Consider the following 55445-nt stretch of genomic DNA (forward strand, 5'->3'; position numbering starts at 1 on the left):
CGTCGGAATCGGACACCGTGACCACGCGCGCGCCCAGGGTCATGGCCTTTTCGATGGCGTACTGGGCCACATTGCCCGAACCCGACACCGACACGCGCAGGCCGTCGAACGACAGGCCTTCGCGCTTGAGCATTTCTTCGGCGAAGTACACCGTGCCGTAGCCCGTGGCCTCGGGGCGGATCAGGCTGCCGCCGAAGGTCAGGCCCTTGCCGGTGAACACGCTGGCCGCCGAGTTCGACAGCTTTTTCATCATGCCGGCCATGAAGCCGACTTCACGGGCGCCCACGCCCATGTCGCCGGCGGGCACGTCCGTGTCCGGGCCCAGGTGGCGGTGCAGTTCGAGCATCAGCGCCTGGCAGAAGCGCATGACCTCGGCGTCGGACTTGCCCTTGGGGTCGAAGTCGGAGCCGCCTTTGCCGCCGCCCATGGGCAGCGTGGTCAGGGCGTTCTTCAGGGTCTGTTCGAAGGCCAGGAACTTCAGCACCGACAGGTTCACCGACGGATGGAAGCGCATGCCGCCCTTGAACGGCCCGATGGCCGAGCTGTGCTGCACGCGGAAGGCGCGGTTGACGCGCGAATTGCCCTGGTCGTCAGTCCAGCACACGCGGAACTGGATAACGCGCTCGGGTTCGACCAGGCGTTCAAGCAGGGCGTATTCGGCGTAATGGGGGTGTTGTTGCAAGAAAGGCCACAAGCTGGACATGACTTCATGTACCGCTTGCATGAATTCGGGTTGCTGCGGGTCGCGCGCAGCGACCTGGCGCAGAAAGTCGTCAAGACTCTGCAGTTTCACACGGGTCTCCTGGGGAACGCCGCAAACCGGTGCAAAACTGCCCGGATATGGTGCGAGTAGGGTCCAAGTCAGTGCGTGATTGCACTGGCTCGGTGCGGAATTGTACGGGTAAACGCGAGGCCCGCGCAAAACGCCATTGCCCGGAAACCCGCATGAACACTGGCGTTGCGGCAGGTCATTATTGGGGACAAATAAATGGGCAAGGGCTCCGCCGGTGGTCCCCGCCAGCGTGCCCGGGCAACCTGGTGCCCGGTTTTCCTGGGGAAAATTTTGTGTCCCCGTTTTTCAGGGCATGGCCGTCAGTAGTGGGTGAGGTGCCCGCCCCGGGGCGGGCGGGTGGGGGCGGACTGCCGGCGGGGTTGCGGCGCCGTCGCGGGGCTAATAATTCGGCCCCGTTTTCTGGGGCAGGTCGCCGGCGTATTTTTGTGCGTTACAACGCGGTGTCGTAGTCGATGGTCAGCGGCGCGTGGTCGCTGAAGCGCTCGTCTTTGTAGATCGAAGCGCTGCGCGCCCGGGCGGCCAGACCCGGCGTGGCGATCTGGTAGTCGATGCGCCACCCTACGTTCTTGGCCCAGGCCTGGCCGCGGTTGCTCCACCAGGTGTATTGCTCGGGCCGCTCGTCCAGCCTGCGGAACACGTCGACAAAGCCGCGCTTGTCGAACACCTCGGTCAGCCAGGCCCGCTCTTCGGGCAGGAACCCGGAGTTCTTCTGGTTGCTCTTCCAGTTTTTCAGGTCGATTTCCTTGTGCGCGATGTTCCAGTCGCCGCAGATCACGAATTCGCGGCCGGTTTTCTTGTGCTCGCGCATCAGTTCGTCCAGCCAGGGGCCGAACACGTCCAGGAAGCGGTATTTCGCCTGTTGGCGCTCGTCGCCGCTGGAGCCCGAGGGCAGGTAGGCGCTGATGACCGACAGGTTCTTCCAATCGGCACGGATGATGCGACCTTCGGCGTCGAATTCTTCACAGTTCAGCCCTGCCTGCACGCGCTCTGCGGTATTACGCAGGTACATGCCCACACCACTGTAGCCCTTCTTGATGGCATGGCAGAAATGGCCGGTATAGCCGGGCGGGTGCCGCAGGTCGTCGGTCAAGTCTGCGTCGGAAATCTTGATTTCCTGCAGGCACAGCACGTCGGCGCTGTGCGTCTGCATCCACGGTTGCAGGCCCTTGCGGAAGGCCGAGCGGATGCCGTTGAGGTTGATCGAGGTAATGCGCAGCACGGCGAGACTCCTGAAAAAGCGGCCGGCTTGCGCCGGTCCAAGCGCCGAATTTAACCGACAGGGGCGCCCGCCGCGCAAGCCCGGGCACGCCGGGGCCGGCGGCGAAGGCAGCTAAAATGCCGGTCTCTTCTCGTTTTCCGGAAACCCCACCGCATGGCCGCCGCTTCCGCCACTTCTACCGACTTCGTCCGTTTTGCCCTCGATGAGGGCGTGCTGCGCTTTGGCAGCTTCAAGGTTAAGTCGGGCCGCACCAGCCCATACTTTTTCAACGCCGGCCTGTTCAACAGCGGCGCCTCGGTGGGCCGGCTGGCGCAGTTCTATGCGCAGGCGCTGGTCGATTCGGGCATTGCGTTCGACATGCTGTTCGGGCCGGCCTACAAGGGCATTCCGCTGGCCACGGCCACCGCGGTGGCGCTGGCCGGCCATCCGGCCATGCAGGGGCGCGACGTGCCGTTCGCGTTCAACCGCAAGGAAGCCAAGGACCACGGCGAGGGCGGCACCCTGGTCGGCGCCCCGTTGCAGGGCCGCGTCGTCATCATTGACGACGTGATCACCGCCGGCACGTCGGTGCGCGAGTCGGTCGAGATCATCCGCGCCGCCGGCGCCGAGCCGGCCGCCGTGCTAATTGCCCTGGACCGCCAGGAGCGCGCCGGTCCCGACGACGCCCTGTCGCCTCATTCGGCCGTGCAGGACGTGGCCAAGACCTACGGCATGCCGGTCGTCAGCATCGCCTCGCTGGCGGACATCCTGGCCTTGCTGCAGGGCGACGCGCAGTTCGCGGGAAACCGCGAGGCGGTACTTGCGTATCGGGGCAAATACGGGGTCGTTTGAGACGGCTTGCGGTAGGGGTCTTTGGGGCGCCGGCGGGCGCGCGGGCGGGTATGTCGGGTGTCTGACTCGGTAGGTGTCAGACACCGCTGTGAGCCGAGGCCGTTTCCGTCGTACGGTGTCAGGCACCCTGGCGGGAGCCTGACACCTGGGGCACAACAAAGGCTCACCCCACCAAGCCCAAGCAAGGCACCCGCCTCGACGCCAACAGAACTACCCTGCGGCAGGCGTAAACCCCCAAAGGGCCAACTCAGCCTTCCAGCTTCTGCTTCAGGAGTTCGTTGACCTGCTGCGGATTCGCCTTCCCCTTGGCGGCCTTCATGATCTGGCCCACCAGCGAGTTGAAGGCTTTCTGCTTGCCGGCCCGGTATTCGGCCACGATGGCCGGGTTAGCCGCCAGCACCTCGTCGATCATGGCGCCGATGGCGCCGGTGTCGCTGATCTGCTTCAGGCCGCGCGCCTCGATGATGGCGTCGGGCTGGCCGCCGTGCTCGCCGGCCCACATGGCCGAAAACACGTCGCGCGCGATCTTGTTGGAGATGGTGCCGTCGATGATGCGGCCGATCAGGGCGGCCAGGGCGGGGGCCTGCACCGGGGCGTCGGCGATGTCTTTTTCTTCGCGATTCAGCGTGGCGGTGACTTCGCCCATGATCCAGTTGGCGGCCTGCTTGGCCTGGCCAGCCGGCAGGGCGCGCGCCACGTCTTCGAAGTACGACGCCAGGCCGCGACTGGCCGACAGCTGGGCCGCGTCGTAGGCCGACAGGCCGTAGTCGCGCTGGAAGCGCTCACGCAGGGCGGCCGGCAGTTCGGGCATGTTGGCCCGGACCTCTTCGACCCATTCGGGCGAGATCACCAGCGGCGGCAGATCGGGGTCGGGAAAATAGCGGTAATCGTGCGCGTCTTCCTTGCTGCGCATGCTGCGCGTTTCATCGCGGTCGGCGTCGTACAGGCGGGTTTCCTGCACCACCGTGCCGCCGTCTTCGATCAGCTCGATCTGGCGGCGCGCCTCGAACAGAATGGCCCGTTCCAGGAAACGGAACGAGTTGACGTTCTTGATCTCGGTGCGCGTGCCGAATTCTTTCTGCCCCACCGGGCGCACCGACACGTTGGCGTCGCAGCGGAACGAGCCTTCCTGCATGTTGCCGTCGCAGATGCCCAGCCACACCACCAGGCTGTGCAAGGCGCGCGCATAGGCCACGGCTTCGGCGGCCGAGCGCATTTCGGGCTCGGTAACGATTTCCAGCAGCGGCGTGCCGGCCCGGTTGAGGTCGATGCCGCTGGCCGGCGCGCCGCTGGCCAGGGCGAAGTCGTCGTGCAGCGACTTGCCGGCGTCTTCTTCCAGGTGGGCGCGCGTCAGGTTGACGGTTTTTTCTTGCTCGCCCACGAAGAACGACAGCGATCCGCCCAGCACCACCGGCAGCTCGTACTGGCTGATCTGGTAGCCCTTGGGCAGGTCGGGGTAGAAGTAGTTCTTGCGCGCGAACACCGAGCGCGGCGCTACCTTGCCGCCCACCGCCAGGCCGAAGCGAATGGCGCGTTCGGCCGCGCCGCGGTTCATGACGGGCAGGCTGCCGGGCAGCGCCAGGTCGATCACGTTGGCCTGCGTGTTGGGCGCGGCGCCGAAGCGGGTGCTGCTGCCCGAAAAGATCTTGGCGTCGGTGGAAAGCTGGGTGTGCGTTTCCAGCCCGATGACGATTTCCCAGTTCATTGCTCGGTGCCTTGCTGGCCGGGCACGCGGCGGTGCCAGTCGGTGACTTGTTGATAACGGTCGGCGATAGCCAGCAGGCGGCCTTCGTCGAAGTAGTTGCCGATGATCTGCAGGCCGACGGGGCGCCCGCCGTTGCCGAACCCGGCCGGGATGGACATGGCCGGCAGGCCGGCCAGGCTGACGCCCAGCGTGTAGACGTCGGCCAGCCAGTCGGCGGTGGGGTCGTCGCGGTTGTCGCCGATGTTCTTGGCCACCGTGGGCGCCACCGGCCCCATGATGACGTCGCACTGGCCGGCATAGGCGCGCTGGAAGTCCTGGGCGATCAGGCGGCGCACGCGCTGGGCCTGCAGATAGTAGGCATCGTAGTAGCCATGGGACAGCACGTAGGTGCCGATCAGGATGCGGCGCTTGACTTCGTCGCCGAACCCTTCGGCCCGCGAGCGCGCGATCATCTGGTTCAAATCGGCGTATTCGGCCGCGCGATGGCCGTAGCGCACGCCGTCGTAGCGCGCCAGGTTGCTCGACGCCTCGGCCGGCGCGATCACGTAATAGGCCGGAATGGCCAGTTCGGTGCGCGGCAGCGAAACTGCCACGCGCTGCGCGCCCAGGGCCTCGAACTGCGCCAGCGCGGCTTCGACCGCGGCGGCCACGTCCGGGGCCAGCCCGGCGCCGAAATATTCTTGCGGCACGCCGATGCGCAGGCCCTTCAGGGGCTGGCTGCCGGCCGCGTCGCAGGCGGCCTGGGCGGCATCGTAGGCGGCGCGGATGCGACCCGGGGCGTTGGGCGCGCCGTCGCAGGTTTCCAGGCTGGTGGCGTCTTGCGGATCGAAGCCGCTCATGGGATCGAGCAGTTCGAGCAGGTCGCGGCTGCTGGGAGCCAGCGGGCCGGCCTGGTCGAGGCTGGAGCCGAAGGCCACGATGCCGTAGCGCGACACGGTGCCGTAGGTGGGCTTGATGCCGCTGACGCCGCACAGGGCCGCGGGCTGGCGCACCGAGCCGCCGGTGTCGGTGCCGGTGGCGGCCGCCACCAGGCGGGCCGCCACCGCGGCGGCCGAGCCGCCCGATGAGCCGCCGGGCACGGCGTTGGGATCCCAGGGGTTGCGCACCGGGCCATAGGCCGAGTTTTCGTTGGCCGAGCCCATGGCGAACTCGTCGCAGTTGAGCTTGCCCAGTGACACGGCGCCGGCGGCCTGCAGGCGCTGCACCACGGTAGCGTCGAACGGGCTGGCGTAGCCTTCCAGCATCTTGCTGCCCGCGGTGGTGCGCCAGCCTCGCGTTACAAACGCGTCTTTATGGGCGATGGGCACGCCCGCCAGCGGGCCGGCGGTGCCGGCCGCCAGGGCGGCATCGGCCGCGTCGGCCTGCGCCAGGGTCAGATCGGGGTCGATGTGCAGGAAGGTGTTCAGGTCGCCAGCCGCCTGGGCGGCGTCCAGGGCGCTCCGCGCCAGTTCGCGGGCGCTGACCTGGCGCCCGGCCAGGGCGGCGCGCAGTTCGGCGATGCCGCCGAATCGGGTATGCAGGGGAGAAGTCGTCATGGCTTACTCGATGACCTTGGGAACCAGGAACAGACCGTCGCGGGCGTCCGGGGCGTTGGCCAGCAGCTCGGCGCGGCGGTCTTCCGAGGGCGTCTCGGTGACGGCATCGGGGCGCAGGCGCAGGGCGATGTCCTGGTGGGCCGACAGGGGATGCGCCAGGGGCTCGACGCCCTCGGTGTCGGCCGCCTGCAGCCGTTCGATCAGGTGGAGGATGCCGTTGAGTTCGTCCTGGGCGCGGCTGCGCTGGTCGGGGGTCAATTCAATTCTGGCCAGCCGGGCAATGCGGGCCACGTCTTGTTCGTTGAGCGCCATGAGGGGAAGCTGAGAAAAATCGAAGGGGGCGGGCCGCCGGCCGCAGGGTTGGGTTTTACATCTTCCGGCCCTGTGACAAACCATGAATAGCCCGCATTTATGCGCTATTTCCGGTGAAATTATAAGTTATCATTCACGGTTTAATCGCTGCACTCCACCGGCGGGCCCCGCTTGCGGCCCGTCGCCAGCAGTTCGACCCTAATTCCTGAATTCGCTGAGCTCCCATGTTCGGATTCCTGCGCAGTTACTTTTCCAGCGATATGGCGATTGACCTCGGTACCGCCAACACGCTGATCTATGTCCGGGGCAAGGGCATCGTGCTCGACGAGCCATCGGTGGTCGCCATCCGCCACGAAGGCGGCCCCAACGGCAAGAAAATCATCCAGGCCGTCGGCCACGAGGCCAAGCAGATGCTGGGCCGGGTGCCCGGCAACATCGAGGCCATCCGCCCCATGAAAGACGGCGTCATCGCCGATTTCACGGTCACCGAGCAGATGCTCAAGCAGTTCATCCGCATGGTCCATCCGCGCAACATGCTGGCGCCCAGCCCGCGCATCATCGTGTGCGTGCCCTGCGGCTCCACCCAGGTCGAGCGCCGGGCCATCCGCGAGTCCGCTCTCGGCGCAGGCGCCTCGCACGTCTACCTGATCGAAGAACCCATGGCCGCGGCCATCGGGGCTGGCCTGGCGGTGTCCGACGCCAGCGGCTCGATGGTGGTGGACATCGGCGGCGGCACCACCGAGGTCGCCGTCATCTCGCTGGGCGGCATGGTGTACAAGGGCTCGGTCAGGGTCGGCGGCGACAAGTTCGACGAAGCCATCGTCAACTACATCCGCCGCAACTACGGCATGCTCATCGGCGAACCCACCGCCGAACTCATCAAGAAAGAAATCGGCTCGGCGTTCCCCGGCTCGGAAGTCCGCGAAATCGAAGTCAAGGGCCGCAACCTGGCCGAAGGCGTGCCGCGCAGCTTCACGGTGTCGTCCAACGAAATCCTGGAATCGCTCACCGATCCTCTCAACCAGATCGTCTCGGCGGTCAAGATCGCCCTGGAACAGACTCCGCCCGAGCTGGGCGCCGACATCACCGACAAGGGCATCGCCCTGACCGGCGGCGGCGCGCTGCTGCGCGATCTCGATCGCCTGCTCCAGGAAGAAACCGGCCTGCCGGTCGTGGTGGCCGAAGACCCCCTGACCTGCGTGGTGCGCGGCTGCGGCGAAGCGCTCGAACATCTTGAGAAACTGGGCGCCATCTTCATCAACGACTAAGCCCGTCCCGCCGGCCGGCGCCGCTTCGCCGGCGCTGCCCGGCGCAGCGGTTGCGGGCTGACGCCCGGGTTCGGTATTCATGCAACGACAAGGGACTCCACCGCTGTTCAGGCGCGGCCCGCCGGCAGAAGTCCGGTTGCTCGTCATGGTCGCCTTGTCGCTGGCCCTGTTGGTCCTCGATTCGCAATTCCACGTGCTCGAACCCCTGCGGCGCGCCGTTGCCGTGGGCATGTACCCGTTCCAGCGCGCCGTGATGGCGCCGCGCGACCTGGTGCAGCAGTTCAACGAGTGGATCAACGCCGCCAATCGCATCCGCACCGAAAACGAAGCCCTGCAGCGCCAGCGCATCGAGTTGTCGCAGGTCGCCACCCATGCCGCGCAACTGGCGGCCGAGAACGCCCAGCTGCGCCGCCTGCTGGGGGTGACCGACACCGTCGAGCAGGCGGCCGTGGTGGTCGAGGTGCTGTACGAGCCCGCCAATACCTTCCAGCAGCGCCTGGTGTTCAACAAGGGCAGCCAGGCCGGCCTGGCGCCGGGCATGCCGGTCATCGACGAAGGCGGCGTGGTGGGCCAGATCGTGCGGGTCACCCCCATGGCGTCCGAAGCCGCGCTGGTCACCGACGAGCGCGTGTCGGTGCCGGTGCAGGTGCTGCGCAACGGGCTGCGCCTGATCGCCTTCGGCTCGAACACGCCGGGCCGCATCGAGGTGCGCTACCTGGCGGCCAACGCCGACATCAAAGAAGGCGATACCATCGTCACCAGTGGCGTCGGCGGCCTGTTTCCCGCCGGCCTGCCGGTGGCCAAGGTGCTGACGGTCGAACGCGACACCGCCTCTGGGTTCGCGCGCGCCATCTGCGAGCCGCTGGCCCACCCCGAGCGCTACCGCCATTTCCTGGTGCTGCAGGTCGACGTGGCGCGCGCCCAGTCCGATCTTCAAGAGGCCGATACCGGTGGATCGCAATAACCCCACGGCCCAGCCGGCCCGTCGCCTGGGTACACCCAGCAACGTGCGCCCCGAGCGCCTGGCCCGCCCGGCGCACGGCGCGTTCGTCTGGGGCACGCTGTTGCTGGCGTGGCTGCTGTCGCTGCTGCCCTGGCGGGTCTGGGAAGGCGCGCCCGACATCCTGGCGCTGGTGCTGGCCTTCTGGTGCGTGCACGAGCCGCGCCGGGTCGGCCTGGTGGCGGCGTTCTGCTTCGGCGTACTGATGGACGTGCACGACGCCAGCGTGCTGGGCGGGCACGCGCTGTCGTACACCCTGACCGCGTATGGCGCGGTGGCCCTGCATCGCCGCCTGCAGCGCTTCGATCTCTGGAGCCAGGCCATGCACATGTTGCCGGTGTTTTTCCTGGCGCGGCTGGTGCAGCAAATGGTCCTGGCGTGGCTGGCGGGCAAATGGCCCGGCTGGGACTGGACCCTCGGCGTGCTGCTTACCGTGGCCATCTGGCCGCTGGCCGGCTGGGTGCTGCACCTGCCGCAGCGCGGCACCGACGATGTCGAGTCCTCCTCCGTCTGAGGCCGGGTTCTTTACGCGCCCGCCATGTTCGAATTCAAGAAAACCGGCCAGCAGCAGAAGCAGCGCTTCCGGCTGCGCGCCTGGGTAGGCGGTTTGGTCGCGCTGGCCTGCTTCGGCGTGCTGGTGGGCCGCTTCTGGTACCTGCAGGTCGACCGCTATGAGGGCCTGTCCGAGCGCGCCGACCGCAACCGCATTGCGGTGGTGCCCATCGCGCCGCGCCGCGGCGAGATTCTCGACCGCAACGGCGAGGTGCTGGCGCGCAACTACCGCACCTATACGCTCGAGGTAGTGCCCGCCCAGGCGGGCAAGATCGACACGCTGCTCGAGCGCCTGACGCCCATCGTTTATGTCAGCCCGGGCGACTTGCGCCGCTTCAAACGCCGCGTGGCCGAGTCCAGCCGCTATGCCAGCCTGGTGTTGCGCAACAACCTGAACGAGACCGAGGCGTCCTGGTTTGCCGCCCATGCCTACGAGTTTCCCGGCGTCGAGCTGCGCGCCCGCTGGGTGCGCGAGTATCCGCAGGGCGCCACGGCCGGGCATGTGGTGGGCTACATCGGCCGTATCGCCGACAACGACATCGAGGCCCTGGAAAACGCGGGCCAGCTGGGCAACTACCGCGGCACCGACGTCATCGGCAAGAAAGGCATCGAGAAAAGCTGGGAAGAGCAATTGCACGGCCAGACCGGCGTGGAAGAGGTCGAGGTCACCGCCAGCGGCCGCCCGGTGCGCACGCTGCGCCGCCGCGACCCGGTGCCGGGCTCCGACATCATGCTGTCCATCGACCTGGAGCTGCAGCGCATCGCCGAAGAAGCCTTCGGCGACCAGCGCGGCGCACTGGTCGCGCTGGACCCCAATACGGGCGAAGTGCTGGCCTTCGTGTCGCAGCCATCGTTCGATCCCAATCTGTTCATCGATGGCATCGACGTCGAGAACTGGCGCCTGCTGAACGAGTCGCCCGATCATCCGCTGATCAACCGGCCGCTGTATGGCACTTACCCGATCGGCTCCACCTACAAGCCCTTCGTGGCCCTGGCGGCGCTTGAACTGGGCGTGCGCAGCGCCACCGAACGCATCGCCGATCCGGGCTATTACGAGTTCGGCGGCCAGCGGTTCCGCAATGCCGGCGGCGCCGCCTACGGCATGACCGACATGCACCGCGCCATCGTGGTGTCGTCGGATACCTATTTCTATTCGCTTGGCCCGGAAATCGGCGTGAACGCGCTGCACGATTTTTCCAAGCAGTTCGGCTTCGGCCAGATCACCGGCATCGACCTGGACGGCGAGCGCGCCGGCGTGCTGCCGTCCACAGAATGGAAACGCAAGGCCTACAAGGGGCGCGAGCGGCAGCGCTGGTATGCCGGCGAAACCATTTCGGTGGCGGTGGGGCAGGGCTATAACTCGTTCACCCTGCTGCAGCTGGCCCAGGCCACTTCCACGCTGGCCGACAATGGCGCTTACCGGCGGCCCCATCTGGTGCACGCGGTGCGCGACACCCGCAGCGGCAAGGTCGCCGTGACGCCGTCCAAGCCGGAATACCGCATTCCGCTCAAGCAGCAGAACGTTGACATCATCAAGTCGGCCATGGCCGACGTGGTGCGCCAGGGCACGGCGCGGCGCGCCTTCGCCGGTGCGCCCTACCAGGCCGCTGGCAAGACCGGCACCGCGCAGGTGTTCAGCCTGCGCGGGTCGCAGTACCGGGCCAGCGAACTCGACGAACGCCTGCGCGACCATGCACTGTTCATGGGGTTCGCGCCGTACGACCGGCCGCGCATTGCCGTGGCGCTGCTGGTCGAGAACGCGGGCTGGGGCGCCAGCGTGGCCGCGCCCATCGCGCGCAAAGTGTTTGATTTCTGGCTGGCCAAGACCGCGCCTGTCGGGCCCATTCCGCCGGCGGCGGACTCCTCCGAAGACGCCCCCGCGACATCCGGGCCGGCGCCGGCCGCCACCGCGGCGCCCGTGCCCGTCACGGCTGCCCCGCCAGCACCCGAGCCGGCGCCCAGGCCGCGGCCGGCGCCGCGGGCCACTCCCGCGCCCAAGCCGCCGGCCATGCCGTCACGGCGTGCGCCTTCCACGGCGCCGGCCCTGTCCGACCTGACCGACCTGTTCCAGTCGCCCGCCACCGGAGATAAGCCATGAAACGCCTGGGCATTCTTCTGGCACGCGTGTTCCTGGCCTTCGACTGGCCGCTGCTGGTCATCCTGATGCTGTTCGCCGCGCTGGGCCTGACCGTCATGCATTCCGCGGTGGGCAGCACCGACTGGCGTTTTGCCGAGCAGTCGCGCAATTTCCTTATTGCATTCTGCGCTATGTGGGTCGTGGCGCTGGTGCCACCCAAGATGCTGATGCGCCTGGCCCTGCCGTTCTACGTGCTGGGCGTGCTGTTGCTGCTGGGGGTGGAATTCTTCGGCGAAACCAGCAAGGGCGCGACCCGCTGGCTGGACCTGGGCATTACCCGCATCCAGCCTTCCGAGATGCTGAAGATCGCGGTGCCGCTGATGCTGGCCTGGTACTTCCAGCGTCATGAAGGCGAAGTGCGCATCCGCGACTTCCTGGTGGCGGCAGCCATGCTGGCCGCCCCGTTCGGCCTGATCGTGCTGCAGCCCGACCTGGGCACGGCGCTGCTGGTGTTCGGCGCAGGGTTTTGCGTCATCTACTTCGCCGGCCTGTCGTTCAAGTTGCTGGCGCCGCTGGCTGTGATCGGGGTCTTGGGCATAGGCACCCTGATCTACTACGAAGACACCCTGTGCCAGCCGGAAGTCGACTGGGTGGTGCTGCACGATTACCAGAAGCAGCGCGTATGTACGCTGCTCAATCCCAGTTCCGATCCGCTGGGCAAGGGCTTCCACACCATCCAGTCGATGATCGCGGTGGGGTCCGGCGGGTTGTACGGCAAGGGCTACATGAAGGGCACGCAGACGCACCTGGATTTCATTCCCGAGCGCACCACCGACTTCATTTTCGCCGTGTATGCCGAAGAGTTCGGCCTGTACGGGGGCGTGGCCATGCTGGTGCTGTACGCGCTGCTAATAGCACGCGGCCTGACCATCGCCGTGCGGGCATCGTCGCAGTTCGGCCGCCTGCTGGCCGGCGCGCTGACGATGATGGTGTTCATCTATGTGTTCGTCAATGTCGGCATGGTGACGGGCATCCTGCCAGTGGTGGGCGTGCCGCTACCCTTCATGAGCTACGGGGGGACGGCGCTTTTCACCATGGGGATTGCGTGCGGGATATTGATGAGCATTTCGCGGCATCGGGGGGAGAAGACCTAGTCGGGGGTGTTGCCTGGGGGCATGGTGATTGGAGCGTCGGTGGGGCGTAGGCGGTGCGGGCGGGCTTCGCGGGGCCGGTCTGGCGCCTTCGCGCCAGACTCCGCTACGTCAACCTCGTCGGCCTGCGGCCTCCTTCGGTTTCCCTCGCTCGGCCCCGAGGCGCCCCGCCCGCACCGCCTACGCCCCACCGACTCGCGTTGGCCTCAAGCCCGGACATCGCCGGGGCGGGTGGGGTTCTTGCCTGGTTGGCTCATGCTTCCGGGAAGAGAAAAATCGTGCGGGGCCGCGCCATCGGGCCGCCCCGCGCGGCCCGATAGCGCATTCGCGCTGTGCGATGCGCCGCGCACGAATGGCCATCGGGCCCGAGGCGCCTCGCCCACCCGATTCGCGTTGGCCTCAAGCCCGGACATTTCCGGGGCGAACGGGGGCCTTGCCTGTTTGGCTCATGCTTCTGGGAAGAGAAAAAGCCGCGTGGCGGCGACCGTCATTCATGCACTACGCATCGCGCAGTTCGAATGCGATACCGGGCCGCGCAGGGCGGCCTGGTATCGCGGCCCTGCGCGCTTTTTCTCTTTTCAAGGCGCAACTCCCACGAAGGCAAGAACTCTGACCGCCCCAGTGGTGCATCAATGATCGACTACTGCGAGTCGAGGCGGCGCCCTGGGGGTGGGCGGGCGCCTCGGGGCCGAGCGAGGGAAACCGAAGGAGCGCAGCGACGAGGTTGACGAAGCGGAGTCTGGCGCGAAGGCGCCAGACCGGTCCCGCGAAGCCCGCCCACCCCCAGGGCGCCGCCTCGACGCCCAGAAGAACCCTCATCGACGCCCCTACAGCACCACCCGCAAATGCTCATCCAGATGCGCAGTAGGCGTCACCCGCCAGCCGCTTTGCGCATACCGCAGCCAGCGCCCCAGCACCAGGTGAGTCAGCAGGCTGGCGTGGGCGCTGATGTTGGCGTCGGGGGCCAGGTCGCCGTCGCTGACGGCCACGCGCAGCGATTGCTTCAGCGAGGCCTCGATGCGATCGTTGATGTGGTTGATGCGTTCTTGCAGGCGATTGTCTTCGGTGACCAGCGCGTCGCCGGTCAGCACCCGCGTCATGCCCTTGTTGCGCTCGGAAAACGCCAGCAGCATCGACACCGTCTTGCGCGCCTGGCCCAGGCCGTGGGGTTCGGCGGCGGCGATCTGGTTGACCAGCGTGAACAGGCTGACCTCGATGAATTCGATCAGGCCCTCGAACATCTGCGCCTTGCTCGCAAAATGGCGGTACAGCGCGGCTTCGGAAACCTGCATGCGCGCCGCCAGGGCGGCCGTGGTGATGCGGGCCGCGTGCGGTTGCTCGAGCATTTCCGCCAGGGTCTGCAGGATCTGGGTCTTGCGTTCGCCGGGTTTGCTTGCCATGGCTGACAATGGAAAGGTGGAAGAGGACGCCTAACCGCGCAGAGGGCGGCGGCGCAGCAGCAAGTCGCTGACCGAGTTTACCCGCAAGTCGACATATCCCGGCCGATGGTTGGCGCCACGCGCAAACGGCGTGCCCGGGTGATACACATGCACGGTGCGCAGCCCCACGCGGCGCGCGCCGCGCAGGTTCAGCAGGGTGTCTTCGACCAGCACCGCGCGCGCCGCCGGCACGCCTTCGCGCGCCAGCACGTAGCGCAGCAGGGCGGCCGATGGCTTGGGGCGGAATTCGCCGTGCAGGCGCATGTGCTCGATGGCCCACAGACTGTCGAAGTGGCGCAGAATGCCCAGGCGCCGCAGCACGGCGCGCGCGTAATGGAACGGCGCGTTGGTCAACAGCACTTTGCGGCCGGGCAGCTGGCGCAGCTTGGCCGCCAGGAATTTCTCGGCGCGCACCAGCGGCTTGATGTCAAAGTCGTGGCTGCGGCGCAGAAAGGCGTGGGCGTCGATGCCGTGGTGGCGCACCAGGCCGATCACGGTCGCGCCGTAGCGCCGCCAGTACTGCGCACGCAGCTGGTTGGCAGTGTCGATGTCCACGCCCAGCGATTCGGCCACCGCTTCGGTCATGCCCTGGTCGATGCGCGGAAAAATCGCGTACGAGGTGTCGTGCAGGGTGTTGTCCAGGTCGAACAGCCACAGGCGCTCGGGCACGCCCGTGGCCGTGCGGCGCGAGCGGCGCTGGCGCGCCGCGGGCCGCAGCAGGTGCCGATGCACCTGCATCAATGCGAACTGATCATGGTGCCGACGCCCTGGTCGGTCAGGATTTCCAGCAGCAGGCAGTGGGGAACCCGGCCGTCGACGATGTGAACCGAGTTCACGCCGTTCTTGGCGGCGTCCAGCGACGAGGCGATCTTGGGCAGCATGCCGCCCGAGATGGTGCCGTCGGCGAACAGTTCGTCGATGGTCTGGGCCGACAGGCTGCGCAGCAGCTTGCCGCTTTTGTCGAGCACGCCCGGGGTGTTGGTCATCATCAGCAGCTTCTCGGCGCCCAGCACTTCGGCCATCTTGCCGGCCACCACGTCGGCGTTGATGTTGTACGCCGTGCCGTCTTCACCGTAGCCGATGGGCGAGATCACGGGTATGAACTGGTCGTCTTGCAGCGCCTTGACGACGGCGGGCTCGACCTGGGTGATGTCGCCCACGAACCCGATGTCGATGGGCTCTTGCGGGTTTTCCTTGTTGGCCATCAGCTTCTTGCGGGCCTGGATCAGCATGCCGTCTTTGCCGGTCAGGCCCACGGCCTTGCCGCCGACCTCGTTGATCATCATGACGATGTCTTGCTGGACCTGGCCGCCCAGCACCCATTCGACCACTTCCATGGTCTCGGCGTCAGTCACGCGCATGCCCTGCACGAAGGTGCCCTGCTTGCCGATGCGGCGCAGCGCATCGTCGATTTGCGGGCCGCCACCGTGCACCACCACCGGATTCAGGCCCACCAGCTTGAGCAGCACCACATCGTGGGCGAAGCTGCGCTGCAGGCGCTCTTCGGTCATGGCGTTGCCGCCGTACTTCACCACGATGGTCTTGCCATGGAATCGTCGAATATACGGCAGCGCTTCGGAAAGAACGGCCGCTTTGATGGCGGGCGACGAAACGGCGGCAGGGTCGGGGGTGTCGGTCATGGCAAGAAGAGCTCGGCTAATAGGTGAAAAAAGAGTCTAAAAGGAAAAATGCCTGCGCCGGCGCGGGCTCGGCGCTGCCAGGGCAAGCATACGGCAGATTGTAGTCCGGCCGAGTTACTTATATCCAAAACCCATGATGTTATGCCCGACAAATAACCGCCATTCAGGTAAATTGGGGGCGTTTTTGCAACGGCCGCCGCCTATCCGGCCCTGGCGGCCCTTTCTGTTCCATTCCCACGAGGTTACCTATGCGCTTCCTTCTTGCCCGGACAGCCCTGCTGGCGTCCGCCTTCTTCCTGGCCGGCGCCGCCCACGCCGAAAAGCTCGTCGTCGGGGCCACCCAGGTGCCGCACGCCGAGATCCTGGAAGTGGTCAAGCCCGTGCTCGCCAAAGAAGGCGTCGAGCTGGACATCAAGGTATTCAGCGACTACGTACAGCCCAATCTGCAGCTGGCCGACAAAGAGCTGGACGCCAATTTTTTCCAGCACAAGCCGTACCTGGATACGTTCAATAAAGACCGCGGCACGCACCTGGTGTCGGTAGGCCTGGTGCACGTCGAGCCCTTCGGCGGCTATTCGCGCAAGATCAAGTCGTTGGCCGAGCTGCCCTCGGGCGCCACCGTGGCCATTCCGAACGACCCCTCCAACAGCGGCCGCGCCTTGCTGTTGCTGCAAAAGCAGGGCCTGCTCAAGCTGAAAGATCCGTCGAACATCGTGGCCACGCCGCTCGACATCGCCGAGAACCCCAAGAAGCTGAAGTTCCGCGAACTCGAGGCCGCCATGCTGCCGCGCGCGCTCGACGACGTCGAACTGGCGCTCATCAATACCAACTACGCGCTGGAAGCCGGCCTGGTGCCCACCAAAGACGCGCTGTTCATTGAAGGCGCCGATTCGCCTTACGCCAACCTGGTGGCGGCTCGCCCCGACAACCAGAATTCGCCGGCCATCAAGAAGCTGGTCGACGCGCTGCACAGCTCCGCGGTGAAGCAGTTCATCCTGGACAAGTACAAGGGCGCGGTGGTGCCGGCGTTCTGATGTTCGCCGGGTAGATTGCCTGCCGGAACGCCCCGCTCATGCGGGGCGTTCGCTTTTGGCGGGAATGCGGCGCTTTGTCTGGCGTTGGCGGCGGGATTCAGCCCGCGGCCAGCGCTTTTTCGATGGCGGCGTGGAATTCGGCCGGATCGTATTCGCCCAGATAGCGCTTGATGATGCGCCCCTGCTTGTCGATGAGAAAGGCGGTGGGTGTGAGTTTCACGTCGCCGAAAGAACGCGCCAGCTCGCCTTTGACATCGAGCGCCACGGGGAACGGCAGCTTGCGCGTTTCGGCGAAGTTCAGGACGTAATTGGGCGGGTCGTAGCTCATGGCCACGGCCACGGTCTCGTAGCCCTTGGGCGCGTATTCGTTGTAGGTGTCGATGGCGCCGGGCATCTGCTTGACGCAGGTGACGCAGCTGGTGGCCCAGAACTTCACCAGCACCACCTTGCCGCGCAGGTCGTGCATGCTGAAGGTCTTGCCCTCGATGGTGGTGAAGGCCACGTCGGGCGCCGGGGGCGCTGGCCGCCATACGAACCAGGCGCCGATGCCGGCCGCCACCACGACGGCCAGGGTGAGGATGAGCTTTTTCATTACTTGATCGGTATGGCTTGCACGCCGTTGACCGTGCCGCCGCCGCCGGACTCGATGGGAGCGGCATGCTGCTGCGCGCCGCCGCCGCTGGATTGCGAGCCTTGCGGCTGCGTACCCGGACCCGACAGCCGCAGCGCTTCGTCGCGGCTGATGATTTCGAACAACTTGACCACCTTGGCCACGCCGCCGACTTCAGAGGCGGCCGTGGCGGCATAGTTGCCTTCGGCTTCGGTGACCAGACCCATCAGGTATACCACGCTGCGGTCGGTGGTGACGGCGATGGTGGCCGACGGGACGTATTTGGTGTTCAACAGCGCGGTCTTGACCTTGGAGGTCAGCCAGGTGTCGTTCGAGCGGGTGGCGAACGAGGCGGCCGGGCCGACGTTGAGCTGGTTGACCACCGATTTGACGTGCTGGATGCCCTGCGCCACCGTGGTGGCCTGCGCCTTGGCGGCCTCGGAGGGCACATCGCCGGTCAGCAGCACCACGCTGTTGTACGACATGGCATTGACGCGCGCGGCGTCGCCCAGTTTTTCGCTGATCTGGCGTTCGGCCTTGAAGGCGATGTTCTGGTCTTCGAGCTGCGCGCCCGAGGTGCGGCGGTCGGTGATGACCACGGCGGTGGTGGCGGCCGCGCCCCCGACCACCAACGGCGCGCAGGCCGACAGGGATAGGGCGGCGGTGCCGAGCAGGGCGGCCAGCAGCAGGGGGCGGGCAACGGTCTTGGCGTCGGGCATCATTCGGTGTCTCCTAGAAGAAGGGCGTCTATACCGTCGCACAGGGCATGCAGCAGCAGGCCGTGGATTTCCTGGATGCGCATGGTGCGGTCATGCGGCACACATAGATGGACGTCGTGCGCGGTCAGGAGTTCACTGACGACCCCGCCGCCCTTGCCGGTAAGGGCGATGACGGACATTTCGCGCTCGTGGGCGGCCTGGATGGCGCGGATCACGTTGGCGGAATTGCCGCTGGTGGAAATGGCCACCAGCACGTCGCCCGGCTGGCCCAGCGCGCTGACCTGGCGTTCGTAGATTTCTTCGAAGCCGTAGTCGTTGCCGACCGCCGTAAGAATGGCGGTATCGGTGTTCAGGGCCACGCCCGCCAGGGGCAGGCGCTCGCGTTCGAAGCGCCCCACCAGTTCGGCGATGAAATGCTGGGCGTCGGCGGCCGAGCCGCCATTGCCGCAGGCCAGAATTTTGCCGTTGTTGGCCAGTGCCGCGAAGAGCAGGTCGACCGCGCCGGCCAGGGGGCCCGCCAGCGCGTGCATGCTTTGTTCGCAGACAGCCATGGCGTCGCGGAAGTGCGACGTCATCCGAGAGGTCATATCCATGGCCGGCATTATCTCACGGCGAGGGGCGGCTACAGCGTGAACGCGGCCGGCAGCCAGTCTGCCCGCCCGGCTTCGAAAGCCACCACATCGAAGCGCACCGGCGGAATGCGGCCGCCCCAATGGCGGCGCGCCAGGTCCGGCAGCAGCAGGGCGGCGCAACGCAGCAAGCGAGCCCGTTTGGCCCGGCCGACGCTGGCGGCGGCGCCGCCGTATCGGGGGTTTGCCCGGGCCCGGACTTCAACGAGCACCAGCGTGGCGCCATCGCGCATCACCAGGTCGATTTCGCCGGCCCGGCAGTGCAGGTTGCGCGCCAGCGGCACCAGCCCGGCCCCGGCCAGCAGGCGCAGGGCCTGGTCTTCGTGGGCAGTGCCCGTCCGCTGGGTAGGCGAGGCGCGCGGGGCCCGCGCCGGGGCAGGACCGCGCGCGGCCCGATGCGCGGCGGCCCGGCGCCGCTTCATCTGGCGCTGCTGGGCCTGGCGGGCGCGCTCGTAGGCGATTTCCAGGAAAGTGTCGGACATGGCGGTGCCGGGCCTGCCGGCGCTGAAAGCTGAACGGCGCCCCACGTGGACGGGGGCAGGCGGCTACACTGGCACAATTTGCCGCCTAGCCGCCAGCCCCCCATGAATCAGAATGTCCCGCCCGCGACCATCGGCGATGCCTGGAGCCGCATGGCCGAGCGCGTGTCCGGCCAGCACTGGCCCGAAGCCGCGCTGTATGTCGTGGCCACCCCTATCGGCAACTTGGGCGACCTGGGCCTGCGCGCCTGGCAGGCCCTGGCCCGCGCCGACGTGATCGCCGCCGAAGACACGCGCTCCAGCCGCAGCCTGCTGGAGGCCTGGGGAATATCCACCCCCTTGATGGCGGCGCATCGCCACAACGAAGCCGCCGCCGCGCAAGACATCTGCCAGCGCCTGGCGCAGGGCCAGCGGGTGGCGCTGGTATCGGATGCCGGCGCCCCGGCGGTCAGCGACCCGGGCGCGCGCGTGGTGCGCGCCGTGCGGGCCGCGGGCTATGCGGTGATTCCGGTGCCGGGGCCGAGCGCGGTCATCGCCGCGCTGATGGGCAGCGGCGTCACGTCCGACGAGAACCCCGCCTATGCGTTCGCGGGCTTCGCGCCGCCCAAGACGGCGGCGCGCCAGCGCTGGCTGCGCTCGTGGTGCGCGCTGCCCGCGCCGGTGGTGTTGTTCGAGTCGCCGCACCGCTTGGGCGCCTGCCTGGCGGACTTGCTCGAAGTCTGCGGCCCGGCGCGCATGCTGACCATCGCGCGCGAGCTCACCAAGCGGTTCGAGCAGATCGCCACCCTGCCGCTATCGCAGGCGGCCGAATGGCTGGCGGCCGATTCGCACCGCGCGCAGGGCGAGTTCGTGCTGATCGTGCATGCGGCCGAGGCCGATGCCGGGGCCGCCGCCGGGCCCGATGACCCGGCCACCACGGCCTTGCTGGACGCCCTGCTCGAAAGCCTGTCGGTGCGCGACGCGGCGCGGGTGGCGGCCAAAGTGACCGGACAGCCGCGTGACGCCTTGTATGCGCTGGCCCTGGCCAGAAAGGAATCCGCATGAAGCGCCTGGCCGCGAACGAGGCGGTGGCCTATCTGGACACCGACACGCCGCTGGGGGGGCTGCGCCTGGCGGCCAGCGACGATGCGCTGCGCGGCGCGTGGTTCCTGGATCAATGGGACTTGCCGCCGCCGTCGCCGGCCTGGCGGCTGGCGCCCGGGCATCCCGTTCTGGGGCAGGCGCGGGACGAACTGGCCCAATGGTTCGCCGGGCAGCGGCGCGAGTTCGAGGTGGCCCTCGACCCGCAAGGCACGGCCTTCCAGCAGGCGGTGTGGCAGGCTCTGCTGCGCCTGCCGTTCGGCGCCACCTGCAGTTATGGCGACCTGGCCCAGTCCATCGGCCGGCCGAAGTCGGTGCGGGCGGCGGCACAGGCCATTGGGCGCAATCCCATCTCGATTTTCATTCCGTGCCATCGCGTGATTGGCCGCGACACCTCATTGACCGGCTTCGGGGGCGGCCTGGCGCGCAAACAGGCGCTGCTGTCGCATGAAGGGCACCGCTACCCCGGCCGCGGCGCGCGAACCCGCCGGGTGGATGACGGGCAGGCCGAGCTGCCCTGGTAGGCCCTGGTGTGGCGTGGCGAGGCGCCTGAGTACCGGGTTGGTTGTGTCAGGGCGCGGCCAGGCTGGGCAGGATGCCGGTGCGGTCGGCCACCTGGCGGGCCGCGCCCAATGCGGCGGCCCGGTCGTTGTAGGGGCCGATTCGTACCCGGTACAGGCTGCCGGCCTGCTGCACCATGGCCGCGGGCATGCCCGCGTCGGCATCCAGCTGGCTGTTGACGCGGTGCATCAGGCTCTGGGCGTTGGCGGGCTGGCTGAACGCGCCCATTTGCAGGTAGACGCCTTGGCCCGCGGGGGGTGGCGCGGCGGCGGGGGCCGTGGCGGCAGACGCCGGCGCGAGTTCGGTCATGGTCAGTTGGCCAGCCTCCGGCAGCGCGGCGGGGTCTGCCGAGGCCAGGGCCGCGGGCCGGGCGGCTGCCGGGCTGGGCGAGCCGGCCAGGCTGCGTCCTTGCGACTGCGCCAAGCGGATTTCTTCAGGCAGGATGCGCTCCACCGTCACTTCGCCGCTGCCCGGCCCGATGATGCCGAGCTTGCGCGCCGCGGCATAGGACAGGTCCATGATGCGGTTGCTGTGGAAGGGCCCGCGGTCGTTGACGCGCACGATGACCGTGCGCCCGTTGATGCTGCTGGTGACCCGCGCATAACTGGGCAGCGGCATGGTGGGATGGGCCGCCGTCATGGCGTACATGTCGTAGATTTCGCCGATAGACGTGCGCTGGCCATGGAATTTCTTGCCATACCAGGAGGCGATGCCGCGCTCTTTGTAGGCATGGTCGTTGTCGGCTATGGGCACGTAGCGTTTGCCGAATACGGTATACGGGCGGTTGGCGCCGCTGGCCAGCGGCTCGAGCCGCGGCACTGCATCAGGGATATTGTCCAGGTTGGCGGGCGGGTTGGCGCCCGGGCCGTCGTCTTGGTAGTAGCCGCCGGCCTTGCGCGTGCCGGTCGACGAGCAGCCGGCGATCAGCACGGCCAGGCCCAGCAGCACCGGCGCGAGAATCAGGCGGCTGCGGCTCATGTGGATTCGTCCGGCAGTTGCGTGCGATGCCGCACCAGCAGCGGGTCGTGTTCGGCAAAGCGCAGCGCAAGTTGCTCGACCACGTACACCGACCGGTGCTGGCCGCCGGTGCAACCGATGGCCACCGTCAGGTAATTGCGCGTATCTTGCGTGTACTGCGGCAGCCAGCGCCGCAAGTAGCCGGCAATGTCGTCGATCATCTGGCCCACGATTTCGAAACCGGCCAGCCAGGTGGCCACGGGCTCGTCGCGGCCGGTCAGCGGGCGCAGGGTGCGGTCGTAATAGGGGTTGGGCAGGCAGCGCACGTCGAACACCAGGTCGGCATCGCTGGGCACGCCGCGCTTGTAGGCGAACGATTCGAAAGTCAGCACCAGCGGGGGCCGGTCGGCCTGCACCAGATCGCGGATCCAGGCGCGCAACTGGCCGGGGGTAAGATCGGACGTGTCGATGACGTGTTCCTGGTCGCGCAGCGGGGCGAGCAGGTCGCGTTCGAGCGCGATGCAGTCCAGCAACGACGGCGTCTGGCCGCCGCGCGACAGGCGGTCGGTAAGCGGATGGCGGCGGCGCGATTCAGAATACCGCTGGGCCAGGGTGTGCGTATTGGCGTCCAGGAAGACCACCCGCAGCGAGGTGCCCATGGCGCGCATGGCGGTAATGACGCCTGGCAGCTCGGCCAGTTCGCCGGGCGAGCGCACGTCGATGGCAATGGCGACACGTTCCAGGCCGTCGTCGCGCGCGCCGGCGACGAACTCGCTGAGAAACCGCACCGGCAGGTTGTCGATACAGGTATAGCCGGCGTCTTCGAGCATACGCAGCGCCACCGACTTGCCTGAGCCGGAGATGCCGGTAATGAGGACAACTTTTAGCATGGTCTTGATTGTTGCATGATTTTGCCGCCGGAATGCGCGCGCAATCCCCTCTGATGACCGTGAACTGCACGATCGTTCCTGTGCCTTCCGCCCCGATAGGGTAACCTTGTACCGCCGGGGCGTTTGGCCCCGTTTTATCAGCATACGCAGTCAGCATACGCAGCAATGTCAGCAATTCCCCTTTTCTACTATATGTCGCGGACGCGGCGCTACCTTGCCGCGCTGGCCGCGGCGGGCGCGGCGCTGGCCTGGCCGGCCGGGCCAGCCGCGGCCCAGGCCGCCACCTTGCAGCCGGACACCATGCAGGCGCGCGTCGCGGCCTGTACAGCCTGTCATGGCGAGCAGGGCAAGGCGGGACCCGACGGCTACTATCCGCGCCTGGCCGGCAAGCCGGCCGACTATCTGTACCACCAACTGCTGAATTTCCGCGATGGCGTGCGTCAATACCGGCCCATGGCGCACCTGCTGGTCGGGCTGCCGGATGCCTATCTGCGTGAAATCGCCGCCTATTTCGCCGACCAGCACGTGCCGTATCCGCCGCCGGCGGCGCCGGCCGCGTCGGCCGGCATGCTGGAGCAGGGCCGCGTGCTGGCCACCCAGGGCGATCCGGCACGCGGGCTGCCAGCCTGCGTAGCCTGCCACGGCGCCGCGCTCAGCGGCCTGGCGCCGGCCATTCCAGGCCTGCTGGGCCTGCCGCGCGACTACATTGGCGCGCAGATCGGCGGCTGGAAAAACGGCCTGCGCCGCGCGGCCGAGCCCGATTGCATGGGCGACATCGCCGCCAAACTGACGCCGCAAGACATCGGCGCCCTGTCGGCGTGGCTGTCGTCGCGCCCCGTGGTCGAACCTTACGTGCCGGATCCGGCCGGTTCGACGAACTTGCCTGCCGAATGCGGCAGCCAGGCACAACGCTAAGGGGCCGGCATGAAACGCATCATCGCTTATAGCCTGCTGGCCGTGCTGCTGGCTTGCGCGGCGGCGCTTGCCGCCCTGTACTGGATGGGCACGCGCGACGACGCCGTGCCGGCCGCCACCACCGCGCCTGCCGATGCCGCGGGCATGGTCGAACAGGGGCGCTACCTGGCCCGCCTGGGCAATTGCATGGCCTGCCATACGGCGCAGGGCGGTAAAGCCTACGCCGGCGGCACGCCGATTCCCACGCCGTTCGGTACGTTGTACGGCCCGAACATCACGCCTGATCCGCAAACCGGCATCGGCGGCTGGAGTGCCGACGATTTCTGGCAGGCGCTGCACAATGGCAAGTCGAAAGACGGCAGCCTGCTGTATCCGGCCTTTCCGTACACCGAGTACACCCGCATTTCCCGGGCCGACGCCGATGCGCTGTTCGCCTACCTGCGCACCATCGAACCCGTGGAGCAGCCCAGCCGTTCGCACGAGCTGGCGTTCCCGTACGACCAGCGCGGCCTGCTGGCCTTCTGGCGCGCCCTGTATTTCCGGCCTGGCGTGCACCAGCCCGAAGCCGGTGAAAGCGAGCCCTGGAACCGCGGCCGCTACCTGGTGGAAGGCCTGGGGCACTGCGCGGCCTGCCATGCGCCCCGCAATCGCCTGGGCGCTACCCGCGCGGCAGATGGCCTGGCCGGCGGCCTGATCGCGGGGCTGGACTGGTACGCGCCGCCGCTGGGCAACGACCCGGCCACCGGACTGGGCCGCTGGAGCGCGCAAGACATCGCTACCCTGCTGCAAACCGGCATGGCGCGGCACTCTACCGCGAGCGGCCCGATGGCCGAAGTGGTGCTGGGCAGCTCGCAATACCTCAGCGACGCCGACGCGCTGGCCATGGGCACGTATTTGAAATCCCTGCCCGCCACGCCGGCGGCCGGGAGCGAACAGCCGCCGGCGCAGCCTTCGGCGGCGCTGATGGACCTGGGCGGCAAGCTGTACCAGCAGCACTGCTCACAGTGCCACCAGGAACAGGGGCAGGGCAGTGGCACGGCCTGGCCCGCGCTGGCGGGCAACCCCACGGTGACGGCGCCTTCGGCGGTCAATGCGATCCGCATGGTGCTCGACGGGGGCTACGCGCCGGCCACAGCCGCCAATCCGCGGCCGCATGGCATGCCGCCGTTCGCGCCGGTACTGGCCGACAATGACGTCGCCGCGCTGGTTTCTTATATTCGTTCCAGCTGGGGCAACCAGGCCGGTCGCGTCACGCCGTTCGAGGTCAAGCGCGTGCGCGATGCGTCTACGTTGAATTAGGGCCGGTTCGCGGCAACACCAGGCCGCCCGCGTGGGGCGGCCTTTTTATTTGCTGCTTTGCAGGATCGCCATGGCCTGGCGTTCCATGAATTCGCCCAGGGTGTCGATGCCGCGCAGTTTCAGGATGGTATTGCGCACGGCAGCCTCGACCAGCACCGCCAGATTGCGGCCCGCCGCCACTTGCAGCATGACTTTGCGCACCGGCATGCCCAGCATGTCCTGGGTGATGTCTTGCAGCGGCAGGCGTTCGAATTTGTCTTGTGCGGTGGCGCGCACCAGATGCACGATGAGCTTCAGGCGCATTTTGCGGCGCACCGAGGTTTCGCCGAAGATGGTGCGGATATCGAGCAGGCCCAGGCCTCGCACTTCCAGCATGTTCTGCAGCAGGGGCGGGCAGTGGCCTTCGATCATGCCGGGCGCGATGCGCGAGAATTCCACCGCATCGTCGGCCACCAGGCCGTGTCCGCGCGAAATCAGTTCAAGCGCCAGTTCGCTCTTGCCCAGCCCCGATTCGCCGGTGATCAGCACCCCCAGGCCCAGCACGTCCATGAAGACGCCGTGCACGGTGGTGGTGGGCGCGAGTTTTTTGCCCAGGTAGATGCGCAGCAGGTCGATGAGCTGGGCGGCCGCCACGGGGGTGGACAGCAGCGGCACCTGGTGCTGGTCGCACTGGTCGATCAGGTCTTGCGGCGGCGACAGGCCATCGGCCAGCAGAATGGCCGGCACCCCGCCGATGAGCAGCTCGTCCATGTGGTGCGTGCGGCGGCGCAGGTCGAAACGGCTGTAGTAAGCCAGCTCTTCCTGGCCGAACACCTGGATGCGTGACGGGTGAATGAGGTTCAGGTGGCCGACCAGGTCGGCGGCGGCCATGCCGTCGTCGCGGATGTTGCGCTCGGCGGCGCCATGGCCCGCGATCCAGTTGAAGGGGATGTTGTCGGCGTTGTCGTCGACCAGTTCCTGCACGGTAAGCATGGCAGCGGCTCTAAGAGAGTCAGCGTTGGCCCGTGGTGAGCATCCGGTGCACTTCGGCCGGGTCGGTTTCAGTGGCCAGGGCCTCGCGCAGTGCTTTGTTGGACATGAGCTGCGCCAGTTCGGCCAGGATATCCAGGTGCTGCTGCGTGGCGGTTTCGGGCACCAGCAGGCACATCAGCATGGCCACCGGCTGGCCGTCGGGCGCGTCGAACGGCACGGGCTGCGCCAGGCGCACGAACGCCGCCAACGGCTCTGCCAACCCCTTGACGCGGCCATGCGGCACGGCCACGCCTTGTCCCAGGGCGGTGGACCCCAGGCGCTCGCGGGCGAACAGGCTGTCGAACACAATGGTTCTGGCCAGCCCGTGGTGGTTTTCGAATAGCAGTCCGGCCTGCTCGAACGCCCGTTTCTTGCTGGTGGCGTGCATGTCGAGAACGACGTTGCCGGCGGGGAGAATGCGCGACAAATGATTCATGCGGGTCATTATATGGTTATATGCCGCAGTGCAAAAATCGTTGCGGCCGCTCGCCTGTTGCAGAATCCGGCAAGCATAGTCGGTTCCGGGCGGCAACGGGAGGGGGGATGGCGATGCGGGGTGATTTGCCGATGCCCCGGCGGGAAAGGTGTTACATCTCGCGGGACATCGGGATCAGACGGATTCACGGAGGAATCCAGGGGTTCAAGCTCGGGTGTGCGACGGCTTGAGGGGCAGGAAGCGCGGGACTACTGGGTTTGCTGCGCGGCGGCAGCGGCTTGCCGCTTCACTGACTCTGCCGTATGGCTTTGCACCTTGTCTTTGTGCTTGAGGACCTGGCGGTCGATTTTGTCGGCCAGCAGATCGATGGCTGCGTAAAGGTTTTCATCCACGGCTTCGCAATGGATGTCTTTGCCACGCAGTCTCATGGTGATTTCGGCTTTATGCCGCAGGGGCTCTACCGAGAGCATGACCTGGGTATCGATCACATGATCGAAATGCCGCAGCACTCGCGCCAGTTTATTCATGACATATTCCCGGATGGCCGGGGTGACGTCGAGATGACGACCGCAGATGCTCAGGTTCATAGTGCGCTCTCCTTCTGAAAGAGAAAACAGGTGCGCGGTAACGCGCGGGGATATTGAGGGAAAGGTCTCCTGTAAGAGGGATTGAGATGGGTTGAGCTTGCCGCCGCCGCCACGGCGTGACGACGGCCTTTCAACTCTAGTGTATAGACTCTGCCGGGTAAAACAAGTTGTCCTGGGACAAGCCGGGACGGCCCCAAGGGGGGGCGCCGGGACGGCTGGGGTTTTCCCAGGGGACAGTTACAGGCGGGGCAGTTACATGCGGAAGTGTTCGCCGAGGTAGACGCGCCGCACGGCCGGGTCGCCGACAATTTCGTCGGGCTGGCCGTCGGTCAGCACCTTGCCTTCGCTGATGATGTAGGCCCGGTCGCAGATGCCGAGCGTTTCGCGCACGTTGTGGTCGGTGATCAGCACGCCGATGCCGCGGCCTTTCAGGAAGCGCACGATGCGCTGGATTTCGATCACCGCGATCGGGTCGACGCCGGCGAAGGGCTCGTCGAGCAGGATGAAACGCGGATGCGTGGCCAGCGCGCGCGCGATCTCGACCCGGCGGCGCTCGCCGCCCGACAGCGAGATGGCCGCATTGCCGCGGATGTGGCCGATTTGCAGTTCGTCGAGCAGCGCCTCAAGCTGTTCTTTGATCTGGGGCTCGGTCAGGGTTTTGCCCTGGGCATCGACCTGCAGCTCGAGCACGGCCCGGATGTTCTGCTCGACCGTCAGGCGGCGGAACACCGATGCGTCTTGCGGCAGGTACGACAGGCCCATGCGGGCCCGTTTGTGGATGGGCATCGAGGTGATCGGCGTGTCGTCGATTTCGATGCGCCCGGCGTCGGCCGGCACCAGTCCGACGATCATGTAGAAGCTGGTGGTCTTGCCGGCGCCGTTGGGGCCCAGCAGGCCCACCACTTCGCCGCTGACCACCGACAGCGACACGTCTTGCACCACGGTGCGGCCGTTGTAGACCTTGCGCAGGCCCGTGGCGCGCAGGCTGCCCTGCTTGGCGCCGGAGGCGGATTGCGCGGGAGACGGCGTGGGATTTTGAGTCATTGTGGGTGCGGATGAAGACAGCAGGAAAGGGCGGTCAGCCGCCCTGTTTGGCGCTCGCGCCGCCCTTGGCGGCACGGCATTCGGCGATGGCCGCGTCGGCCTTGGCGCGTGGCGCGGCAAACGAGCGCACGCGCCCGCCGGGCGCCGACGAATTTGGCCCGCCCTGGGCCTGGTAGACGCCGGTTTTCTCGTTGTAGCGCACCCGCTCGCCGCGGATGGTGTCGAACGGCTTGCCGCAGATGTAGCGCGTGACGAGGGCCTGGCCGATGAGGTCGAACTCGCCTTTGGTGCTGTTGTACTCGGCGCGCAGGCCCTTGCCTTCGATGACCTCGAAGGTTTCGGGGCGTTCCTGGCGAATGGTGACCAGCTTGCCCTTGTTGGCCGTGGCCGTGCCGAACTGGTTGCCGGCCGCGTCTTCGTTGGCTTCGAGGCGATCGGCCGTGAGTTTCATGAGGCCGCGCGTCAGCACGACGTTGCCGGTGAAGATGCTCTGGCGCTTTACGTCGTCGTAATGCAGGGTGTCGGACAGGATCAGCGTGCTGGGCTCTTCGGCGGGCTTCTGTTGCTGGGCGTGCGCGCAGGCAACCGTGCCGAGCAGCAGCGCGCCGATGACGGCCTGCCACGGCCCTGCGGCGAAACGCCGCGTCGAAGCGAGAGGAGTGCGTGATTGGGTCATGGTGAGTTCCGGGTTTCGCCGCCGGAGGGGCGCTTGCCTGTTTCGGAGCTGGCGATCTCGACGTCGGTGGAAGCCGACACCTGCAGTTGCCGGGTCGAGTTGTTGTAGCGCATGCCGGTGCCGCTCATGCGCGAATTGCCCTTCAGGACGACCGCGGGCAGGTCGGTGTAGATCACGTCGTCGTCAGGCAGGATGATGAGCTGTTCGCTGCGCACGTCCAGCGCGTCGTTCTTGGCGTCTTGCTGGCGGTGCACGTGGGCGTTGCCGTTCATGACGATGCGCTTGCCGCCGTGTTCCATGATGGCCGTGTCCGACGTGCCGACCGTGATGGGGTTGGCTTCCTGCTGGCCGATCGCGCGCGGGGCGGTGACGTGGTAGGAGTCGTCGTCGGGAAAGTGCTCGGCGTACTTGCCCTCGAGGCGGTTGATCGGCTTGCCGGTGGGGTCGGTGCGCAGCATGACGAAATCGCGCGACCAGGAGTCCATTTCGTGGGTCAGCCGCCGCGGCGGATCGATGGGAATGGCGCGCTGGGCGTAGTCGGCGGCCCACCACGTGCCGGCCACCAGGGCGATGAGCAGCGTCAGGGCGATGAGGGCGGGAAAGCGTTCTTTCATGCCGGGCGGCGGTCTAGTTACTGGATGGCGCCCGGGCCGAGCAGCCCGGGCGCCATCATGAAGGCGCCCAGCCGGCCCTGCGCGGCCAGCAGCAGGTCGCAGCATTCGCGCACCGCGCCGCTGCCGCCGGGCTGCGAGGCCACCCAGTGGGCGGCCTGGGCGATGTAGCCGGGCGCGTTGGCGACGCTGGCGGCGAAGCCGGCCCGCTGCAGCGCGGGCAGGTCGATGATGTCGTCGCCCATGTAGCCGGTCTGGTTCAGTTCGACGCCGTTGCGCTGGGCGAGTTCCGCCAGGGCCGCGCCTTTGTCGCGCACGCCCTGCATGACTTCGGCGATGCCCAGCTCGGCGGCGCGGCGGTCGACGATGGGGCCCGATCGGCCGGTGACCAGCGCCACTTTCAGGCCGCCTTCGAGCAGCAGCCGCAGGCCGTGGCCATCCAGGGCATGGAAGCGCTTGAAGAGCTCGCCGCTTTCGCTGTAGTACAGGCTGCCGTCGGTCAGCACGCCATCGACGTCGAACACCATCAGGCGCACGGCGGCGGCCCGCTCGCGCACGGCCGGCGCGATGCGGGCCAGAACCAGGGCTTCGGCGGGGTGGGTGGAAGAGCGGGAAGTCGTCATGGTCATACCACCTTGGCGGCCATCAGGTCGTGCATGTGCAGGGCGCCCAGCAGGGCGCCGTCGGAATCGAGAACCAGCATCTGGTTCAGGCGCTGCTCGTCCATCTGGCGGGCCGCCTCGACGGCCAGCGCGTCGGGGCCGATGCTGCGGGGCATGCGGGTCATGCCCTGCGCCACGGTCAGGTTGCGGATGTCGCCGTGGCGTTCGATCAGGCGGCGTAGGTCGCCGTCAGTGAAGATGCCGGTGGGCTTGCCCGCCGCGTCGAGCACGATGGTCATGCCCATGCCTTTGGCGGACATTTCTTCCAGTGCGGGGAACAGCGCCGATTGTTCGCTGACGGTGGGCAGCGCGGCGCCCTGGCGCATGACGTCGCGCACATGGGTGAGCAGGCGGCGGCCCAGCGTGCCGCCCGGGTGCGAGCGGGCGAAGTCTTCGGGGCCGAAGCCGCGCGCTTCCAGGCAGGCGACGGCCAGCGCGTCGCCCAGCGCGAGCGCGGCGGTGGTGCTGGCGGTGGGGGCCAGGTTGAGCGGGCAGGCCTCTTGCGCCACGCTGGTGTCCAGGTGCAGGTCGGCCAGGCGGGCCAGTTCCGAGGCGGGGTTGCCGGTAATAGCCACCAGGCCCGCGCCCATGCGGCGGGCCGCCGGCAGGATGGTGAGCAGTTCCTGGCCCGAGCCGGAATGCGATATGGCGATGAGGACGTCGTCGCGGGTGATCATGCCCAGGTCGCCGTGGATGGCCTCGGCGGCGTGCACGAAAAAGGCCGGCGTGCCCGTGGAGGCCAGCGTGGCGGCGATTTTGCGGGCGATGTGGCCGGTCTTGCCGATGCCGCTCACCACGACCCGACCGCGACAGGCCAGCAGCATGTCGACCACGCGCGCGAAGCTGTCGTCCAGGCGCGCCGAGAGGTCGGCGATGGCCTGGGCTTCGATGTGCAGGGTGCGGCGGGCCGATTCGAGGGCCGCGCCGGACGGGGAAGGGGGATGGTCAGTCATGGGCGGATTTTAATCGTAGTATCGCAGGTTGCCGCCGCCTGGGGGCTATGGCATGCTGGCGCGGCAAATTTCCGTTTCAACTCCCGACACAACTTTCAATCAGGTCCGCCATCATGTCCTCAGTTCCCGCGCCCGTGCTGGGCACGCCCTTGTCCGACTCGGCCCTGCGCGTCATGTTGCTTGGCGCCGGCGAGCTGGGCAAGGAAGTCACCATCGCCCTGCAGCGCCTGGGCGTCGAGGTCATCGCGGTCGACCGCTACGCCGACGCGCCGGGCCAGCAGGTGGCGCACCGCGCCCACGTCATCCCCATGACCGATCCCGCCGCCCTGCGCAAGGTCATCGAACAAGAACGCCCCGCGGTGGTCGTGCCCGAAATCGAGGCTATTGCCACCGGCGCGCTGGTCGAGATCGAGGCCGCCGGCATCGCGCGCGTCACGCCCACGGCCCGCGCCGCGCAGCTCACCATGAACCGCGAGGGCATCCGCCGGCTGGCGGCCGAAACGCTGGGGCTGCCCGTGTCGCCCTACCAGTTCGTCGATTCCGAGGCCGGGCTGCGCCAGGCCATCGACGACGGCATCGGCTACCCCTGCGTGGTCAAGCCGGTGATGTCGTCGTCCGGCAAGGGCCAGTCGGTCATCCACGGTCCCGACGACATCGCCGCCGCCTGGCAGTATTCACAAGAAGGCGGCCGGGTCGGCGCCGGGCGCATCATTGTCGAAGGGTTCATTCGCTTCGACTACGAAATCACCCTGCTCACCGTGCGCGCGCGCGGCGCCGATGGCGCCATCCACACGCATTTCTGCGAACCCATCGGCCATCTGCAGGCCGACGGTGACTACATCGAAAGCTGGCAGCCCCATCCCATGCAGCCGGTGGCGCTCGAGCGCGCGCGCGACATTGCCCGCGCCATTACCGACAATCTGGGCGGCATGGGCGTGTTCGGCGTCGAGCTGTTCGTGGCGGGCGACCAGGTCTGGTTCTCGGAAGTCAGCCCGCGGCCGCACGACACCGGCATGGTCACCATGATCAGCCAGGTGCAAAGCGAATTCGAGCTGCATGCCCGCGCCCTGCTGGGCCTGCCCGTGGACACCAGCCTGCGCCAGCCGGGCGCCAGCAGCGTCATCTATGGCGGCGTGGATGCCCGCGGGGTGTCGTTCCACCAGGTGGCGCAGGCGCTGGCTGAACCGGGCACCGACATCCGCCTGTTCGGCAAGCCCGAGTCCTACGTCAAGCGCCGCATGGGCGTCGCGCTGGCCACCGCGCCAGATATCGAGGCAGCACGCGAGAAGGCCAAGCGGGTATCGAAGGCCGTGGTTGTCAAGGCTTGAAGCCCCTCAAACCGGCATGACCGCCCTACGGGGCGGTTTTTTTTGACTTGCTTTTGATCTGGGTTAATTCGATAATTTCAGAAATTACTGAAATCAAAGTAACAAATTATGCCGCTAAGCCCCCAAACTGAGCGTTTCGTCCTGCATTTCGGCGAAATGGGCAGCCGCTGGGGCGTGAACCGCACGGTGGGGCAGATCTACGCCTTGCTGTTCCTTTCGCCCCATCCGCTGCATGCAGACGACATTGCCGAGGCGCTGGGGTTTTCGCGCTCGAACGTCAGCATGGGGCTGAAAGAGCTGCAATCGTGGCGCCTGGTCAAGCTGGTGCACCAGGTGGGCGACCGGCGCGATTACTTCGAGACGCCGCACGATGTGTGGGAGATTTTTCGCATTCTCATGGAAGAAAAGCGCCGGCGCGAAATCGATCCCACCCTGACGCTGCTGCGCGAAACGCTGCTGGAACCGCCGGCCGGCGACTCCGAGGTTCATGCCCAGCAGCGCATGAGCGAAATGCTCGAACTGATCGAGCTGTGCACCGGCTGGTTCGACGAGGTGCACCAGCTGCCGCCCGAAACGCTGCAAAGTCTGATGAAGCTGGGCGCCAAGGTACAGAAAGTGTTGGGTTTTGCCGGCAAGCTGCGGGGCCGGGAATGACATCGCGGAGTTAAAAGAAGGAATGCATCATTATGAAGCTGCCTGATAGGCCCTTGTCCTGGGCCAGCTGTCGTGTCGGCCGGGGAGTGCCCGCGCCATCGTGGTTTGCCATCCTTTCTTAAGGAACTCCCATGATCGATCTCGACGTCGTCAACCTGTCGCGCTTCCAGTTCGCCGCGACAGTCATGTACCACTTCATCTTCGTGCCGCTCACGCTGGGCCTGTCGTTCATACTGGCCATCATGGAAAGCGTGTATGTCATGACCGGGCGCGACATCTGGCGCCGCATGACCATGTTCTGGGGCACGCTGTTCGGCATCAACTTCGCGCTGGGCGTGGCCACCGGCGTGGTGATGGAGTTCCAGTTCGGCATGAACTGGTCGTACTACAGCCATTACGTGGGCGATGTGTTCGGCGCGCCGCTGGCGCTCGAAGGCCTGATGGCGTTCTTCCTGGAAGCCACTTTCGTCGGCCTGTTCTTCTTCGGCTGGAATCGCCTGTCCAAAGTCGGCCACCTGGCGGTGACCTGGCTGGTGGCCTTCGGCACCAACTTCTCGGCGCTGTGGATCCTGATCGCCAACGGCTGGATGCAGAATCCGGTGGGGGCGGTGTTCAACCCCGACACCATGCGCATGGAAATGACCGACTTCGCCGCCGTGGTGTTCAACCCGGTGGCGCAGGCCAAGTTCGTGCACACGGTCAGCGCCGGCTACGTGGCCGGCGCCATGTTCGTGATGTCGATCAGCGCGTGGTACCTGCTGCGGCGCCGCCACGTGGACCTGGCCAAGCGCTCGATGGCGGTGGCGGCCAGCTTCGGCCTGGCCTCGGCGCTGTCGGTGGTGGTGCTGGGCGACGAAAGCGGCTATCTGACCACCGAACACCAGAAGATGAAGATCGCGGCCATCGAAGCTATGTGGCACACCGAGCCCGCGCCGGCCAGCTTCAACCTGTTCGCCATTCCCAACCAGGCCGAGCGCAAGAATGATTTCGCCATCGAGATTCCCTATGTCATGGGCATCATCGGCACGCGTTCGCTGACCACGCCGCTGCTGGGCATCGACGACCTGGTGCGGCGCGCCGAGGTGCGCATTCGCGAAGGCCTGGTGGCCTATGACGCCATGCAGCGCATCCGCGCCAACCCGGGCGACACCGAGGCGCGCATGACTCTCGACCGCACCTGGCCGCAACTGGGCTACGCACTGCTGGTCAAGCGGCACCAGCCCGACCTGAGCAAGGCCACCGACGCCGACATCGCGCAGGCCGCCGCGGACACTATTCCACATGTGGCGCCGCTGTTCTGGGCGTTCCGCATCATGGTGGCGGTGGGGCTGTACCTGATCCTGTTCTTCGCGGTGGCCTTCTGGCTGGCTTCGCGCGGCAAGCTCGACAGCCGCCCGGCGCTGCTGAAAGTTGCCTTGTGGAGCCTGCCGATGCCATGGATCGCCATCGAGGCCGGCTGGTTCGTGGCCGAATACGGGCGCCAGCCGTGGGTTATCGAGGGCGTGCTGCCCACGTACTACGCTGCGTCGGGGCTGACGCTGGTCGACCTGGCCATCAGCCTGACGATCTTCCTGACGCTGTATACGACATTGCTGGTCATAGGCGTGAAGGTCATGCTGCATGCCATCAAGGCAGGGCCCAAGTCCGACCTTCCGGCCCCGCGCCCGTCGCCGGCCGACCCGGTCGCCGCGGCTGTCGATGCTTACTGATCACGGAGCGCGCAAATGGAAAGCTTGATTCCTTTCGACTACGCCACCCTGCGGGTGATCTGGTGGGCGCTGCTGGGCGTGCTGCTGATTGGGTTCGCCGTGATGGATGGCTTCGACCTGGGCGTCGCGGCACTGCTGCCCGTGGTGGCCCGCACCGATGTTGAGCGCCGCGTGGTGATCAACGTGGTGGGCCCCGTCTGGGAAGGCAACCAGGTCTGGTTGATTACGGGCGGCGGCGCCATCTTTGCCGCCTGGCCGCTGCTGTACGCCGCGTCGTTTTCCGGCTTCTACCTGGCCATGATGCTGGTGCTGGTCGCCCTGATCGTGCGCCCGGTGGGCTTCAAATACCGCAGCAAGATGGAAGGCACGCGCTGGCGCGGCACCTGGGACCACGTGCTGTGCGCCTCGGGCGTGGTGGCCGCGCTGGTGTTCGGGGTGGCCATGGGCAACCTTATCGTGGGCGTGCCGTTCGGCTTTGACGCGGCCGCGCTGCGGCCCGAATACCATGGGCATTTCTACCAGCTGTTCAGCCCCTTTGCGCTGCTGGCCGGCCTGCTCAGTGTTGCCATGCTGATCATGCACGGCGCGGTGCTGCTGGCCTGGCGCACCGACGGCGCGGTGGCGGCGCGCGCGCGCCGCGCCGGGCGCCTGGCGGCACTGCTCACCGCGGCCCTGTTCGCGGCGGGCGGCTTCTGGGTGGCCAACGGCATCGACGGCCATGTCATCACCGGCGCGCTCGACGGCATGGCGCCGTCCGATCCGCTGCTCAAGACCGTGGTGGCGCAGCCTGGCGCCTGGATGGGCAACTTCGCCCGCTGGCCGCTGGCCTGGATCGCCCCGGCCCTGGGCGTCGGCGGGGCCCTGCTGGTGGCGGCCATGCTGGGCGGACGCAGGCACAGCCTGACCTTCATCGTTTCGTCGCTGAGCATCGTTGGCGTCATCCTGACCGTTGGCCTGGCGCTGTTCCCGTTCCTGATGCCGTCCTCGTCCGACCCGCGCTTCGGGTTGACGATATGGGATGCATCATCCAGCCGGCTGACGTTGTGGATCATGCTGGTGGCCACGGCGTTCTTCCTGCCCATCATTACGCTGTACACCTCGTGGGTGTATCGCGTCATGCGCGGCAAGGTCACCAGCGAGTCGGTCGACGGCACGCCCAACTCTTACTAGGAGCATGCGCGCATGTGGTATTTCTCGTGGATTCTCGGCCTGAGCCTGGCCTGCGCGTTCGGCATCCTGAATGCCATGTGGTTTGAACTGCGCGAAGGCGGCGAGCACGATCCCGCCCGGCCCGGCGGCGCGTGAGCGGCACGCCGGGGCTGGCGCCCGATCCGGCTGCCGCGCAGGGGCCGGCGCAGCGCGAACACACGCGCTGGCTGGCAGCGCAGGCGCGCGCGGTGCGCGCGCCCTTGGCGCTGGCGGCCGCCGCCCCCTTGCTGGGGGGCGCCTTGCTGCTCGTGCAGGCGTGGTTGTTGGCCCATGTGCTCGACGCCGCCATTGCCGGGCACGCGCCGCGCGCTGAGCTGGCGCCGGCCATCGGCGCCATCGCCGGCTTGATTCTGGCGCGCGCGGGGCTGGCCTGGTTGGGCGAGCGGGCCGGGGCGCGGGCCGCCGAAACCATCAAGCAGCGCCTGAGGCTGGCCCTGTTCGACCAGCTGCTTGCGCGGGGGCCGGCATGGTCGCGCGGGCAAGTGTCGGGCGAACTGGCCAGCGCCATCGTCGACCAGGTCGAGGCGCTGGACGGATTCTTTTCACGCTACCTGCCCGCGGCCGTGGCGGCAGCCGTGCTGCCGGTGGCCTTTGCCGCCGTGCTCTTGCCGGTAGACTGGATCGCGGGCCTGCTGCTGCTGGTGACCGCGCCGCTGATTCCTTTGTTCATGGCCCTGGTGGGGTGGGGCGCCGAGGCAGCCAGCCGGCGCCACCTGCGTGCGTTCGCGCGCTTGTCGGGTTTCTTCGCCGACCGCCTGCGGGGCCTGTCGACACTGAAACTCTATGGCCGCGCCGAGGCCGAGGCGCAATCGGTGGCGCTGGCCAGCGAAACCGTACGGCGGCGCACGATGGCGGTGCTGCGCATTGCGTTCCTGTCGTCGGCCGTGCTGGAGTTCTTCGCAGCGCTGGGCGTGGCTGGCATGGCGGTGTATTTCGGCCTGACATATCTGGGTTTCCTGGATCTGCGTGGCTCGCCGCTGACTTTGCAGGCGGGTTTTTTCTGCCTGCTGATGGCGCCCGAGGCCTACGCGCCGCTGCGGCAGTTCGCCGCGCATTACCATGACCGCGCCGCCGCCCGCGCGGCGGTGTCGCAGGTTGCCGCGGCCTTCGACGGCCTGCCGGACCTGGACGCGCAGGCAGGGGATGGCAATGTGGCGCCTCTCATGGGGTGTCAGACACCTGACGAGGATGGGGCATCTTCCAGGCGGGCCGCGCCGCCCGCTTCGCTGGTTGCGCACGGCCTGACCGTGCGTGCCGCCGGACGGCCAAACCCAGTGCTCGACGATGCGCGCCTGGCGTTGCAGCCCGGCATGCACGCGGCCCTGATGGGGCCCAGCGGCAGCGGCAAGACCACGTTGCTGGAAACCCTGTGCCGGCTGCGCGCGGACGCGGGCGCCGTCAGCCTGGATGGCGTGCCCCTGGCCGATTGGAACGATGCCGACCTGCGCGCACGGGTAGTGCTGGTGGGCCAGCGCCCCTATCTATTTGCGGGCAGCATTGCCGACAACATCCGCCTGGGCCGGCCCGACGCTTCCGATGAGCAAGTGCGCGCGGCCGCCCGCCGCGCCTGCGTCGACGAGTTCACGCAGGCCTTGCCGGCCGGGCTGGACACGCCGCTGGGCAGCCGGGGAGCGGGCCTGTCGGGCGGGCAGGCGCAGCGCGTGGCGCTGGCGCGCCTGTTCCTGCGCGATCCGGGTCTGATCCTGCTGGACGAACCCACTTCCCACCTGGATGAAGCCACGCAGGCGCGCGTGCTCGACGAAATACTGGCGTTCGCGCGGGGGCGCACGCTGCTGCTGGCCACGCACGCGCATGCCGTGGCGCGGCGCCTGCCGCACAGGGTGCGCCTGGCGCACGGCAAGCTGGATCAGGCATGAGAGCGCTGCTGCACCTGCTGCCACTGTACCGGCGCCGGGCCGGCGGGCTGGCGGCCGCGCTGTTGCTGGCGTTGCTGACCGTGGCAGCCGGCGTTGGCCTGCTGGGTGTGTCGGGCTGGTTTCTCAGCGCCGCGGCGCTGGCCGGCGCCGCCACCGCGTTCAACCTGTTCGTGCCGTCCGCCCTGGTGCGCATGCTGTCGTTCGCGCGCATCGCGGCGCGCTATGCCGAGCGCCTGGTGGGCCACGCGGCCACGTTGCGCCTGTTGACAGACCTGCGCGCCAGCGTTTTCGGCGCGCTGGTGGGCCTGACGCCGCGGCAACTGGCGCGCTACCAGGCCGGCGATCTGGTGGCGCGGCTGACCGGCGACGTCGATGCGCTGGACACGGTATTCCTACACGTGCTGGCCCCCATGGCGACCGCCGGCCTCGCCGCCACGCTGTTGGCCGTCGTCGTAGGTCATTGGGCGCCGGCCGCGGGCTGGACCCTGGCCTGGGCCATGCTGGCCGCCTGCCTGCTGGTGCCGGCATGGCTGGCGTGGGCGGCGCGCCGGCCGGGGCAGGCCATGCAAGCCAGCCACGCCGAATTGCGGGCCGCCACGCTGGAAGCGGTGGAAGGGCATGCCGACCTGGTGGCCTGGCATGCTGCCGCGCAAGTCCGCCTGGCCTATGCGGCGCACTGCGCGCATGCGGCCCGTGCGCGCGAGGGGCAGGTCAAGGCGGCCGCTGGCGGCTTGTGGATGCTGCAGGCCCTGGCCGGCGCGAGCCTGGTGGCGATGCTGTGGTTCGGCCTGGACGCGCTGCAGCGGCAGCGCCTGGACGGGCCGCTGCTGGCGGGCCTGGTGCTGGCGGTGATTGGTGTGTTCGAAGTGGCGGGCCCGCTGATGCGGGGCGCCGCGCGGCTGGGCGGCGCCATCGCCGCGGCGCGGCGCATCCAGGCCGTGGCCCGCCAGGCGCCCGACCAGCGCGACCCGCCCGAACCGCGGGCGTTGCCCCTGGAGGGCGCCATCGAATTCCGGTCGGTGCGGTTCGCCTATCCGGCGCCGGCCGGCCAGTCCGGCGGGCCGGTGTTGGACGGCGCCAGCCTGCGGATCGCACCCGGCGAGCGCGTTGCCATTACCGGCCCCAGCGGCGCCGGCAAGTCCACGCTGCTGCACCTGCTGCTGCGCCTGGAAGATCCGCAGGCCGGCAGCGTGTGCTTCGGCGGGGTGGACGTGCGCGAGGCGGCGCAGGCGCAGCTGCATCGACGGGTGGCCTGGCTGGCGCAGGACGCGCCGGTATTCCTGGGCACTTTGCGCACCAACCTGCTGATCGGCGATCCTGGCGCTGACGACGCCGCGCTGTGGGGTGCGCTGGACGCGGCCGGCCTGGGAGATTTCGTGCGCGGCCTGCCCGACGGCCTGGACACCTGGGCCGGCGAGACTGGCGCCAGCCTGTCGGCGGGCCAGGCGCGCCGCCTGTGCCTGGCGCGCGCCTTGCTTGCACCCGCGCCGGTGCTGGCGCTGGACGAGCCGACCGCCGGGCTGGACGAAACCGCGCAGGCGGCGTTTTTCAACGACCTGGCGCGGGCCACGCGTGGCCGCACAGTGCTGCTGGTTACGCACGCCGCCTTGCCGCCCGGCGCCGTGCACCGCACCCTGGTCCTGCGCGGCGGCCGCCTGGCGGCCGCTGATCTGGCCTAACCGCCTGGGCACGGTTATAGTTCGCGTTGCTTCATTCTCTCTATCCGGGGCGTGCCCATGCAGACCGACACCGCCGAGCTCATCCGGCGCACCATCCGCAGCGTCCCCGACTGGCCCCGCCCCGGCGTGGTGTTCCGCGACATTACCCCGTTGCTGCAAGACCCGCGCACGTTCCGCGTTCTGATCGACCTGTTCGTCTATCGCTACATGCGCCAGCGCCTCGACCTGGTGGCCGGCGTGGATGCGCGCGGCTTCATCATCGGCAGCGTGCTGGCCTACGAGCTGAACCTGGGGTTCGTGCCGGTGCGCAAGCAGGGCAAGCTGCCGTATCGCACGGTGGCCGAGTCGTACACCCTGGAATACGGTAACTCGTCAGTGGAAATGCACACCGATTCGGTGCGTACCGGCCAGCGCGTGCTGCTGGTGGACGACCTGATCGCTACTGGCGGCACCATGCTGGCGGCCATCAAGCTGCTGCAGCGGCTGGGCGCCAACGTGGTCGAAGCCGCCGCCATCATCGACCTGCCCGAACTGGGCGGCTCGGGCAAGGTGGCGGCCACGGGCACGCCGCTGTTCACCGTGTGCAGCTACGACAGCGCTGAATAGCGTAATTGCGCAAAATGGCGCGAAATGACGCCCGGGGGGCGTGTGCCGGGCCGCGCTAGGCGGCTTCGCTCATGGCCCACGAGCCGGGCTCGGCCAGGCGCGGCTGGATGAAATCGAGAAAGGCGCGCGTCTTGGCGGGAATGGTGCGCGACGGCATCAGCGCAAACAGGGGAATGGGCGTCAGGCTCCAGTCGGGCAACACGGGCACCAGCCCGCGGTTGCGGATCGGCTGGCCGATCGCGTCGAACACCAATAGCGGGGCAATGCCCAGGCCCTGGCTTGCCAGGCGCGACAGGATGCCGACATTATTGGCCGCCAGGCGGCCCGACACCGCCACGCGCTCGACCTTTTCCCCGGAATGCAGCACCCAGTACGAAAATGCTTCGCTCATGGCAGGGCGCAGGCATTCGTGATGGCCCAGGTCAGAGGGCACGCGGGGCACGCCGTGCCGCTCCAGGTATTGCGGCGAGGCATACAGGCGATGCTTCATCAGCATGATCTGGCGCGCCACCAGGCTGGAGTCCGGCTGGCGGCCAAAGCGCAGCACCAGGTCGAACGGATTGCTGATGGGGTCGATGTGCTGCATGTTCAGGTCGAAATCGCATTCGATGTCCGGGTGCTGCGTGCGGAACTCCCGGATCACGGCCGGCAGGAACAGCTGCGCCAGGCTCGACGGCATGGACACGCGCAGGCGCCCCTTGGGCTGGGCCGCCATGTCCAGCAGCTGGTCATGCGCCACGCGCGCTTCTTCCACGATGGGGCGGCATCGCTCGAAATACACCAGGCCGGCCTCGGTGAGCTCGATGCGCCGGGTGCTGCGGTTCAAGAGCTTCATGCCGATGTTCTGCTCAAGCTCGCTGACGCGCCGCGACAGCGTCGAGGCGGGCATGTTCAAGGCTTCTGCGGCGTGGCTGAAGTTCTTGCGCTTGGCGACCTCGACAAAAAGCGCGATGTCGTTTAGCTGGATATCCATGATGGCTTCTGCGGGGATTCAACTGCCAGATGGAGAACATATCTCATCACGAGGCAAATATTGTTCACCAAAAATGGAAAAGTCTGTTCCGCCGCGGCGGCGTTGGACGCCGGCTTCCCGGGCGAAGGGGCTGAAGAACCCGCGTCGCGGATTCCATTAATGGAAAAATGTTCGCCAAATCCAGGGTTTTTACTGAGTCCTGGTCGCCGGATACTGCCCGCATGGCGCCGCCGCGCCGGTTTGTATTCCAGGAGAAGTATGATGAAAGCCCTGCTGGCCGCCTTGATGGCCACGACCCTCACGGTGACAGGAATGTCCGCTCACGCCGAAGGCAAGACCCGCGCCCAGGTGCGCGCCGAACTGGCTGCCGCCAAGGCGGCCGGCGAAGTGTCGTTCGGCGAACTCGACTATCCGCCCGAGCAGCGGGTGACCACGCACAAGACCCGCGAGCAGGTGCGCGCCGAGCTGGCCCAGGCCCGCGCGGCCGGCGAACTCAGTTCGGGCGAGCTGGACTATCCGCCCGAACAGCGTCCCGCCACCCACAAGACGCGCGCCCAGGTGCGCGCCGAACTGGCCGCCGCCAAGGCTGCCGGCGAGGTCAGTTTCGGCGACCTCGACTACCCGCCGTCCGATCGCTGAGCCCGCTTTGGGCGCTGCCGGCGCCCAAACTTGTACGAGTGTTGCTGGATTGCAACGCCAGCGGCGCTCCAAGAAACCCTGGCCGCCGCTGGCGCCGACCCGCCGAAATCAGCCGTACGCCAGGGGAAATCTGAGTCCGGGGCAGGGCGCCAGCCGCTTTACTCGCATTTTTGAAAAACAACTCTCCAAATTCGTGGTTAATCCCTATTGCGGTTGGAAAGATACTTTTACTCGTGCATGCGCCGTTTGGCCTCGCCTAGGGCCAGCCAGGTTGCGCATGGCCTTTCCTGTCACTCTGCTTTAGGAAAACTCATCATGAAAAAAACGCTACTGGCCGTTGCGCTGGCTGCCGGCTTCGCAGGCGTGGCCCAAGCCGAGACCTCGGTCACGCTGTACGGCCTGATTGACGCGGGTATCGGTTACAACCAAGTCAAGGGCTCCAATGGCGACAAAGCCAGCCGTATCGGCGCCGTGGACGGCGTGAACAGCGGCTCGCGTTTCGGCCTGCGCGGCGTGGAAGACCTGGGCGATGGCCTGAAGGCGCTCTTCACCCTGGAAGGCGGTTTCTCGCCCAACAACGGCACGTCCTCGCAAGGCGGCCGCCTGTTCGGCCGTCAAGCCACCGTCGGCCTGCAAAGCGACAGCTGGGGCCAACTGGACTTCGGCCGTCAAACCAACCTGGCCTCGAAGTACTTCGCCGGCATCGACCCCTCGGGCATCAGCTACGACCAGGCCACCATGGGCACGTCGTTCAGCTCGGCCAACACTGTCCGCCTGGACAACATGGTGCTGTACCAAACCCCGTCGTTCTCGGGCTTCAAGTTCGGCGTCGGCTACTCCTTCAATGCTGACGACAACGCCACCACCGGCGGCGGCTTCCGCACCAACAACAACAACCGTGTCGTGACGGTTGGCGCCCGCTACCAGAATGGCCCGTTGGATGTGGCCCTGTCGTACGACAACCTGCGTGCGGACAGCAGCCGCACCAAGGGCCAGTACGACACCGACAACGTCCAGTCGTACATCATCGGCGCTGCCTACGATTTCGAAGTGGTCAAGGTCTCGGCCGCGTTCGGCCAGACGTTTGACGGCTGGTTCGTCGGCACGAACATCGATGGCCTGAGCGACGTCGACGGCACGGGGCTGGGCAGCTGGAAACTGGCCGACGGCTCGCGCGTCAACTCGTACCTGCTGGGCATCAGCGCCCCGATCGGCGGCGCCAGCAACATCTGGGCGTCCTGGCAGCGTGCCGACATCAACAACAGCCGTCTGGCTGGCGACGATGCCACGAGCAACACGTTCAGCCTGGGCTACACCTACGACCTGAGCAAGCGCACCAACCTGTACGCGATGGGTTCGTACGGCGACAACTGGGCTTTCCAGGAAGACCAGCGCAGCACCGCTGTGGCCGTCGGCCTGCGTCACCGCTTCTAAGTACTTCACATGTCCCGGCGCGGGTTGACGAACGCGTGGCTTTCTCCGCTGGCCATCGAGTGACAACTGACCCCGCGAAGGTTTGCGCCGGGCGTGTGAGTGCCTAGATAGGGGGCCTCTTTGGAGGCCCCCACTTTTTTGGGCAGCTTACAAGAACAGCTTGTAGGCCGGGTTGTCGGTTTCGTTCCAGTGCGGATAGCCCAGTTCGGCGACGAACGTCTTGAACTGCTTCTTGTCCGAGGGCGGCACCTGGATGCCTATCAGGATGCGGCCGTAGTCGGCCCCCTGATTGCGGTAATGGAACAGGCTGATGTTCCAGTCGGGATTCATGGCGTTCAGGAAGCGCATCAGCGCGCCCGGGCGCTCGGGGAATTCGAAGCGGTACAACAGCTCGTGGCTGGCCAGCGCCGAGCGGCCGCCCACCATGTGGCGCAAGTGGGTCTTGGCCATTTCGTCGTGGGTGAGATCGAGCGTGTCGAAGCCATTGCGGCGAAAATTGGCCGCGATCTTGTCAGACTCGGCCGGCGAGTTGACCTGCAGCCCCACGAAGACATGGGCGCGCTGGGCGTCGGATATACGGTAGTTGAATTCCGTGACGCTGCGGTGCCCGACCAGTTCGCAGAAGCGGCGGAAGCTGCCGCGCTGCTCGGGCAGCGTGACGGCGAACACCGCCTCGCGCATTTCGCCCACTTCGGCGCGTTCGGCCACGAAGCGCAGGCGGTCGAAGTTCATGTTGGCGCCGCACGCGATGGCGATCAGGGTCTTGCCTTTGAGCTTGTGTTGGGCGGCGTACTGCTTGGCCGCCGCCACCGCCATGGCGCCGGCGGGCTCCAGCACGCTGCGTGTGTCCTGGAAAACGTCTTTGATGGCGGCGCAGATGGCGTCGGTGTCGACCACCACGAAATCGTCGACGTACTGGCGGGTCAGGCGGAAGGTTTCGGCGCCCACCATCTTGACCGCGGTGCCGTCCGAGAACAGGCCCACGTCGTTGAGCTGCACGCGGCGCCCGGCGCGCACGCTGCGCAGCATGGCGTCGGAATCTTCGGTCTGCACGCCGATGATCTTGATTTCGGGGCGCAATTGCTTCACGTACGCCGCCACCCCCGACACCAGCCCGCCGCCGCCGATGGCGACGAAGATGGCGTCGATGGGGCCGGGATGCTGGCGCAGGATTTCCATGCCCACCGTGCCCTGGCCGGCGATCACGTCGGGATCGTCGAAGGGGTGCACGAAGGTGAGTTTTTCTTTCTTTTCCAGCGTCTGGGCGTGTGCGTAGGCGTCTGAGAAGCTTTCGCCGGCCAGCACCACTTCGCCGCCCAGCCGGCGCACCGCGTCGATCTTGACCTGCGGGCTGGTGGTGGGCATGACGATGACGGCCCGGCAGCCCAGCCGCGCCGCCGCCAGCGCCACGCCCTGGGCGTGGTTGCCGGCCGAGGCGGCAATGACCCCGCGGCTGCGCGCCGCCGGCGCCAGGTTGGCCATTTTGTTGTAGGCCCCGCGCAGCTTGAAGCTGAACACCGCCTGGGTATCTTCACGCTTGAGCAGCACCGTGTTCGAAATTCGCTGGGACAGCAGGGGAGCGGATTCGAGGGGGGATTCGACGGCGACGTCGTAGACCTTGGAGGTCAGGATGCGTTTCAGATAATCGGCGGACATGGCGACGCAAAGAGCGGTGACAGAGGGGGGAAAAAGGCGTCAGGCAGAATATCACACGGGGCCTGGGTGCTTCTTGCGTCGGGTGGGCAGTTGTTCTTGTGGCGTCGCGGCGGGTAGGCGCAAGCGTTGCTGGGAAGGGCAGGGTTTTCGCATTGTTGGGCCGCCGGGTGAGGAAGGGAAAAAATCTTGCGGGGCCGACGCGCGACGCCGCCCTGCGCGGCGCCGCACGCCATTCAAATGGCAGCATGCGTGCCAGTACAAGGTGTCAGGCTCCCGAAGGGTGCCTGACACCGCATGACGGAGACGGCCGTGGCATGAGGCGGTGTCTGACACCCTGGCGGGAGTCAGACACCAGATATGCTACTGAACAGCAGCCTTGGCCTTTCGCGTTCTGAATGGCATTCGCGGCCGCGCTGGGCGGCCGCGAATGCCGGCCCCGCAAGATTTTTTTCCCTTCCCCTCCCGGCGGCCCAAAATGCAAGAACCGGGATCGTCCCGGCGACGCTCCGATCATCCTTCACTGCGAGTCGTGGCGTGGGGGCGCGAGTGCCGCGGCGCCTCGGGGCCGGGTCCGGGCGCGCGGGGCGCCCGGACGGCACCGTGAAGCCAAGGCGCTCGCGCCCCCGCGCCGCGACGCGAGAAGAAAGACGACCCCCCGCAAACCCGACCCCCCCGCAAACCCGACCCCCCCGCAAACCCGACCCCCCCGCACAACCCGGACCCCTCGCACAACGAGCCCCCACGACCCTCGCCCGGAACCAGCTAAACTGCCGCCCATCATGGAACAAAGCCTGCTGAACGCCGTCCACTGGCTGCTGGCGCTGGTGGCCCTGCCCGAAGTCGGGCTGCCGGCCATTTTCGTGATCAGCATGGTTTCGGCGACTTTGCTGCCGCTGGGCTCCGAGCCGGCGGTGTTCGGCTTCGTGAAGCTGGCCCCCGACATGTTCTGGCCGGCCGTGCTGGTGGCCACCGTGGGCAATACCGTGGGGGGCGCCATCAGCTACGCCATGGGGCTGGGCGCCCACCGGGCGCTGGAGCGCTGGCGCGAAAAACACCCGCATCCGGCCGGCGCCGAGCCGGACCACCCGGCGGCCCGGCCCGGCGGGCCGGCCGATCGCATGCGCGGCCGGTGGCACCTGCATGCCCACGACTGGCTGCACCGCATGGGGCCGCCGGCGCTGCTGCTGTCCTGGCTGCCCGCCGTGGGCGACCCCCTGTGCGCCGTGGCCGGCTGGCTGCGGCTGGCCTTCTGGCCCAGCGTGCTGTACATGGCCATCGGCAAATTCGCCCGTTACACGGTTATGACCGCCGGGCTGCTGTGGTTCTTCCCCCAGCCCGTCTGAGGCCGGGCGGGAGGGCGGCGGGCGGGCGGCCCGCACAATGTCATAAAATGATTCTTTAAGGGCTTATTCCCCGGTTGTCCATGAACGCCCCCCTCGCCAGCCAAATCCTGTCCGCGGCGATTCCGCCTGCAGCCACCGCGCGTTTGCGCGAAATCCCGTACAACTACACGTCGTTCTCCGACCGTGAAATCGTCGGCCGCCTGCTGGGCGACGACGCCTGGCAGTGGTTGTCCGACCTGCGCGGCGAGCGCCGCACCGGGCGTTCGGCCCGCATGCTCTACGAAGTGCTGGGCGACATCTGGGTGGTGCGCCGCAACCCCTACCTGCAGGACGACCTGCTCGACAATCCCAAGCGGCGCAAGCTGCTGGTGGGCGCGCTGCACCATCGCCTGGGCGAGATCGACAAGCGCCGCGAACCGGATTCGCCCACGCCCGAGGGTCACGACCCGCAGCGCGACGCCAAGGTGGTCGAGCTGCTGGCGCGCGCGCGTTCCGCCGTGGCGGCCTTCGAAAGCGAGTTCGACCAGACCCAGCACCTGCGCAAGCAGGCCCTGAAAACGCTGGGCCGCATCACCGCGCGCGACAACATCAAGTTCGACGGCCTGTCGCGGGTGTCGCACGTGACCGACGCGACCGACTGGCGCGTGGAATACCCGTTCGTGGTGCTGACGCCCGACAGCGAAGCCGAAACCGCCGCCCTGGTGCGCGCCTGTATCGAGCTGGGGCTGACCATCGTGCCGCGCGGCGGCGGCACCGGCTATACCGGCGGCGCCATCCCGTTGACCTGGAAGTCGGCCGTCATCAACACCGAGAAATTCGACAGCCTGGGGCCGGTCGAGTCCTGTATCCTGCCTGGCCTGACGGAGCCGGCGGCGGTCATCCACGCCGGCGCCGGCGTGGTCACCAAGCGCGTGGCCGAGGCCGCCGAACAGGCCGGCTTCGTGTTCGCCGTGGACCCGACTTCGGCCGAAGCCTCGTGCGTGGGCGGCAACATCGCCATGAACGCGGGCGGCAAGAAGGCCGTGCTGTGGGGCACCGCGCTCGACAACCTGGCCTGGTGGCGCATGGTCGACCCGGACGGCAACTGGCTGGAAGTCACGCGCCTGGAACACAACCTGGGCAAGATCCACGACGTGGACGTGGCCCGCTTCGAACTGAAATGGTTCGATGGCGCCGCCAAGCCCGGCGAAAAGCTGCTGAAAACCGAACAGCTCGAGATCGCCGGCCGCGTGTTCCGCAAAGAGGGCCTGGGCAAGGACGTTACCGACAAGTTCCTGGCCGGCCTGCCCGGCGTGCAGAAAGAAGGCTGCGACGGCCTGATCACCTCGGCCCGCTGGGTGCTGCACCGCATGCCGCGCCACACGCGCACGGTGTGCATGGAGTTCTTCGGCCAGGCGCGCGACGCCATTCCGTCCATCGTCGAGGTCAAGGGTTACCTCGACGGCGAAGGCCGGGCGCGCGGCGCCATTCTGGCCGGCCTGGAGCACCTGGACGAGCGGTACCTGCGCGCGGTGGGCTATGCCACCAAGAGCAAGCGCGGCACGCTGCCCAAGATGGTGCTCATCGGCGACATCGTCGGCGACGACGAAGATGCCGTGGCGGCCGCCGCCAGCGAAGTGGTGCGGCTGGCTAACACGCGGCACGGCGAGGGCTTCGTGGCCGTGAGCGCCGAGGCGCGCAAGAAATTCTGGCTCGACCGTTCCCGCACCGCGGCCATCGCCCGCCACACCAACGCCTTCAAGATCAACGAAGACGTGGTCATCCCGCTGTCGCGCATGGGCGAATATACCGACCACATCGAGCGCATCAACATCGAGCTGTCTACCCGCAACAAGCTCAAGCTGCTCGATGCACTGGACGCGTTCCTGGCGGTGCCGCTGCCGGTGGGCAAGGCCGAAGATGCCGAAGACGAGGCCACCCGAGCCGAGGCGCTGGCCGAGCACACCCGCCAGGCTGTCGAGGTGCTGGCGCTGGTGCGCAAGCGCTGGCAGTGGCTGCTCGACAACCTCGACCTGCCGCTGCACCAGGCGCTGCCCGACCTGCCCGGCCTGGGCATGACGCCGCTGCAGGGCGCGCTGGCCGATCGCGTGGCCGCGCAGCCGGACGCCACGCTGTTCAATGTGCTGCAAGACCGCACCGTGCGCGTGTCCTGGAAAACCGAGGTGCTGGCGCCCATGCAGGCCATTTTCTCGGGCGCCACGGGCAAGCACATTCTCGACGAGTTCAAGGCGATCCATGCGCGCGTGCTGAAAAGCCGCGTGTTCGTGGCGCTGCACATGCACGCCGGCGACGGCAACGTGCACACCAACATCCCGGTCAACTCCGACGACTACGAAATGCTGACCGAGGCGCACCAGGCGGTGGCCCGCATCATGCAGATCGCGCGCGACCTCGACGGGGTGATCTCGGGCGAGCACGGCATCGGCCTGACCAAATACGAGTTCCTGACCGATGCCGAGCTGGCGCCCTTCCAGGAATACAAGCGCCGTGTCGACCCGCGCGGGCACTTCAACGCGGGCAAGCTGATGCCCGGCGCCGACCTGCGCCATGCCTGGACGCCCAGCTTCAACCTGATGGGCCACGAGTCGCTCATCATGCAGCAGAGCGACATCGGCGCCATTTCCGAGTCCATCAAAGACTGCCTGCGCTGCGGCAAGTGCAAGCCGGTGTGCGCCACCCACGTGCCGCGCGCCAATCTGCTGTATTCGCCGCGCAACAAGATCCTGGCCACCTCGCTGCTGGTCGAGGCCTTCCTGTACGAAGAGCAGACCCGCCGCGGTGTCAGCCTGAAGCATTGGGAAGAATTCGAAGACGTGGCCGACCACTGCACGGTATGCCACAAGTGCTACAACCCGTGCCCGGTGGACATCGACTTCGGCGACGTGTCCATGAGCATGCGCGCGCTGCTGCGCCGCATGGGACGCAAGTCGTTCAATCCCGGCACCTCGGCGGCCATGTTCTTCCTGAACGCCAAAGACCCGGCCACCATCAATGCCACCCGCAAGGCCATGGTCGGGGTGGGCTACAAGGCGCAGCGCCTGGCCCATGACCTGCTGTCCGGCTTCGTGCGCAAGCAGACTGCGCATCCCCCGGCCACGGTGGGTAAGCCGCCGCTGCGCGAGCAGGTGGTGCACTTCGTCAACAAGAAAATGCCCGGCGGCCTGCCCAAGCAAAGCGCCCGCAAGCTGCTGGACATCGAAGACGCCAACTACGTGCCCATCATCCGCGACCCCAAGGCCACCACGGCCGACACCGAAGCGGTGTTTTATTTCCCGGGCTGCGGATCGGAAAGGCTGTTCTCGCAAGTGGGCTTGGCCACCCAGGCCATGCTGTGGCATGCCGGCGTGCAGACGGTGCTGCCGCCAGGCTACCTGTGTTGCGGCTACCCGCAGCGCGGCAACGGCATGAACGACAAGGCCGAGCAGATCATCACCGACAACCGCGTGCTGTTCCACCGCGTGGCCAATACGCTGAACTACCTGGACATCAAGACCGTGGTGGTCAGCTGCGGCACCTGCTACGACCAGCTTGCGGGCTACGAGTTCGACAAGATCTTCCCGGGTTGCCGGCTGATCGACATCCACGAGTACCTGCTGGAAAAAGGCATCAAGCTGGAAGGCGCCAAGGGCGTGCGATACATGTACCACGACCCCTGCCACACGCCCATGAAGCTGCAGGATCCGATGAAGACGGTGCGCTCGCTGGTGGGCGAGGGCGCCATCAAGACGGACCGCTGCTGCGGCGAGTCGGGCACCCTGGCGGTCAGCCGTCCCGACGTGTCCACGCAAGTGCGCTTTCGCAAGCAGGAAGAACTGCAGAAGAATCAGGCCGCGCTGCGGCAGGACGGCTACGCGGGCGACGTCAAGGTGCTGACCTCCTGCCCGTCATGCCTGCAGGGCCTGACGCGCTACGAAGGCGACACCGCCATGGAAGCCGACTACATCGTGGTCGAAATGGCCCGGCATATTCTGGGCGAGCAGTGGATGGAAGAGTACGTCAAGCGCGCCAACTCGGGCGGTATCGAACGAGTGCTGGTGTAAGCAGCAACAAAAAGGCCGCGCGATCCGCGGCCTTTTTGTTGCGCGCGCCCGCGCCGGGGGGCGCGGCGTCACTCGGGCTGGATGCCCGCCGCCCGGATGACTTTGCCCCATTTGGCCAGTTCGCTGTCCTGGAAGGCCGCAAGCTCGGCCCGGCTGGTCGTCCAGGCCTGGGTGGCGGAGTTCTGGAAGAAGTCGCGCGCCTGCGGGCTGGCCTCGGCCTGGGTGAGCGTCTGCGCGAGCTTGTCGGCGATTTCCGGCGGCGTGCCGGCCGGCACGTAGGCCGCGAACCAGTAGCTCATGTCATAGCCGTCGATGCCGGCCTCTTGCAGAGTAGGCACGTCGGGAAGTTGCGGCAGGCGCCGCGACGTCGAGGCGCCCAGGGGCCGCAGCTTGCCGGCGGCGATCTGGGACAGGCCCGTTACCGTGTCGATCACCATCATGTCGATATGGCCGCCCAGCAAGTCGTTGAGCGCATTCGGGTTGCTGTTGTAGCCCACCCATACGATGTCGGTGCCGGTCAATTGCTTGAACATTTCCCCGGCGATGCGGCTCGATGAGTTGCCACTGCCGAAGGTGAGTTTGCCGGGGTGTTCGCGCGCCTGCCGCACCAGGTCGTCGACGGTGCGATAGGGCGCATCCTCCCGCACCACCAGCACCATGCCGCCCGCGCCCAATCCCGTCAGCGGCGTGAAGTCGGCGCGGGGGTCATAAGGCAGTTTCTTGAAGAGATGCGGATTGGCCACCTGCGTGGTGTTGGTCGTGATCAGCACGGTGTAGCCATCGGGCGCCGCCCGGGCCGCGTGTTGCGCGGCGATCATGCCGCTTGCGCCGGGCCGGTTCTCGACCACCACCGGCTGCCCCAGCAATGGCGTGGCCGATGCCGAAAGCGCGCGCGCCAGCTGGTCGGTGGCGCTGCCCGCGCCGAACGGCACGATGACGGTAACGGGCTTGTCCGGGTATGGCGCGGCCTGCGCCGGCGCGGCGTTCAGGACGAATAGGGTGGCAAGGGCGGCAATGGCGGCGAGGCCGGCGGCGCGACCCAGGCGGCCCAGGTGGAATGCGGCGGTTTTCATGGTGTTGTCTCCTGTTTTAAACCTCTTGGTGGGTGAAGGCGGCCGCTGCGACGGCGGGACAGATGCTGCGCCTGTCAGGCAGTTGTGGGGGTAGCTCTCTGTGCCCGTTGCTGCAAAAACTGGCGCACGACCGTTTTGTGTTCCTGGCCCGTGAGCAGAATGGCCTGCAGCGCGGCCGCGTTTTCCAGTGCCGCGGGCAGGCTCGACTCGGCGGCATCCAGCACCAGGCGCTTGGCCATGCGCAAGGCCTGTGGCGGGTTGCTCGCGATACGCAGCGCCAGATTTCTGCTGTAGGCGTCGAGTTCATCGGGCGCCACCACCTGGTTGACCAGGCCCAGTCGCAAGGCCGTGGGCGCGTCGATGAATTCGCTGGTCAGCGTCAGCTCCAGCGCCTTTGCCGTGCCGACGATGCGCGTCAGGTACCATGCTCCGCCTATGCCCGATACCAGGCCCAGGCGCAGGAAGCTCTCTGCGAACGTGGCTCGGTCGCTGGCCACCCGCAGGTCGCACATCAACGCCAGGTCGCAGCCCGCGCCCACCGCGGCGCCGTTGACTGCCGCGATGGACGGCACTTGCAAAGAGCGCAGGGCAAGCGTGATGCGATGCAGGCTCTGCTTCAGCCGGCTGTGGATGTCGGCCGGCGAGCCTTGCATCAAATCGGCGCCACGCTCCATGTCTTTGACGTTGCCGCCCGTGCAGAAATGCCTGCCTGTGGAGCGCAGCAGCACGCAGTGCACGTCCGGCCGCGTATTGGCGCGCTCGAGCGCCTGGGCCAGCGCTTCGGCCATGTGGGTGGATATTGCGTTCCCGGTCTCCGGGGCGTCCATGCTCAATGTCAGCACGCCGCTGGCACAGTCTTGCCGCACGAGCGTGCGGGAAGGCAGGCTGTCGACGGGCGGCGGGAGTTCATGTGGGTGCATCATGGCTTCCTTTCATGGGGTCAGGCGGGCAGGCCAAGCGCGCCGGCGTTTTCCAGCGTTTCGATGGCGTGCGCGTTGTAGCCGCATTCTTCGAGAATCTGTCGCGTGTGCTCGCCCAGGATGGGTGCGGCCGTGGCGGCGCGCGTGCCGGGAATTGCGTGGGCCGGTCCCGGCACGAACGCCGGCAGGCGCACCGGGCCGGCGATGGGGTGGTCCACCCAGCTGTCGATGCCGCTGGCCGCGTACTCGGGCGAGCGCACCACCTCGTCATACGTCGCGACGGGCGCGCACAGGATGTCGTGGGCCGCCAGCAGTTGCACCCAGGCGTCGGTGTCTTTTTGCCGGAACAGGGGTTCCAGCGCCTGTCTCAGCGCCTGGCGATGCGCGACCCGGCTGGCATTGGAGGCAAAGCGTTCATCGCGCTCCAGCTCGTTCGCGCCCAGGGCCGTGCACAACGCATGCCAGCGTTGGGGATGGTAGGCCGCCACCATGATCCATCCGTCACGGGTCTGGTATGCCTCGTTGGGGGCCGCGTACGGCGCGGCGCTGCCCGTGCGAGCGGGCACCGTATGCGTGGCGAAGTACGAGGCAAAGCCAATCTGCTGCAACATCAGCGTGGCGTTGTACAGGCTGATATCCAGGTGCTCGCCGTGTCCGCGCTGCTGCGCCGAAGCGCGCGCGGCAAGAATGGCGATCGTGGCCAGGTAGCCGGTCACCATGTCGGTGACCGGAATCGACACTTTCACGGGTGCGCCGTCCGGCTCGCCCAGCGTGCTCATCAGGCCGCCCGCCGCCTGGATGATGCCGTCCACGCCAGCACGGTCGCGTAGCGGGCCCTGCTGTCCGTAGGCGGATATCGAGCAATAGACCAGCCTGGGATTGATGGCGGCCAGCGTGGGGTAGTCCAGGCCCAGCCCTTTCATGACGCCGGGCCGGAAGTTCTCGACCACCACGTCGGCGCCGCGCGCCAGCCGTTGCGCCACTTCCCGGCCCTGCGCGCATTTCAGGTCCAGCACGATGCCGCGCTTGCTGCGGTTGACGCTGAGATATACGGCGCTTTCCCCGCCTATCCATGGCGGGCCGATCTGCCGGCCGAGCTCCCCGCCCGGCGGCTCGATCTTGATCACGTCGGCGCCCATGTCGGCCAGCATCATGGTGCAGACAGGGCCTGCCAGGACATGCGAAAAATCGATGACCTTCAATCCGCGCAGACTCTGCTGGAACATTTGCCGCCTCCCTGCGGACGCCGCGATGGCGTCCGTGCATGCTTACTCGTCATGCAGGCAGGATAGGCAGCGGGGCATACGGCGGCAAACGACTTTATCGTCCGCCGGTTTTGACTTTTTGTTAACAGGCAAGGCCGTGCCCGCGTCCGCGCATGGGCTCAGGCCTCGACCATGCCGGCCAGCCAGTCGTGGAATGCGCGCAGGGCCGCGGACGGCGGTTTGCCGGACGGCCAGGCGAAGTAGTAGGTGTAGCCGCCGCGGTCCAGCGTCGGCGACAACGGCGCCACCAGGGTGTGGTCGGCCAGCTCTTTCTCGATCAGCGCCTTTTGCGCGATGGCAACGCCGTGTCCTTCGATAGCGGCCTGATACGCAAGCAGCGAGGTTTCGTACTTCATGCCTTGCGCCGGGTTCACGTCGCGCACGCCAGCCGCGCGCAGCCACAGCATCCAGTCGTCGGAACGCGCCATGGAATGCAGCAGGGTCTGCGAGGCCAGTTGCTTCTTGAACCTGAGCCGCAGCGTTGGCGCGGCAACGGGAACCAGCTCGTTGCGCATCAGTTGCAGCGTACGCATGCCAGGCCACTGTCCATCGCCCAGCTGTATGCCCGCGTCAATGTCCTCGCGCTGAAAGTCGAGGGGCAGGAACGAGGTCGTGACCTGCACGTCGATGTGCTTGTGCTGTTGGTGAAACCCCGCCAGCCGCGGTATCAGCCAGCGCACGGCAAAGGTGGCGGGAGACCTTATACGCAGCGTATTGCTCGCGGTATGGCGGCCCGTGACTGCCAGGGTGGCCGCGCGCAGGGTGGCGAACAGCGGAATCAGGTCAGACAGGTACCGGGCACCGGCGGGGGTAAGCTCGAGTCCGCCGCGCGCGCGCACGAACAGGGCCGTGCCCAGGAACTGTTCCAGCGCGCGCACCTGGCGGCTCACGGCGGCGGGCGTCACGCAAAGCTCGTCCGCCGCCTTGGTGATGCTGAGCAGCCGGCCCGTGGCCTCGAAGGCGCGGGCAGGGTTCAGCGGGGGGAGCAGGTCGCGGTGGGCCATCGATCGGATCAGGGGCGCAAGGTCGCAGACGCGCGTACTATAACGCCGGATCCCGGCCCGCCGCCGCTAAACGTCCTGCCCGGCCGCCAGCACGTACCGCACATCGACGTATTCCTCGATGCCGTGGTGGCTGCCTTCGCGGCCATAGCCGGACTGCTTGACGCCCCCGAAGGGAACCGACGCCGTGCCCACCGATCCGGAATTCAGGATCACCATGCCGGCCTCGATGTCGCGCGCAAGCCGGAAGGCGCGTCCGACGTCCCGCGTGTAGGCATACGCCACCAGGCCGTATTCGGTCTGGTTGGCGCGGCGCACCACTTCGTCTTCGGTGCTGAAGCGATAGAACGGGAACACGGGGCCGAAGATCTCGGTGCGGGCGATGCGCATGTCGTCGTTCAGGCCCGTGAGCACGGTGGGCTCATAGAACAGGCCGCCCTTGGCGTGGGGTCTGCCGCCCAGCACCACCGTCGCGCCATCCCGGCGGCTGTCCTGCACTAGCTGGTCTACCTTCTGCAGGCCGGCCTGGTTGATCAGCGGACCCACCACAAAGTCCGGCCGCATGCCCTGGTCGACAGGGATGCGCGCTACCCGTTCGGCGACTTCTTGCACGAAACGGTCGTAGATGCCGTCATGCACATAGATGCGGTTGGGCGAAATGCATACCTGCCCGGAATTGCGCAGCTTGGCGGCGACCAGGCCGGCCGCCGCCTGCTCCAGCGTGGCGTCATCGAACACGATGAAAGGGGCGTTGCCGCCCAGCTCCAGCGTCATTTTCGTGAGGGTGGCGCCGCTGGCCTGCGCCAGCAACCGCCCCACGGCGGTCGAGCCCGTGAACGATATCTTCCGGATGCGTTCGTCGCCGGTGAACAGCGCGCCGATTTCTGGCGGATTGCCCGTGACCATTTCGAATACGCCCTCCGGGATGCCGGCCTTGCGGGCGTATTCCAGAAGCTTGTAGGCCGTCAGCGGCGTTTCTTCGGATGGCTTGATGATCATGGTGCAGCCGGCCGCCAGCGCGGTGGCGACCTTGCGCGTGATCATCATGAAAGGAAAGTTCCAGGGGGTGATGGCGGCGGTGGGGCCTACCGGCGTCTTCATCACCATGACCGTGGCGTGGGGCGCGTGCGAGGGAATCGTGTCGCCATAGACCCGCTTGGCCTCTTCGGCATACCACTCGATGAAGCCCAGCCCATAGTCGATCTCGCCCAGCGCCTCGGCCAGGCATTTGCCGTTTTCCTGGACCATGATTTCGGCAAACGCCTGCTTGTCGTCCCGGACCAGCTCGAACCAGCGGCGCAGCAGGTCGCCGCGTTCTTTGGCCAGGCGCCGCGACCATGCGGGAAACGCGTCGCAGGTCCGGT

Annotated in this window: 52 protein-coding genes (2 of these 52 running past the window's edge); 23 read left to right on the forward strand and 29 right to left on the reverse strand. The window is 67.4% G+C overall.

The genetic code is table 11. The features are described from left to right. Both gdhA and BPET_RS02110 read right to left on the reverse strand, forming a co-directional pair. A protein-coding gene (gene gdhA, locus BPET_RS02105; RefSeq protein WP_012247444.1) for an NADP-specific glutamate dehydrogenase crosses the window boundary here: on the reverse strand, positions 1 to 793 show its 5' portion. It extends 551 nt beyond the left edge of the window; 793 of the gene's 1344 nt are visible here — the first part of the coding sequence; it begins with the start codon at positions 791 to 793; the stop codon falls past the left edge of the window. 430 nt (positions 794 to 1223) lie between these two features. Next, positions 1224 to 2012 (reverse strand): exodeoxyribonuclease III, encoded by a 789-nt coding sequence (locus BPET_RS02110; RefSeq protein WP_012247445.1) that lies wholly within the window; start codon positions 2010 to 2012, stop codon positions 1224 to 1226. A 153-nt stretch (positions 2013 to 2165) separates the two neighbouring features. Here BPET_RS02110 and pyrE point away from each other — a divergent pair, with 153 nt between their 5' ends. Beyond that, positions 2166 to 2843 carry an orotate phosphoribosyltransferase gene (pyrE, locus tag BPET_RS02115; RefSeq protein WP_012247446.1) on the forward strand — a complete coding sequence of 226 codons (678 nt, stop codon included), beginning with the start codon at positions 2166 to 2168 and terminating at the stop codon, positions 2841 to 2843. A 247-nt stretch (positions 2844 to 3090) separates the two neighbouring features. Here the strand turns inward: pyrE and gatB are convergent, their stop codons facing one another. Genes gatB through gatC form a run of 3 tightly spaced genes read right to left on the reverse strand, consistent with a single transcriptional unit; the run spans position 3091 to position 6395 of the window. Then, positions 3091 to 4548 carry an Asp-tRNA(Asn)/Glu-tRNA(Gln) amidotransferase subunit GatB gene (gatB, locus tag BPET_RS02120; RefSeq protein ID WP_012247447.1) on the reverse strand — a complete coding sequence of 486 codons (1458 nt, stop codon included), beginning with the start codon at positions 4546 to 4548 and terminating at the stop codon, positions 3091 to 3093. Continuing rightward, entirely contained in the window at positions 4545 to 6083 is a 1539-nt protein-coding gene (gene gatA, locus BPET_RS02125; RefSeq protein WP_012247448.1) for an Asp-tRNA(Asn)/Glu-tRNA(Gln) amidotransferase subunit GatA, read from the reverse strand. Before gatA ends, gatB begins: the two co-directional genes overlap by 4 nt. A gap of 3 nt (positions 6084 to 6086) precedes the next feature. Further along, the gene (gene gatC / locus BPET_RS02130) at positions 6087 to 6395 is read right to left on the reverse strand and encodes an Asp-tRNA(Asn)/Glu-tRNA(Gln) amidotransferase subunit GatC (protein ID WP_012247449.1); all 309 of its coding nucleotides are present in this window, start codon (positions 6393 to 6395) and stop codon (positions 6087 to 6089) included. 224 nt (positions 6396 to 6619) lie between these two features. On the opposite strand from gatC, the gene BPET_RS02135 reads away from it, so the two are divergent. The 5 genes from BPET_RS02135 to rodA all read left to right on the forward strand — a co-directional run bounded on the left by BPET_RS02135 (position 6620) and on the right by rodA (position 12446). Then, positions 6620 to 7663 carry a rod shape-determining protein gene (locus BPET_RS02135; protein WP_012247450.1) on the forward strand — a complete coding sequence of 348 codons (1044 nt, stop codon included), beginning with the start codon at positions 6620 to 6622 and terminating at the stop codon, positions 7661 to 7663. A 79-nt stretch (positions 7664 to 7742) separates the two neighbouring features. After that, positions 7743 to 8627 carry a rod shape-determining protein MreC gene (gene mreC, locus BPET_RS02140; RefSeq protein ID WP_012247451.1) on the forward strand — a complete coding sequence of 295 codons (885 nt, stop codon included), beginning with the start codon at positions 7743 to 7745 and terminating at the stop codon, positions 8625 to 8627. Further along, complete coding sequence (gene mreD / locus BPET_RS02145) at positions 8614 to 9177, forward strand: rod shape-determining protein MreD (RefSeq protein ID WP_012247452.1); 564 nt, start codon at positions 8614 to 8616, stop codon at positions 9175 to 9177. Before mreC ends, mreD begins: the two co-directional genes overlap by 14 nt. A gap of 24 nt (positions 9178 to 9201) precedes the next feature. Beyond that, a complete protein-coding gene (mrdA, locus tag BPET_RS02150; protein WP_012247453.1) occupies positions 9202 to 11313 on the forward strand; it encodes a penicillin-binding protein 2 in 2112 nt (703 codons plus the stop codon). Next, positions 11310 to 12446 carry a rod shape-determining protein RodA gene (rodA, locus tag BPET_RS02155; protein WP_012247454.1) on the forward strand — a complete coding sequence of 379 codons (1137 nt, stop codon included), beginning with the start codon at positions 11310 to 11312 and terminating at the stop codon, positions 12444 to 12446. Before mrdA ends, rodA begins: the two co-directional genes overlap by 4 nt. 824 nt (positions 12447 to 13270) lie before the next feature. Here the strand turns inward: rodA and slmA are convergent. The 3 genes from slmA to argB are packed head-to-tail and all read right to left on the reverse strand — an operon-like array spanning position 13271 to position 15522. Further along, entirely contained in the window at positions 13271 to 13843 is a 573-nt protein-coding gene (gene slmA / locus BPET_RS02160; protein ID WP_012247455.1) for a nucleoid occlusion factor SlmA, read from the reverse strand. A 30-nt stretch (positions 13844 to 13873) separates the two neighbouring features. After that, positions 13874 to 14620: a pyrimidine 5'-nucleotidase gene (locus tag BPET_RS02165; protein ID WP_012247456.1), complete on the reverse strand. Its 747-nt coding sequence runs from the start codon at positions 14618 to 14620 to the stop codon at positions 13874 to 13876. Then, a complete protein-coding gene (argB, locus tag BPET_RS02170; protein ID WP_012247457.1) occupies positions 14620 to 15522 on the reverse strand; it encodes an acetylglutamate kinase in 903 nt (300 codons plus the stop codon). Before argB ends, BPET_RS02165 begins: the two co-directional genes overlap by 1 nt. A 248-nt stretch (positions 15523 to 15770) precedes the next feature. Between argB and BPET_RS02175 the strand changes: the two genes are divergently transcribed. Further along, on the forward strand, positions 15771 to 16556 hold the full coding sequence (locus BPET_RS02175) for a MetQ/NlpA family ABC transporter substrate-binding protein (protein ID WP_012247458.1): 786 nt from the start codon (positions 15771 to 15773) through the stop codon (positions 16554 to 16556). A 97-nt stretch (positions 16557 to 16653) separates the two neighbouring features. On the opposite strand, the gene BPET_RS02180 is transcribed toward BPET_RS02175, so the two are convergent. Genes BPET_RS02180 through BPET_RS25670 form a run of 4 tightly spaced genes read right to left on the reverse strand, consistent with a single transcriptional unit; the run spans position 16654 to position 18996 of the window. Next, positions 16654 to 17148: a peroxiredoxin family protein gene (locus tag BPET_RS02180; protein WP_012247459.1), complete on the reverse strand. Its 495-nt coding sequence runs from the start codon at positions 17146 to 17148 to the stop codon at positions 16654 to 16656. Beyond that, on the reverse strand, positions 17148 to 17888 hold the full coding sequence (locus BPET_RS02185) for a BON domain-containing protein (RefSeq protein ID WP_012247460.1): 741 nt from the start codon (positions 17886 to 17888) through the stop codon (positions 17148 to 17150). Before BPET_RS02185 ends, BPET_RS02180 begins: the two co-directional genes overlap by 1 nt. Beyond that, positions 17885 to 18478, reverse strand: coding sequence for a phosphoheptose isomerase (locus BPET_RS02190; protein WP_041863409.1), 594 nt, complete (start codon positions 18476 to 18478; stop codon positions 17885 to 17887). Before BPET_RS02190 ends, BPET_RS02185 begins: the two co-directional genes overlap by 4 nt. A 29-nt stretch (positions 18479 to 18507) precedes the next feature. Further along, positions 18508 to 18996, reverse strand: a complete 489-nt coding sequence (locus BPET_RS25670) for a YraN family protein (RefSeq protein WP_012247462.1) — start codon at positions 18994 to 18996, stop codon at positions 18508 to 18510. Positions 18997 to 19098: 102 nt separating this feature from the next. Between BPET_RS25670 and rsmI the strand changes: the two genes are divergently transcribed. Together rsmI and BPET_RS02205 are read left to right on the forward strand one after the other, a co-directional pair. Further along, positions 19099 to 20037: a 16S rRNA (cytidine(1402)-2'-O)-methyltransferase gene (rsmI, locus tag BPET_RS02200; protein ID WP_012247463.1), complete on the forward strand. Its 939-nt coding sequence runs from the start codon at positions 19099 to 19101 to the stop codon at positions 20035 to 20037. Then, entirely contained in the window at positions 20034 to 20597 is a 564-nt protein-coding gene (locus tag BPET_RS02205) for a methylated-DNA--[protein]-cysteine S-methyltransferase (RefSeq protein WP_012247464.1), read from the forward strand. Before rsmI ends, BPET_RS02205 begins: the two co-directional genes overlap by 4 nt. 46 nt (positions 20598 to 20643) lie before the next feature. Here the strand turns inward: BPET_RS02205 and BPET_RS02210 are convergent, their stop codons facing one another. Beyond that, positions 20644 to 21612, reverse strand: a complete 969-nt coding sequence (locus BPET_RS02210) for a septal ring lytic transglycosylase RlpA family protein (RefSeq protein WP_012247465.1) — start codon at positions 21610 to 21612, stop codon at positions 20644 to 20646. Further along, the gene (gene rapZ, locus BPET_RS02215; protein ID WP_041862643.1) at positions 21609 to 22481 is read right to left on the reverse strand and encodes an RNase adapter RapZ; all 873 of its coding nucleotides are present in this window, start codon (positions 22479 to 22481) and stop codon (positions 21609 to 21611) included. The genes BPET_RS02210 and rapZ overlap by 4 nt, the downstream gene beginning before the upstream one ends. 165 nt (positions 22482 to 22646) lie before the next feature. On the opposite strand from rapZ, the gene BPET_RS02220 reads away from it, so the two are divergent. Further along, positions 22647 to 23396 (forward strand): c-type cytochrome, encoded by a 750-nt coding sequence (locus BPET_RS02220; protein WP_012247467.1) that lies wholly within the window; start codon positions 22647 to 22649, stop codon positions 23394 to 23396. A gap of 9 nt (positions 23397 to 23405) precedes the next feature. Then, entirely contained in the window at positions 23406 to 24695 is a 1290-nt protein-coding gene (locus tag BPET_RS02225; RefSeq protein ID WP_012247468.1) for a c-type cytochrome, read from the forward strand. Positions 24696 to 24740: 45 nt separating this feature from the next. On the opposite strand, the gene hprK is transcribed toward BPET_RS02225, so the two are convergent. The 8 genes from hprK to BPET_RS02265 all read right to left on the reverse strand — a co-directional run bounded on the left by hprK (position 24741) and on the right by BPET_RS02265 (position 30675). Next, on the reverse strand, positions 24741 to 25667 hold the full coding sequence (gene hprK, locus BPET_RS02230; RefSeq protein WP_012247469.1) for an HPr(Ser) kinase/phosphatase: 927 nt from the start codon (positions 25665 to 25667) through the stop codon (positions 24741 to 24743). A gap of 19 nt (positions 25668 to 25686) precedes the next feature. Further along, entirely contained in the window at positions 25687 to 26142 is a 456-nt protein-coding gene (locus tag BPET_RS02235; RefSeq protein ID WP_041863413.1) for a PTS sugar transporter subunit IIA, read from the reverse strand. 248 nt (positions 26143 to 26390) lie between these two features. Continuing rightward, on the reverse strand, positions 26391 to 26729 hold the full coding sequence (gene hpf / locus BPET_RS02240; protein WP_012247471.1) for a ribosome hibernation-promoting factor, HPF/YfiA family: 339 nt from the start codon (positions 26727 to 26729) through the stop codon (positions 26391 to 26393). 252 nt (positions 26730 to 26981) lie between these two features. Beyond that, positions 26982 to 27773 (reverse strand): LPS export ABC transporter ATP-binding protein, encoded by a 792-nt coding sequence (gene lptB, locus BPET_RS02245; RefSeq protein ID WP_012247472.1) that lies wholly within the window; start codon positions 27771 to 27773, stop codon positions 26982 to 26984. A gap of 34 nt (positions 27774 to 27807) precedes the next feature. Further along, positions 27808 to 28449 carry a lipopolysaccharide transport periplasmic protein LptA gene (gene lptA, locus BPET_RS02250; RefSeq protein WP_012247473.1) on the reverse strand — a complete coding sequence of 214 codons (642 nt, stop codon included), beginning with the start codon at positions 28447 to 28449 and terminating at the stop codon, positions 27808 to 27810. Next, positions 28446 to 29063, reverse strand: coding sequence for an LPS export ABC transporter periplasmic protein LptC (gene lptC / locus BPET_RS02255; RefSeq protein ID WP_041862644.1), 618 nt, complete (start codon positions 29061 to 29063; stop codon positions 28446 to 28448). The genes lptA and lptC overlap by 4 nt, the downstream gene beginning before the upstream one ends. Before the next feature lie 17 nt (positions 29064 to 29080). Beyond that, on the reverse strand, positions 29081 to 29689 hold the full coding sequence (locus tag BPET_RS02260) for a KdsC family phosphatase (protein ID WP_081482956.1): 609 nt from the start codon (positions 29687 to 29689) through the stop codon (positions 29081 to 29083). Then, the gene (locus BPET_RS02265; RefSeq protein ID WP_012247476.1) at positions 29686 to 30675 is read right to left on the reverse strand and encodes a KpsF/GutQ family sugar-phosphate isomerase; all 990 of its coding nucleotides are present in this window, start codon (positions 30673 to 30675) and stop codon (positions 29686 to 29688) included. The genes BPET_RS02260 and BPET_RS02265 overlap by 4 nt, the downstream gene beginning before the upstream one ends. Before the next feature lie 113 nt (positions 30676 to 30788). Between BPET_RS02265 and purT the strand changes: the two genes are divergently transcribed. From purT to BPET_RS02305, 8 genes are all read left to right on the forward strand, one after another. Next, positions 30789 to 32003, forward strand: coding sequence for a formate-dependent phosphoribosylglycinamide formyltransferase (gene purT, locus BPET_RS02270; protein ID WP_012247477.1), 1215 nt, complete (start codon positions 30789 to 30791; stop codon positions 32001 to 32003). A gap of 108 nt (positions 32004 to 32111) precedes the next feature. Then, positions 32112 to 32657 (forward strand): GbsR/MarR family transcriptional regulator, encoded by a 546-nt coding sequence (locus tag BPET_RS02275; protein WP_012247478.1) that lies wholly within the window; start codon positions 32112 to 32114, stop codon positions 32655 to 32657. A 131-nt stretch (positions 32658 to 32788) separates the two neighbouring features. Then, on the forward strand, positions 32789 to 34366 hold the full coding sequence (locus BPET_RS02280; protein WP_012247479.1) for a cytochrome ubiquinol oxidase subunit I: 1578 nt from the start codon (positions 32789 to 32791) through the stop codon (positions 34364 to 34366). A 15-nt stretch (positions 34367 to 34381) separates the two neighbouring features. Continuing rightward, positions 34382 to 35536: a cytochrome d ubiquinol oxidase subunit II gene (cydB, locus tag BPET_RS02285; protein ID WP_012247480.1), complete on the forward strand. Its 1155-nt coding sequence runs from the start codon at positions 34382 to 34384 to the stop codon at positions 35534 to 35536. A gap of 12 nt (positions 35537 to 35548) precedes the next feature. Continuing rightward, positions 35549 to 35671, forward strand: coding sequence for a cytochrome bd-I oxidase subunit CydX (gene cydX, locus BPET_RS02290; protein ID WP_012247481.1), 123 nt, complete (start codon positions 35549 to 35551; stop codon positions 35669 to 35671). Further along, a complete protein-coding gene (cydD, locus tag BPET_RS02295) occupies positions 35668 to 37452 on the forward strand; it encodes a thiol reductant ABC exporter subunit CydD (protein ID WP_012247482.1) in 1785 nt (594 codons plus the stop codon). Before cydX ends, cydD begins: the two co-directional genes overlap by 4 nt. After that, positions 37449 to 39131 (forward strand): thiol reductant ABC exporter subunit CydC, encoded by a 1683-nt coding sequence (gene cydC, locus BPET_RS02300; protein ID WP_012247483.1) that lies wholly within the window; start codon positions 37449 to 37451, stop codon positions 39129 to 39131. The genes cydD and cydC overlap by 4 nt, the downstream gene beginning before the upstream one ends. Positions 39132 to 39188: 57 nt before the next feature. Next, on the forward strand, positions 39189 to 39737 hold the full coding sequence (locus tag BPET_RS02305) for an adenine phosphoribosyltransferase (protein ID WP_012247484.1): 549 nt from the start codon (positions 39189 to 39191) through the stop codon (positions 39735 to 39737). Between the two features lie 55 nt (positions 39738 to 39792). On the opposite strand, the gene BPET_RS02310 is transcribed toward BPET_RS02305, so the two are convergent. Further along, a complete protein-coding gene (locus tag BPET_RS02310; RefSeq protein ID WP_012247485.1) occupies positions 39793 to 40710 on the reverse strand; it encodes a LysR family transcriptional regulator in 918 nt (305 codons plus the stop codon). A 258-nt stretch (positions 40711 to 40968) separates the two neighbouring features. On the opposite strand from BPET_RS02310, the gene BPET_RS02315 reads away from it, so the two are divergent. Both BPET_RS02315 and BPET_RS02320 read left to right on the forward strand, forming a co-directional pair. Beyond that, positions 40969 to 41349, forward strand: a complete 381-nt coding sequence (locus BPET_RS02315; protein WP_012247486.1) for a DUF4148 domain-containing protein — start codon at positions 40969 to 40971, stop codon at positions 41347 to 41349. A gap of 315 nt (positions 41350 to 41664) precedes the next feature. Continuing rightward, positions 41665 to 42783 (forward strand): porin, encoded by a 1119-nt coding sequence (locus BPET_RS02320; protein ID WP_012247487.1) that lies wholly within the window; start codon positions 41665 to 41667, stop codon positions 42781 to 42783. A gap of 147 nt (positions 42784 to 42930) precedes the next feature. On the opposite strand, the gene ilvA is transcribed toward BPET_RS02320, so the two are convergent. Then, the gene (ilvA, locus tag BPET_RS02325) at positions 42931 to 44439 is read right to left on the reverse strand and encodes a threonine ammonia-lyase, biosynthetic (RefSeq protein WP_012247488.1); all 1509 of its coding nucleotides are present in this window, start codon (positions 44437 to 44439) and stop codon (positions 42931 to 42933) included. 779 nt (positions 44440 to 45218) lie between these two features. Between ilvA and BPET_RS02330 the strand changes: the two genes are divergently transcribed. Then, positions 45219 to 45782, forward strand: coding sequence for a YqaA family protein (locus tag BPET_RS02330; RefSeq protein ID WP_041862646.1), 564 nt, complete (start codon positions 45219 to 45221; stop codon positions 45780 to 45782). 80 nt (positions 45783 to 45862) lie between these two features. Next, on the forward strand, positions 45863 to 49822 hold the full coding sequence (locus BPET_RS02335) for a DUF3683 domain-containing protein (protein ID WP_012247490.1): 3960 nt from the start codon (positions 45863 to 45865) through the stop codon (positions 49820 to 49822). Between the two features lie 68 nt (positions 49823 to 49890). Here BPET_RS02335 and BPET_RS02340 read toward each other — a convergent pair whose 3' ends face one another. The 5 genes from BPET_RS02340 to BPET_RS02360 all read right to left on the reverse strand — a co-directional run. Next, positions 49891 to 50895: a Bug family tripartite tricarboxylate transporter substrate binding protein gene (locus BPET_RS02340; protein ID WP_012247491.1), complete on the reverse strand. Its 1005-nt coding sequence runs from the start codon at positions 50893 to 50895 to the stop codon at positions 49891 to 49893. A 74-nt stretch (positions 50896 to 50969) separates the two neighbouring features. Beyond that, positions 50970 to 51818, reverse strand: coding sequence for an enoyl-CoA hydratase-related protein (locus BPET_RS02345; protein WP_012247492.1), 849 nt, complete (start codon positions 51816 to 51818; stop codon positions 50970 to 50972). A gap of 17 nt (positions 51819 to 51835) precedes the next feature. Next, positions 51836 to 53041 (reverse strand): CaiB/BaiF CoA transferase family protein, encoded by a 1206-nt coding sequence (locus tag BPET_RS02350; RefSeq protein WP_012247493.1) that lies wholly within the window; start codon positions 53039 to 53041, stop codon positions 51836 to 51838. A gap of 158 nt (positions 53042 to 53199) precedes the next feature. Continuing rightward, positions 53200 to 54084, reverse strand: coding sequence for a LysR substrate-binding domain-containing protein (locus BPET_RS02355; RefSeq protein ID WP_012247494.1), 885 nt, complete (start codon positions 54082 to 54084; stop codon positions 53200 to 53202). Positions 54085 to 54150: 66 nt separating this feature from the next. Next, a protein-coding gene (locus tag BPET_RS02360; protein ID WP_012247495.1) for an NAD-dependent succinate-semialdehyde dehydrogenase crosses the window boundary here: on the reverse strand, positions 54151 to 55445 show its 3' portion. Its footprint extends 85 nt past the window's final position; 1295 of the gene's 1380 nt are visible here — the last part of the coding sequence; its start codon lies beyond the right edge, outside the window; it ends in the stop codon at positions 54151 to 54153.

Origin of the sequence: Bordetella petrii (assembly GCF_000067205.1) — a bacterium.
In the GTDB taxonomy this organism is placed as follows: domain Bacteria; phylum Pseudomonadota; class Gammaproteobacteria; order Burkholderiales; family Burkholderiaceae_B; genus Bordetella_A; species Bordetella_A petrii.

Coding starts and splice junctions, on each gene's coding strand:
- pyrE (WP_012247446.1), top strand. CDS start 2,166: ATGGCCGCCGCTTCCGCCACTTCTACCGACTTCGTCCGTTTTGCCCTC.
- gatB (WP_012247447.1), bottom strand. CDS start 4,548: ATGAACTGGGAAATCGTCATCGGGCTGGAAACGCACACCCAGCTTTCC.
- gatA (WP_012247448.1), bottom strand. CDS start 6,083: ATGACGACTTCTCCCCTGCATACCCGATTCGGCGGCATCGCCGAACTG.
- gatC (WP_012247449.1), bottom strand. CDS start 6,395: ATGGCGCTCAACGAACAAGACGTGGCCCGCATTGCCCGGCTGGCCAGA.
- BPET_RS02135 (WP_012247450.1), top strand. CDS start 6,620: ATGTTCGGATTCCTGCGCAGTTACTTTTCCAGCGATATGGCGATTGAC.
- mreC (WP_012247451.1), top strand. CDS start 7,743: ATGCAACGACAAGGGACTCCACCGCTGTTCAGGCGCGGCCCGCCGGCA.
- mrdA (WP_012247453.1), top strand. CDS start 9,202: ATGTTCGAATTCAAGAAAACCGGCCAGCAGCAGAAGCAGCGCTTCCGG.
- rodA (WP_012247454.1), top strand. CDS start 11,310: ATGAAACGCCTGGGCATTCTTCTGGCACGCGTGTTCCTGGCCTTCGAC.
- slmA (WP_012247455.1), bottom strand. CDS start 13,843: ATGGCAAGCAAACCCGGCGAACGCAAGACCCAGATCCTGCAGACCCTG.
- BPET_RS02165 (WP_012247456.1), bottom strand. CDS start 14,620: ATGCAGGTGCATCGGCACCTGCTGCGGCCCGCGGCGCGCCAGCGCCGC.
- argB (WP_012247457.1), bottom strand. CDS start 15,522: ATGACCGACACCCCCGACCCTGCCGCCGTTTCGTCGCCCGCCATCAAA.
- BPET_RS02175 (WP_012247458.1), top strand. CDS start 15,771: ATGCGCTTCCTTCTTGCCCGGACAGCCCTGCTGGCGTCCGCCTTCTTC.
- BPET_RS02180 (WP_012247459.1), bottom strand. CDS start 17,148: ATGAAAAAGCTCATCCTCACCCTGGCCGTCGTGGTGGCGGCCGGCATC.
- BPET_RS02185 (WP_012247460.1), bottom strand. CDS start 17,888: ATGATGCCCGACGCCAAGACCGTTGCCCGCCCCCTGCTGCTGGCCGCC.
- BPET_RS02190 (WP_041863409.1), bottom strand. CDS start 18,478: ATGGATATGACCTCTCGGATGACGTCGCACTTCCGCGACGCCATGGCT.
- BPET_RS25670 (WP_012247462.1), bottom strand. CDS start 18,996: ATGTCCGACACTTTCCTGGAAATCGCCTACGAGCGCGCCCGCCAGGCC.
- rsmI (WP_012247463.1), top strand. CDS start 19,099: ATGAATCAGAATGTCCCGCCCGCGACCATCGGCGATGCCTGGAGCCGC.
- BPET_RS02205 (WP_012247464.1), top strand. CDS start 20,034: ATGAAGCGCCTGGCCGCGAACGAGGCGGTGGCCTATCTGGACACCGAC.
- BPET_RS02210 (WP_012247465.1), bottom strand. CDS start 21,612: ATGAGCCGCAGCCGCCTGATTCTCGCGCCGGTGCTGCTGGGCCTGGCC.
- rapZ (WP_041862643.1), bottom strand. CDS start 22,481: ATGCTAAAAGTTGTCCTCATTACCGGCATCTCCGGCTCAGGCAAGTCG.
- BPET_RS02220 (WP_012247467.1), top strand. CDS start 22,647: ATGTCAGCAATTCCCCTTTTCTACTATATGTCGCGGACGCGGCGCTAC.
- BPET_RS02225 (WP_012247468.1), top strand. CDS start 23,406: ATGAAACGCATCATCGCTTATAGCCTGCTGGCCGTGCTGCTGGCTTGC.
- hprK (WP_012247469.1), bottom strand. CDS start 25,667: ATGCTTACCGTGCAGGAACTGGTCGACGACAACGCCGACAACATCCCC.
- BPET_RS02235 (WP_041863413.1), bottom strand. CDS start 26,142: ATGAATCATTTGTCGCGCATTCTCCCCGCCGGCAACGTCGTTCTCGAC.
- hpf (WP_012247471.1), bottom strand. CDS start 26,729: ATGAACCTGAGCATCTGCGGTCGTCATCTCGACGTCACCCCGGCCATC.
- lptB (WP_012247472.1), bottom strand. CDS start 27,773: ATGACTCAAAATCCCACGCCGTCTCCCGCGCAATCCGCCTCCGGCGCC.
- lptA (WP_012247473.1), bottom strand. CDS start 28,449: ATGACCCAATCACGCACTCCTCTCGCTTCGACGCGGCGTTTCGCCGCA.
- lptC (WP_041862644.1), bottom strand. CDS start 29,063: ATGAAAGAACGCTTTCCCGCCCTCATCGCCCTGACGCTGCTCATCGCC.
- BPET_RS02260 (WP_081482956.1), bottom strand. CDS start 29,689: ATGACCATGACGACTTCCCGCTCTTCCACCCACCCCGCCGAAGCCCTG.
- BPET_RS02265 (WP_012247476.1), bottom strand. CDS start 30,675: ATGACTGACCATCCCCCTTCCCCGTCCGGCGCGGCCCTCGAATCGGCC.
- purT (WP_012247477.1), top strand. CDS start 30,789: ATGTCCTCAGTTCCCGCGCCCGTGCTGGGCACGCCCTTGTCCGACTCG.
- BPET_RS02275 (WP_012247478.1), top strand. CDS start 32,112: ATGCCGCTAAGCCCCCAAACTGAGCGTTTCGTCCTGCATTTCGGCGAA.
- BPET_RS02280 (WP_012247479.1), top strand. CDS start 32,789: ATGATCGATCTCGACGTCGTCAACCTGTCGCGCTTCCAGTTCGCCGCG.
- cydB (WP_012247480.1), top strand. CDS start 34,382: ATGGAAAGCTTGATTCCTTTCGACTACGCCACCCTGCGGGTGATCTGG.
- cydX (WP_012247481.1), top strand. CDS start 35,549: ATGTGGTATTTCTCGTGGATTCTCGGCCTGAGCCTGGCCTGCGCGTTC.
- cydC (WP_012247483.1), top strand. CDS start 37,449: ATGAGAGCGCTGCTGCACCTGCTGCCACTGTACCGGCGCCGGGCCGGC.
- BPET_RS02305 (WP_012247484.1), top strand. CDS start 39,189: ATGCAGACCGACACCGCCGAGCTCATCCGGCGCACCATCCGCAGCGTC.
- BPET_RS02310 (WP_012247485.1), bottom strand. CDS start 40,710: ATGGATATCCAGCTAAACGACATCGCGCTTTTTGTCGAGGTCGCCAAG.
- BPET_RS02315 (WP_012247486.1), top strand. CDS start 40,969: ATGATGAAAGCCCTGCTGGCCGCCTTGATGGCCACGACCCTCACGGTG.
- BPET_RS02320 (WP_012247487.1), top strand. CDS start 41,665: ATGAAAAAAACGCTACTGGCCGTTGCGCTGGCTGCCGGCTTCGCAGGC.
- ilvA (WP_012247488.1), bottom strand. CDS start 44,439: ATGTCCGCCGATTATCTGAAACGCATCCTGACCTCCAAGGTCTACGAC.
- BPET_RS02330 (WP_041862646.1), top strand. CDS start 45,219: ATGGAACAAAGCCTGCTGAACGCCGTCCACTGGCTGCTGGCGCTGGTG.
- BPET_RS02335 (WP_012247490.1), top strand. CDS start 45,863: ATGAACGCCCCCCTCGCCAGCCAAATCCTGTCCGCGGCGATTCCGCCT.
- BPET_RS02340 (WP_012247491.1), bottom strand. CDS start 50,895: ATGAAAACCGCCGCATTCCACCTGGGCCGCCTGGGTCGCGCCGCCGGC.
- BPET_RS02345 (WP_012247492.1), bottom strand. CDS start 51,818: ATGATGCACCCACATGAACTCCCGCCGCCCGTCGACAGCCTGCCTTCC.
- BPET_RS02350 (WP_012247493.1), bottom strand. CDS start 53,041: ATGTTCCAGCAGAGTCTGCGCGGATTGAAGGTCATCGATTTTTCGCAT.
- BPET_RS02355 (WP_012247494.1), bottom strand. CDS start 54,084: ATGGCCCACCGCGACCTGCTCCCCCCGCTGAACCCTGCCCGCGCCTTC.